The sequence below is a fragment of the Arthrobacter sunyaminii genome, from assembly GCF_018866305.1.
GTDB lineage: Bacteria > Actinomycetota > Actinomycetes > Actinomycetales > Micrococcaceae > Arthrobacter_B > Arthrobacter_B sunyaminii.
Genome location: NZ_CP076456.1, coordinates 3375163 through 3430419 on the forward strand (window position 1 = coordinate 3375163; position 55257 = coordinate 3430419).

The window sequence follows — 55257 nt, forward strand, 5'->3', positions numbered from 1 at the left end:
AGCGGTGGCGTCCACATCCACCCAGACCGTGGCCTCGGGAATGCTGGCCCGGCTGGCGGTGAGGTTCGCGGCAACCGTTTTGCGCAGTCCCTTGACCGGTGTCCGCGATGCGACGGCCAAGCCGGTGCGCGGGTCGCTGCCGGCAGGGGCCGCCTGAGTTGCCGAGGTTGCGGGGGCTGCGGCGGGTTCGGCCTTTTCGGATGACCCTGCCCCGGACAGAGCTGCTTCCACGTCGCTGCGCAGGATCAGTCCGTTGGCGCCGGAGCCTGCCAGATCAGCCAGCCGGACACCGTTCTCGCGGGCCAGCTTGCGGACCAGCGGCGAGATGCACCTCGGAGCCTCGGCCGGGAGGTCCGGGACTATTGCCAGCACCGGTGCCGGAAGGGCTGATGAAACCGGAGCTGCACCCGGTCCAGCAGCTGCGGTACGCGGGCGGCGGGTCCGGCGTGCCACGGCGTGCCCGCCGGGGGTGCCGTAACCAATCAGCACGTTGCCCGAACCGGCCTTTTCTTCCTGCCGGTACGCTTCGCCGTCGGGGTCGCTGCGTCCCGGTGCCGGCGCGGATCCGACGGCGGCGCTTTCGAGGGAACTTGTCCCGGTGCCGGCCGCTGCCACAGAGATCAGGGGACGCCCGACGTCGAGCGTCTGCCCTGCTTCGCCGTGCAGCTGCGCCACGGTGCCGGCAAACGGGGAGGGAACCTCAACCAAAGACTTGGCGGTTTCCACCTCGGCCACCGGCTGGTCCACGCGGATCTCATCGCCCACCGCCACCAGCCAGGTCACCAGTTCGGCTTCAGTCAGGCCTTCGCCCAGATCCGGGAGCAGGAAGGTGCGCGTGCTCATCGGTCCTCCCACTGCAGTTCGTCAACGGTGTCCAGGATCCGGTCCACGCTGGGCAGGAACCAGTGCTCGAGCTTGGGTGCCGGATAGGGAATGTCGAACCCGGTGACGCGCAGCACCGGCGCGGCCAGGGAATGGAAGCAGCGTTCCTGCACGCGGGCCACGATTTCCGAAGCCACGGAGGCGAATCCGGGTGCTTCCGAGATGACCACGGCGCGGCCGGTGCGGCGAACCGAGGCGGTGACGGTTTCATCGTCGAACGGCACGATGGAGCGCAGGTCGATCACTTCCAGGGACCGGCCCTCTTCCGCTGCGGCTTCGGCGGCAGCCATGGCCGTGGCCACTGACGGTCCGTAGGCAATCAGGGTGGCGTCGGAGCCGGAGCGGGCCACTGCGGCGGTGCCGATGCCGCCGGAAAGCCGGGTGCCGTCCTCGGACACATCTTCGGCGTCGAAGCGGCTGCGCAGTGCGGCGAGGTCCACATCCTCCTTGGTCCAGTAAAGCTTCTTGGGTTCCAGGAAAACCACGGGATCGTTCAGCCGAATGGCTTCGCGGAGCAGCGTGTAGGCGTCGGCAACCGTGGCGGGCGCCACGACGGTCAGTCCCGGAGTGTGTGCGTAATAGGACTCGGAGGAGTCGCAGTGGTGCTCCACTCCCCCGATGCCGCCGGCGTAGGGAATGCGGATCACCATTGGCAGGCGGACCTTGCCGCGGGTGCGGTTGGCGGTCTTGGCCACGTGGCTGACCACCTGTTCAAACGCCGGGTACGCGAAGGCGTCGAACTGCATCTCCACTACGGGACGCATGCCGTTCATGGCCATGCCCACGGCCATGCCCATGATGCCGGATTCGGCCAGCGGGGTGTCGAAGCAGCGCTCTTCACCAAAACGGGCGGTCAGCCCGTCGGTGATGCGGAAGACGCCGCCCAGCGGGCCCACGTCCTCGCCGAACATGATGACGGCGGAATTGGCCGCCATTTCATCGGCCAGTGCGGTGTTCAGTGCCTTGGCGAAGGTGAGGGACTCAGGGGCGGCCGGGCCCGGCGCGGCCGGCGCTTCGAGTGTTTCAGGGACTTCGAGGGTTTCGGTAACGGTCATCGTGGCTGCCTTTCAGGCCTGGCGCGAGAGTTCGTCGCGCAGCAGGTTTGCCTGCTCAATGAGCTGCGGCGTGCGTCGGGTGTAGACGTGGTTGAACAGTTCCTGCGGATCCGGTTCCACATCGGTGTTCAAGCCGTCGCGCATGGCGGCGGCAATGTCCTCGGCATCTGCTGCGAAGCCGGCTTCGGCGGCGTCGTCCAGCAGGTTGAGGCCGCGCAGATAGGTGCGCATGCGGGCGATGGGATCCCGCGGCACCCACTTCTGAACGTCCTCCTCCGTGCGGTAGCGGGTGGCGTCGTCCGCGTTGGTGTGGGCCTGCATGCGGTAGGTGTGCGCTTCAACCAGTGACGGCCCGTGTCCCTCACGCGCCCGGTCCACGGCGGCGCCGAGGACCGAGAGCAGGGCCGCCAGGTCGTTGCCGTCCACCCGTTCGCCGGGCATGCCGTAACCGATGGCCTTGTGCGCCAGGGACGGCGCCACCGACTGGCTCGCCAGCGGCACCGAGATGGCGTACTCGTTGTTCTGCACAAAGAACACCACGGGCACGTGGAACACGGCGGCGAAGTTCAGGGCCTCGTGGAAGTCGCCCTCGCTGGTGGCACCGTCTCCGCACATGGCCAGCACCACGGTGTCTTCGCCCTTGAGCTTGGCGGCGTGGGCCACGCCGACGGCGTGCAGCAGCTGGGTTGCCAGGGGCGTGGCCTGCGGAGCGGTGTTGTGCTCGTAGGGGTCGTAGCCCGAATGCCAGTCACCGCGCAGCAGCGTCAGGACCTGCAGCGGTTCCACGCCCCGGGAAATCACCGCCACTGTGTCGCGGTAGGTGGGAAAAAGCCAGTCGTTTTTGTCGAGAACGACGGCGGCGGCCACTTGGCACGCCTCCTGGCCGTGGGAGGAAGGATAGACCGCCAGCCGGCCCTGCCTCACGAGCGCGTTGGCCTGGTCGTTGATGCGCCGGCCCGCGATCAACCGGGCGTAGGCACTGCGGAGGGAATCGCCGTCGGGCAGCGGATAGCGGTCATCGTGGCGGTGGACGCCGTCCGGGTCCACCAGCTGCACCGGTGAGTCCGAGGGCAGCAGGTCCGAGCTGCCGGCGGTGCCGAATCGGCGTGCGTCCCTGCGGGGATCGTCCATGGCTCCGGGGGGCGGATTGCCCGTTGAGATAGTCATTTTGCCTCCGTCAGCTGCCCTTCCACCGCCTCTTCGCCGTGGATGTTCTGTTACCCAAGTATGCTGACGAACCCTTATTCGTATCCAGAGAGCAGCGAAAACGTGGATGGATGCGACGCTGGCGGCTATGCTGGTGGACGAAATGTAAATTGTGAGCTGGATTACCCCGGAGAGTGTGGACACTATGGCACGGGACATCACCGAGCAACCGGCCCCGAAACTGGATGACATCGACCGATCCATCCTCGCTGAGCTCACGGGCAACGGCAGGGCGTCCGTCACGGCCGTGGCCGAGGCCGTGCACATTTCCCGCGCCCACGCGTATTCCCGGATTGCCAAGCTGACGGAAACAGGGGTGCTCAGCCGGTTCACCGCCGTCGTTGATCCGGTGAAAGCAGGGTTGCGTTCGTCCGCCTATGTGACATTGAAGGTGCGTCAGCACTCGTGGCGGGAACTGCGTGAGCAGCTGCGCGCCATTCCCGAAATCCATCACATTGCACTGGTGGGCGGCTCCTTCGACGTGATCCTGCTGGTCCGCGCCGAAGACAACGTGCATCTGCGCCAGGTCATCTTCGACCAGCTTCAATCAATGCCGGGCATCCTGGATACGCAGACGTTCCTGGTGTTTGAGGATCTGGACGCCAGGTAAGGGCCGGGCCTGGACCCGGCACCCCGCGGCCCCCAAGACAGCAAAAGACCCTGACGACGCAAGCGGCCCGCCAACCGGAAGTCCGGTGGCGGGCCGCTGTGCGCAGTACCGGGGCGGATTAATCTTCGTCGTGCCCCTGATCCATGCTCATCTGATCCTCGGCGGGAGGGGTCTCTCCCGGGGGAACGCCGCCGCCGGGCTCCAGCCCGGTGACGTTCCCTGCCGCGGGGTCCGGGTTGGCAAACTTACCCTTTTCCGTGCTGGTGTCGGCGTTGCCGCCACCCTCCCGGCTGGAGTCCTGCAGTTTCTTGCCGGCATCCTTGGGCTTGTCGGGATTGCCCGGGTCATTATTCGGATCGTAGCTGTCCGTCATCTGTGCCTCCGTCTCTCCGTGGCTGCTGGTGCTTCCGGGGTGGCCCGGACAATAATCAGCATGCTGATCATTAGTTTCCAACGTAGTCTCTGGCGCCCCGGAGAAACAACCCGGCCCGGTTTAGGCCCGGACGCGGCGGTTGCTCAGCCCGGATGCTCAGCCGAAGAGCGCTTCCCCCACGAAACCGCCTTCCCTGGCACCCGGCGGAACGGCGAACACCGCCGAACCAATCGGCGTTGTCCATTCGTTGAGCAGGTCCAGTTTGTCCAGGCGTTCCTGGATCGGCAGGAACTGGGCACTCACGTCTGCCTGGAAGGAGACAAAAACCTGCCCCGCATTGGAGACCGGACCGCCGGGCTCCGGTGCGTCGTCGTAGTTGTACGAACGCCGCAGGATCCGTTGCCGCGGATTGTCCGGCCGCGCCCGGCGCATATGGGAGTAATCGGGAATCACCGGGAAACCGAGCGCCGTGACGGCCTCAAAGTCGGGAGCGTCGTGCTCGGCGGAACCGGTAAGGGGCGCACCGTTGGCCAGGGTGCGCCCTACGGACTCCTCGCGGCCGTGCCGGTCCAGTTCATCCCAGGTGTCCAGGTTCATGGCGATCCGCCGGATGACCATGGAGGTGCCGCCGTCCAGCCACGCCGGGATTTCCGCGTCGCCCCAGACCACCCGATCAAATTCGGCCGTTCCGGGAACAGGGTTGGCCGAGCCGTCCACCTGGCCAAACAGGTTCCGCATGGTGGTGCCGGTTTGTTCGCTGCCGTAGGCACGGCGGAATCCGGATTGGATCCAGCGCACGGCGGCAAACGCCCGGCTGTCCTTCAACAGCATCCGCTGGGCGTGGGCCACGGTCAGCGGATCATCGGCGCAGATCTGCAGCAGCAGGTCTCCGCCGTTCCAGCGCTCCTGCAGGGCGTCAATGCCGAAGCCGGGCAGCGGAGCCAGCCACGGCGGTGCCAGGTGCGGGGCAACAGCCTTGACCAGGCCCGGGCCAAATCCAAAGGTCACGCTCAGCCGGGCGGGACGAACCGCCAGCTCCGCTTCCGTGTCCGCCAGGGCAGGCTGGCCCTGTGTCAGGGCCGCGGCGTCGTCACTGAGCAGGCGGAGCCAGGACCGGATCCGGTCGCGGCTCACGTCGGTGCCCAGGTCCAGTGCGACGAACGATGCGTGCGTCTGCGGCTCGGTGGCGATCCCCGCCTGGTGCCTCCCATAGAAGGGGACCGTCTGGGCCCCATTGGCTCCGCCCTCGTCCAGCCCGGTGCGGACCAGATCCGGCTCGGAGCTGGAACTGTTTCCTGCCCATTGAGCGCCGGCCGCCGCGACCGCGCCCAGTCCGGCGGCCGCTCCCCCGAACAGCAGACGCCGACGGCCGACGCCCTGGGGCTTTTCCTGGCTCATCAGTGGCCCGTGGAGGGTTCTTCGCTGCTGTGTCCGGCACCGTGCCCCGCACCATGGGCAGCATCATTTTCGGAAGACGCATCATCCGATTCGTAGTTTTCGTTGGCGCCGGCAAAGTCCTTGGCCGTGGCTTCCATCTCCAGGGTGCTGCCGTCTCCAAGTTCCAGGGTGATGGCCAGCGTCTCGCCGGCCAACAGGTCATCGGTGAGGCCCATGAGCATGAGGTGGTTGGCGCCGGGTTCGAGGACGTATTCCCCGCCCGCAGGGACAACGAAGCCGCCCTCGATTTCCTGCATTGCCATGGCACCGTCGGCGCCGGCTGCCGTCTCGTGCAGTTCCACCGCGGCAGCGGCAGGTGACGTCGCGGACACCACCGTGATGTCTTCCGCTCCGGAGTTTTCCAGGGTGCCAAAGGCGCCGGTCATGTCGCCGGCGCTTTTGGCCTTGGCCCAGGCTCCGGTCATGGCCAGGTGCTGGGATTGCTCGGCGGCTTCAGAAGAGGCGGCTTCAGAAGAGGAGCCGGTGGCCGGGGTATCGGCGGCGCAGCCGGCAAGCCCAGCGGCGGAGAGTGCAAGGACGGCAGCTGCGAGGGAGAGTTTCTTCATTTGGGGTACTCCGAAAGGTTTGGTGCGCGGGCGCGCTCATGGGCCCGGGCGAAAAGTCGCTAAAGGTACGCAGCCCGACGGTTGCGTTGAAGTAGCCGCGCGCGGGGTTTGAGGCGCGGCGCACGGCAGTTTGCCGGTTAGGAGCCGGCTCCGCGGCGGCGCTTCTTCAGCTGCGCAACAACAGCCCAGACGGCGAGGGCAATGATGGCTCCCACGGCCGCACCGCCAAGGGCCCAGGGCACGTGCGATGCCACGGATTCCTCCGTTGCTGCGGGGTCGGAAGACTCAGCGGTCGGCTCCGCCGTGGCGGATGCTGCTGCTGATTCCGTAGGGGTACCGGCCGGAGCGTTCGTCTCCGCGGCGTCCGAACCCGGTGCATCAACGGTGAAGCTGAACGTTCCGGTGATGGGGTGTCCGTCGCTGGAAACCGCGCGCCAGTTAACTTGGTAGGCGCCGTTTTCGAGCGCGGGCAGTGCCTGAACCAGGGTTTCACGGTTCAGCACGGGGTCGGACTCGACCAGGTTGGTTCCGGCTGCGTCCGCGACGATCACCTTGTTGCCGATGTCCATCAGCTCGGAACTGAAGACCAGCTCGAGCTCTGCCGGAGCTTCTTCCAGGACGGTGCCGTCCGCCGGTGTGGAGGAAACAAGTTCGTCATGGGCCAGTGCTGCCGGTGCGGCTGTCAGTGCTGCTCCGAACCCTGCAAGCAGCAGGGCGCCCAGCAGGAACGCGCGGAAGGCGAGCAGGCGGCGGGAAACAGCACTGCGGGAGCGAGGGGTGGAATTGAACTGGTGGGCAAAGGGTGTTGAGGAGAGAGAGGGCATGACTGCTTTCTGCGCCGGCCCGTTACCGACGGCTGCTGGGAGTAAGGCTCCGCGCGGAGGTGCGCGGGTCTAGACGAACACAGCAGCGGCCGGCGGGCCCCGGTGTCTCATCACCAGCAGCGGAACACCGAGGTTCCCCAGCGGGTCAGCAGGGATCAGGCTGGAGAGCTTGGGAATCCGCGGTCCCAGCGGCAGCGGGAGGATCAGCGGCAGGATGGCCGTGATGGACAGACGCATGGTTGCCACGAGCTGGAGCAGGGCAGCTTCCCCTTTGCGGATGAGCAGTACTGTTGCTGCGGCGGCGATCAGGTGGCCGAGCCACATCGCGGCCGAAGAATGCCCCGCCGCGCTCACGGATACAGCCGTTCCGGGGTCAGCAAACTGCGCGGCCAGTGCTGCCGGTTCCACATGCCCGGCGTGCCCCGCGTGGCTCACTGCGCTCAGACCGGCGGCGGAGGGACCGGAGGTCAGCCCCGCTCCCCCGACTGTAAAGAGCAGATGGAAGATTCCCTGGCTGGCCAGCACTGCTCCGGCTGTACGCGGCAGGGAAAGAGTCCGTCCGGCAAGGGCACAGGAGACCATCGCGGACAGCGCCAAGGCGAACAGCACGATGAACGGGTTGGGGATGACCCCGCCGGCAAGGACGTGGGAGGCAGCAGCAACGGCCGTGGCCGACAAGGCTGCGGCCCAGCCGCGCACCAGGCGTGCGGTGCGCGTGCTCATGTTCCCTCCCGGAGACGGTTCGGACCGGGTGAGCGGGTGCTCGGTCCGGCTGCTGACATTCTCCCCGGATTTCTACGGGTTGTCGAATACGTTTCCGGGCGGACCGTACGATTCATCGTGCAGATAACGGGGTCAAAACCCGTTCCCCTGAATCCTTCGAACAGATAATGGGGTCCTGAGGACCGTTTAGGCCCGTTATCTGTTCCAGCGATGAATCAAAGTCCCGTGGCTACCCCTGGAAAACCGGCTTGCGCTTGTCGATGAACGCGGAAAATCCTTCGGCATAGTCCTTGGTCCGGCAGAGCTCGCCCTGGGCGGTGTTCTCGGCCTCCATGGCGGTCCACAACCCCACCCGGGAATCGCGGATCTGTGCCACCAGGGACTTCGACGCCCGGAACGCTCCGGTTGCGCCGCTGGCCACACGCTCCACGATGGCCCGGGTGGAGTCGAGCAGCTCATCGGCCGGGAAGGCACGGCTGAACAGCCCGGCGGCCACGGCTTCGGCACCGCTCATCAGATCCGCCGTGTAGATCAGGTCCAGGGTCCGGTGCGCGCCGAGGCGTTCGGTGAACAGCCAGTGTCCGCCGGAATCCAAGGTTGCGCCCAGATTGGCGAACGGCGAGCCAATCTTCGCGTCCTCCGCCACGTAGACAACATCCGTGGCCACGAGCAGACCGAGTCCGACGCCGAGGCAGGCACCCTGCGCCGCAGCGAAGGTGGGAGCCGGAAAGGCTGCCATTTTCTTCAGCAGCGGAGTCACTAGGTCGCCCAGATAGGCGTAAGCGTCGTCGTTCGCGGGGTCGACGGCGGAAATGTCGCGTCCGGCGCAGAACGCCCGGCCTTCCCCGCGCAGCAGCAGCGCCCGCACCCCGGCGGCTTCGGCGTCGTCGTAGGCCCGGGACAATTCAGCCAGCGCCTCCTCATTCAGGGCATTGAGCTTCTTCGGTGCATTGAGGACTATTTCGGCGATGCCGCCGGTGACGCTCAGTTCAATCAAGAGGTGCTCCGTTCCTTCGAATACTAAGCGTCGTAATCGACGGTGACGTCTGGGCTGGTGGGGCGGCTCTGGCAGGTCAGGATGTAGCCCTTTGCCAGTTCATCCGGTTCCAGGGCATAGTTTTCGTCCATTTCCACAGTGCCGGTGACAACTTTGGCGCGGCACGTGCCGCAGACGCCGCCGGCGCAGGCGAACGGAACATCCGGACGGACGCGCAGCGCGGCGTTGAGGATGGATTCACGGGCGTGGGTGGGGCTGGCCACTTTGCCCTGCAGCCCGTCCAGGCGGAATGTGATCGAGTAGTTGTCTCCGCCGGGTTCGACGGCGACGGGACGGCCCGCGGACCCTTCCGGCTTGCCGGGCTGGCCGGTGCTGAACAGCTCGAACCGGACCTTCTCCGCGTCAACCCCGCGCTCGGCCAGGGCGTCCCGGCACATCTGCACCAGCTCGAAGGGTCCGCAGAGGAACCACTCGTCCACCTGCTGCGTCGGCAGCACCGAGTCGATCAGCACGGACAGCTTCTCGGCGTCGATCCGCCCGGACAGCAGGGGCGAGATCCGCTGTTCGCGGGACAGCACATGATGCAGGGCAAACCGTGCGGGGTAGCGGTCCTTCAGGTCCGCCAACTCCTCCAGGAACATGACGTCCATAGCCGCCTTGTTCGCGTAGACGAGGTCAAAGCGGGTGCTCTCGGACGCGGCCAGCACCGTGCGGGCAATGGCAATCACCGGGGTGATGCCCGATCCGGCGGCCACCGCCACAAAAACGTTCTCGCCGGTGACGTCCAGGTCTTCGGGGTGGTTCAGGCCGTTCATCGGATGCTTGGAAATGAAACCGCCGGCCGGACTCATGACATCCAGCACGTCCCCGGCTTTGAGGGATTCATTGGCCCAGGTGGAGAACCGGCCGCCCAGGTCACGCTTGATCGCCACCCGGATTTCCCCGGGCCGGGGCTCGGCGCAGATGGAATAGCTGCGGCGGACTTCGGTGCCGTCCATGGTGGTGCGCAGGGCAACATACTGCCCGGGCAGGTAGTCATACGATCCGGTGAGGGCCTCGGGCACCGCGAAGGTCACTTCGATGGCATCCTCGGTGAGCCGGCGCACCTCGGTGACCGTGAGGGGATGAAAGGTGGTTCGGCGGGAGGGCGCGGGGCCCGGCGACGGCACCGCTGCGTCCGCAGCGGAGGGCGCGGACAGTGCGGAGGGCGCCTGCGCGGGAACGGATGTAGTCATGGGTTAGAGCACCTTGAAATAGTCGAAGGGTTCACGGCAGTCTTGGCAGACATAAAGCGCCTTGCAGGAGGTGGAGCCGAAACGGGTCAGTTCACGGGTGTTGAGGGAAGAACACTGCGGGCACTTCACGCTCAGGCCCAGCCGGATCGGGCCAGCCACGGCTTTGCCCGTGGGCGGGGCAATGCCGTAGGCATTCAGCTTGGCCTTCCCAGCCTCGCTCATCCAGTCCGTGGTCCAGGCCGGGGCGAGCACCAGGTCCACGCGGACGTGGTCATAGCCGGCGGCGTTCAGCGCCGCCGTCACGTCCTGGCGGATGGCGTCCATGGCCGGACAGCCGGAGTAGGTGGGCGTGATGGTGACCGTGACAGTGTCCGGTGCGGTCGGTTCAACCGCCCGCAGCACACCGAGGTCCTCGATGGTGAGCACCGGAATCTCCGGGTCGCAGACAGTCGCGGCAATGTCCCAGGCGCGGGCGGCCGCCGGATCGGAGGGACGGAGCGTTTCGGCGCCGACGGCGGTGGCACCTTCAGTCTCAGTCATGACCGCTTACCAGCTGGCGCCGGGATGCTCGCGGGCCAGGACCTGCATCTCGGCCAGCAGATATCCCAAATTTTCGCTGTGCTTTCCGCGGCGTCCGCCGCCCGGGGCTGCCGGGACCGCGGGAACCTCAAGCCCTGCTTCGCGCAGCACGGCGCCGACGCCGGCGTCGAACCCCTCGCGCAGCGCGGACGGAAGGACTGCCGCTCCGGTTGCGGCCAGGGAGACGGCCAGATCGTCGTCCTCGAACAGTTCGCCGACATACGGCCACGTCAGTTCCAGCGCGCGCGTGATGCGGCGCCGTGATTCCTCGGTGCCGCCGGCCAGGCGCAGGATCCACTGGGCGCTGTGGTCGCGGTGGTAGTCAACTTCCTTGACGGCCTTGGCTGAGATCGCGGCCAGAGTCGGATCAGTGGAGGACATGAGCGCCGTGTACAGCTCGTAGAGGTAGAAGGACGCCACCAGCTGGCGGGCGATGGTCCGGCCGAAGTCGCCGTTGGGCTGCTCAAACAGGTGTGCGGAGCGGAACTCACCCTCGCGGCGCCAGTAGGCCAAATCATCTTCGGTCCTGCCGCTGGCCGACCCGGCGTAGGTCAGGAAGGACCGGGCGTGTCCGAGCAGGTCCAGCCCTATGTTCCCCAGCGCCACGTCTTCTTCCAGCTCCGGGGCACGGGAGATCCACCAGCCCAGCCGCTGGGCCAGGATCAGGGAATCATCGCCCAGGCGCAGGGCGTATTCAGCGACGTCGGCGGGAGCCTTGATGCCCGCCGCGGCGATGTCCTCCGGGCGCAGGGCGTTGCCGGGGGTAATGCGGGTGGCGCTGTCCGAGCTCACAGGTGCTTCACTCCTTCGGACTTGGTGTAGTACGTGGCGTGCCGGTAGTCCTTGCCCTGCGGGGATTCAAAGAACTGCCCCTTGGAGTCGGGGTCGGAGGCAATAATGGCCGACGCCGGCACAACCCAGAGCGAGACGCCCTCGTTGCGCCGGGTATAGAGGTCGCGGGCGTTGCGGACTGCCATGTCCGCGTCCGGAGCGTGCAGCGAGCCGGCGTGGACGTGGGAGAGTCCGCGGGAGGACCGAACAAAGACCTCCCAGAGCGGCCAGGCCGAACTCAGTGCCGCGGCACCGGCCGCGGTCTCCGGCTCGGCGGAAGTCTGCGTGCCCACCGGCTTGGCGCCGTCGTCGCCCGTTGTTGAACCGGAAACCATGATCTAAGCCACCTCTGTCTTCTGTGCCGCTGCCTGCTTTGCTGCATACGCGGCTGCTGCTTCGCGCACCCAGGCGCCGTCTTCGTGTGCCTCGCGGCGGCAGGCCAGGCGCTGCGCATTGCAGGGCCCGCGTCCGGCGAGGACTTCCTTGAACTCGTTCCAGTCCAGGGGACCGTGCTCCCACTGCTGTGTGTCTTCGTTGAAACGGATGGAGTCATCCGGCAGGGTCAGGCCCAGGACCTTGACCTGCTCCACGATCATTCCCACAAAGCGGGAGCGCAGTTCATCGTTGGAGAAGCGCTTGATGTTCCAGGCCATGGACTGTTTGGAGTTGGGTGAATCATCATCCGGCGGGCCGAACATCATCAGCGAGGGGGCGTACCAGCGGTTGATGGCGTCCTGCGCCATTTCGCGCTGCGCTTCGGTGCCGTTCGCCAGTTCCAGCAGGATTTCGAAACCCTGCCGCTGATGGAAGGACTCTTCCTTGCAGACGCGCACCATCGCGCGTCCGTAGGGGCCGTAGGACGCACGGCAGAGCGGAACCTGGTTGCAGATGGCGGCGCCGTCCACCAGCCAGCCGATCGCGCCCATGTCCGCCCAGCTGAGGGTGGGGTAGTTGAAGATGCTGGAGTACCGGGCCTTGCCGGCAATCAGGTCCTCGGTCATTTTCTCGCGCGGCGTTCCCAGCGTCTCCGCAGCCGAGTACAGGTAGAGGCCGTGTCCGGCCTCGTCCTGCACCTTGGCCATGAGGATGGCCTTGCGCTTGAGGGACGGGGCACGCGTAATCCAGTTGGCCTCAGGCTGCATGCCGATGATCTCGGAGTGCGCGTGCTGCGAAATCTGGCGGACCAGCGTCTTGCGGTAGGCCTCAGGCATCCAGTCGCGTGGTTCAATCCGCGAGTCTTCAGCCAGGAGCTGCTCGAAGTATGCCTCCGGCCCGTCCGAGACACTCGGTGCTTCGGCCGGAACGGCCTGCAGTCCGGGGGAAGCGTCGGTATGCAACGACATAACTGTCACCTCACTGTGCGATAAGGAGCCGGATGCGAAAGTGCAAAAGATAATTACCGACCGTTCGGTCAGGATATATGCGTGATCCACTTCACGTCAACATTCCCCACTATTTAGACAGGCGAACTAGTTAATGAAAGTATCTAGGCGTGCAGAACATTTCCTGGCCCAGCGACTGGATGCGGGCAACGCTCAGCCTCTGCGTACTGAAGGCGCTCGACGGCGGCGCCACCTACGGCTACGCCATCGCCTCCGGCTTGGAGGAGCAAGGCTTCGGCACGGTAAAGGGCGGCACTCTGTATCCGCTGCTCACCCGGTTCGAGGCTGCAGGCTGGGTCACCGCCTCATGGCAGGCCGGGGACGGCGGTCCGGGGAGAAAGTACTTCTCCCTCACCTCTGCCGGGCGACGGGAACTGGCTGAGCAGCGCGAACTGTGGGCGCGCTTCAGCGGCACGGTTGACCGTTTTCTCGGCACTCAAGGACGCAGCACTGAGACCCCCGACAGGAGCACTCATGGAAACCCGTGACGGCCGGACCATCCCAAAACCAACCCGCGCCGGCCGAACCGACAGGGCCACCAAGCGATGGTTTGACGACTTTGTGGTCGAACTGCGGTTGCAGGACGTTCCCGGGGACGCCATCGGGGACGCGGTAGCCTCCGCCCGGGAGTTCCTGGCGGACTCCGGCGGCACTCCCGGCGAAGTGTTCGGCCCGGCACGGGCGTACGCCGCAAGCCTGGATTTGCCCCGCCACAAGGAACCCCGCTCCGGCATGGCCGCCCTGCTGGTGCCCACCTGCCTGGGACTGCTGGGGTTCTTCGCAGTGGCGGCAGCGGTGAGTTCCACGGACGGCAGCGTCCAGGTGACCCTCCCCGGCCTGCTCATCGTGCTGACCGGGCTGGCCCTTGCGGCCTGCGCGCCCCTCCTCCTGGGCTTCTTCGTTCGGGGACCGCTGTGGCGTCCCGCCGCCGCGCTATTGCTGGTTTTCACCCTTCAGGTCCTGATCGGCATACTTGCCAGGGACGTGGTGCTCTTCACCCTTCCAGCGCTGCCCACCGCACTCACCGGCGGCCTGGTTCTGCTCTCCACCTCGCTCTGGGGCCAGTTCCGCAAGGACACAGCTCCGGACCCCATTCTTGAGCCGATGATCGCCCCTCCTCCCTCCTCCTTTGGCCTGACCCTGCTGGGAGTACTCGGCAACTGGATGCTGTTCCTCGCAGCCGCCGCCATGGGGGCCTGGTTCCTGCTGCGCTGAGCTGCCTTCAGACCGGTAAGCCGCGAGCATAAACGCCACGGAGTTCTTCGCCCGCCCGGACGGTGTCGATATATTCGGGACATGACTACTTCTGCCACTCCTCCCGTTGCCCCCAAGGTTCCCACCGAACGCAGCCACCACGGAGATACCTTCGTTGACGACTACGAGTGGCTGCGGGAAAAGGAAAACCCCGACGTCGTGGCGCACCTCAAGGCAGAGAACGCCTACATGGAAGAGGTCACGGCGGATCAGGAGAAGCTGCGGCAGGAGATCTTTGACGAGATCAAGAACCGCACCGAGGAAACTGACCTGTCGGTGCCGGCCCGCAAGAAGGGCTGGTGGTACTACTCCCGGACCGAAGAGGGCAAGCAGTACGCCATCCACTGCCGCACCGCCGCGCAGGACACCGGGGACCTGGACGCGGACTGGACTCCGCCCGTCGTCGAACCCGGCGTTCCGGTTCCGGGCGAGCAGATCCTGATCGACGGCAACGCCGAAGCCGAAGGCAAGCCCTTCTTCTCGCTCGGCGGACTGGCCGTCACCGAGGACGGCAACCTGCTGGCCTATTCGCAGGACAACGCCGGCGATGAGCGCTTCACGCTGCGGATCAAGGACCTGCGCACCGGCGAACTGCTGCCGGACGAGGTCACCAATGTCTTCTACTCGCTCGCTTTCTCCCCCGACGGCACCCGGGTGTTCTACACCGTGGTGGATGATTCCTGGCGCCCCTACCAGATCAAGGCCCACACCCTCGGCACTCCGGTCCAGGACGACGTCGTTATCTACCAGGAGGACGACGTTGCCATGTGGACCGGCTTTGATCTCTCCGCGGACCGGCAGCAGCTGCTGATCGGCATCAGCAACTCCGAGTACTCCGAGTACCGGGTCCTGGACTTCGAAGATCCCGCGGGAGAGGTCCGCACGCTGATTCCGCGCAGCGAGCGCATCCTCTACGAGGCCGAGCCCGTCACCATCGCCGGCGAGCGCCACTACCTCATCACGCACAACAAGGATGCCCTGAACTCCATGCTCTCCCTCGTGGCGGAGACCGAGTTTGCACATCCGCTGGCCGAGCAGCACTGGAACACCGTGGTGGCGCACGACGACGATGTCCGCGTCAACGGGGCGGCCGTCACCAAAACACACGTCATCGTGTCGGTCCGCAAGGACACCACCGAGCGGGTGCAGGTGCTCCCCTTGGAGGGCCTGGGCACCGAAGTCCAGGGCGATCCCGTGGAGCCGGCCTTTGACGAGGAGCTCTACACAGCCAACCTCGCCAACGCGGAGTATGACTCCCCCATCATCCGGCTCAGCTACACCTCCTACCTGACTCCGCCGCGCGTCTACGACTACGTGCTGGCCACCGGCGAGCTGGAGCTGCGCAAGGAAACCCCGGTCAAGGGCGGCTACAACCCGGCCGAGTACGTGGCGGAGCGGGCCTGGGCTACTGCTGCGGACGGCACCCGGATTCCGCTGTCCGTGCTGCGCCGCGCCGAGGTTCAGCAGGACGGAACCAACCCCGCCCTGGTCTACGCCTACGGCAGCTACGAGATCAGCATGGATCCGGGTTTCAGCGTGGCCAGGCTGTCCCTGCTGGACCGCGGCGTCATCTTCGTCGTCGCGCACATCCGCGGCGGCGGCGAAATGGGACGTGCCTGGTATGACCAGGGCAAGAAGCTGAACAAGAAGAACACCTTCACCGACTTCGTCGACGCCACTGATTATCTGGCGTCTTCCGGGTGGGTGGATCCGTCACGGATTGCTGCCATGGGCGGCTCGGCCGGCGGGCTGCTGATGGGCGCCGTGGCCAACCTGGCGCCCGAGAAGTACAGGGCGATCGTGGCACAGGTTCCGTTCGTGGACGCGCTGACCACCATCCTGGATCCGGAACTGCCGCTCTCTGCACTGGAGTGGGAGGAATGGGGCAACCCGATCACCGACCCCGAGGTGTACCGGTACATGAAGGAATACTCCCCGTACGAGAACATCCGGGCCGTGGACTATCCCCGCATTGCTGCGGTGACCAGCTTCAACGACACCCGGGTGCTGTACGTGGAGCCGGCCAAATGGGTGGCGAAGCTGCGCGAGGTGACCACGGGCTCCGAGCCGATCGTCCTGAAAATCGAGATGGACGGCGGGCACGGCGGCGCCTCGGGCCGCTACGAGGCTTGGAAGGACCGGGCCTGGGACTACGCATTTGTGCTCGATGCCCTGGGAGCCACGGAACTGCTTCCCGGCACCGCAGGCAACTAGCGGCTGCCGCGGCCGGGGCCCGGGCGTTCAGTCGCCCGGCTCCGGCGCGGGCCTGTTCAGCGGCTGCCCCGGCGCCCGTTGGCCCTTTTTGCCCTGCCGCAGCAGCGTGAGCGAAATGGTCGCCACGGTCAGCAGGACCACGCCCACCACAAGCAGGTCCAGGTGGTCGCGGATAAAGGGGAACCTGTCCCCCAGCACATATCCCAGCAGCGTCAACCCCGTCCCCCACAGCAGCGCCCCCGCCGCGTCGAAGGCCAGGTAGGCGGAATAGCGCATCTTGCCCACTCCGGCCACCACTGGAGTGAAGGTCCGGACGATGCCCACGAAACGGGCCAGGGTGATGGCTTTGCCGCCGTGCCGGGCAAAGAATGCCTCGGCACGGTCCACGTTTTCGCGCCGGAAAATCCGCGATTCGGGCCGGGAAAAAACGGCGGGCCCGGCCCGCCTGCCGATCCAGTACCCGAGCTGGTCGCCCAGAAACGCCGACAGGGAAATCAGCAGTCCCAGCAGCCAGACGTTGATGTGCACCGTTCCGGTGGCCACCAGCAGGCCAGCGGTGAAAAGCAGCGTGTCACCGGGCAGGAAGAACCCCACGAGCAGGCCGGTCTCGGCGAACACAATGCCGCAGACCACCAGCACCACCCACGGCCCCAACGCCGGATCCGCCAGGAAGACCTGCGGATCCAGCCATTCAGGGAGCACCGGCTGACGCGGCCCGGCAGGCCGCTCCCGCGGCCGCGGCCGCGGCATCGAAAGCTATCACCTCCTCAACCTACGGCACGGTACGGCACTGTGTCCCTGCCCCTGGCAAATGCCGGAGCATTACACCACCTGGCTTGACAGTGACCTCGCTCACAGGATTACCTAATGAACATTCGGTAAATAAAGCGAGAGGGTCTCATGGCTGACATCGACGTTGCCGCTCATGTGCAGGAACACGGACTGGACCATCCGATCCTGGAACACGACGCCGCGGGGCGCTGGCTGGGATTCACGGTGGAGCATCTGGCCCCCGGCGAAGCGACCATCACCATGGTGCTGCGCCCCGAAATGCTCAACGGCTTCAGCATTGCCCACGGCGGAATGGTCTTCGCCTTTGCAGACACTGCCTTTGCCCTCGCCTGTAATCCCGCCGATACCAGCGTCGCGGAGATGGAACTGATCACCGTCGCGTCCGGCGCTGACATCACGTTCATTTCCTCCGCACTGCCTGGTGAGACTCTGCGGGCTGTGGCCAATCACCGGGCATCCGCCGGACGAAGCGGCGTTTACGACGTCGAGATCACCGCTTCCGGCCCCGGCGGCGGCAGCCGGGTGGTTGCGGAGTTCCGCGGCCGGTCGCGCGCGGTGCCCAACCCGGCCTTCCGCTCCCGCAGCTAGCCACCTCTTCGATGCCGCGGCTCTTTCCTTGACGATGACGTTCCAACCCAAAGGGCATTCCATGACCTCCTCCCCCGCACTGCTCAAATCCACCCCTGCAGACTTGGCGTCGCTTGATCCCGAAGAGCGGATGAGCCGCGATGAAATTGAAGCACTGCAGCTGACCCGGCTCCAGCACACGGTGAAGTACGCCTACGAGCGCGTACCGCTGTACACGCAGAAATTTGACGAGGCCGGCGTCCATCCCGAAGACCTTCGGGAGCTCGCAGATCTGGCCAAGTTCCCGTACACCACCAAGGAGGATCTGCGTCAGACCTACCCGTTCGGCATGTTCGCCGTGCCGCAGGAGCAGGTGGCAAGAATCCATGCCTCCTCCGGAACCACAGGCAGGCCCACCGTCGTCGGCTACACCGCCGGCGACCTGGACCGCTGGAGCACGCTGGTGGCGCGGTCCCTGCGTGCCTCCGGGGTTAAACCGGGCTACAAGGTCCACAACGCCTACGGCTACGGCCTGTTTACCGGCGGCCTGGGTGCTCACGCCGGTGCAGAGAAGCTCGGCTGCACGGTCATCCCCATGTCCGGCGGACAGACCGAACGCCAGATACAGCTGATCTCCGACTTCCAGCCGGACACCATCCTGTGCACGCCCACCTATCTGCTCACCATCGCCGACGCGATGCGGGCCGCGGGAATCGATCCGCGCTCCACCTCCCTGAAGAACGCCGTCCTGGGCGCAGAACCGTGGACCGAAGAAATGCGCCACGAACTGGAAGTGTCCATGGACCTGGACGCCTGCGACATCTATGGCCTGTCCGAAGTGATGGGACCGGGCGTGGCCGGGGAATGCGTGGAGTCCAAGGACGGCACGCACATTTGGGAGGACCACTTCCGCCCGGAAATCATCGACCCCTTCGATGACACCAGGGTGCTGGACGACGGCGAACCCGGTGAACTGGTCTTCACTTCCCTCACCAAGGAAGCCCTGCCGATCATCCGCTACCGGACCCATGACCTCACCCGGCTGCTGCCCGGCACCGCACGCCCGGGCATGCGCCGCATGGGCCGAATCACCGGACGCAGCGATGACATGATCATCCTGCGCGGCGTGAACCTGTTCCCCAGCCAGATCGAGGAGATTGCCCTGCGCATCCCCGCGCTGAGCCCGCACTTCCAACTGGAGATTACCCGGCCGGACCGCATGGATGAACTCACGGTCAAGATTGAACGGCGCGAAGACTCGACCTCGGACGAGTGCCTGAACGCCGCCATGGAGCTGCGGACGCAGATCAAGATCCACGTGGGGTCCTCCTGCACCGTCCAGGTGGCGGAGCCCGGAACCCTGGCCCGCTCCAGCGGCAAGCTCCGCCGAATCTATGATCTGCGCGCCAAAGAGGCGGGCCTGGTCCAGGGCTGAGCAGTGCCCGCCCGGGACCGGCCCGCCCGGCCGAACGTTCGTGAGAAAATGGACCCCATGCCTTCAACGCCATCAGCCGCATCCGGCGCTGCCACCGCCGCCAACCGCCGCGGCCGTCCCGGATACGATCAGCAGTCCGTCCTCGCCATTGCCGTGGACGTCTTTAACAAACACGGCTACGAGGCAACCTCGATGGGGATCCTGGCGGAAAACCTGGGCATCACCAAGTCAGCGATCTACCACCATGTGCCCTCCAAGGGGGACCTGCTGCGCCTGGCACTGGAAAACGCACTCGGCGGGCTGGAGGCAGTACTGGACGACGCCCGGGCCTCCACCGGTCCTGCGGATGAGCAGCTGGAGTTCGTGCTGCGCGGCACTATCAAGGTCCTCACCGAGCGCCTGCCGTTCGTAACGCTGCTGCTGCGCCTGCGCGGCAACACCGAAATTGAGCGCGACGCCCTGTCCCGGCGCCGCGAATTCGACCACCGGGTGGCCAAGCTGGTGGACGCAGCACGGAGCGAGGGAACTCTGCGCAGCGACATCGATCCGCGCACCACCACGCGCCTGCTTTTCGGCACGATCAACTCGATTGTGGAGTGGTACAAGCCCGGCGGCCCCATTTCCCCGGACCAGTTGGCCGATGACGTCATCTCGATCATGTTTGACGGGCTGCACGCGCGGTCCTGACGGGAGTGCGGTGCACACCCGCGTCATTCCGGCTCAGCCAGCTCCAGAAGCCTCGCCCGCGAAGTCCGGAGTTCCGACGCGGTGAGGTAGGGAGTCCCGATGGACCCTGCGAGGCCCTCGGCGGCGTAGCGGATGGTCAGGGAGGTAGCCGGATCCAGCCCGTCGGCGTCGAATGCTTCCCGCCACCTCTGTGCATCCGCACGGAGGAACCCCTGAATGGCCGGTTCCGTGCTGCCGATGATCAGCAGCAGGGATGTGGGGGCAAATACCTGGCGCACCGCGGGATTATCCGCGTCGGTCAGCGCCCGGACATAGCCCCGCAGCAGCTTCCCGGGCCGGTTCTCGCTCAGATCAACGCGGGCGTGCACGGCATCCCAGAGCTTTTGGGACACATCCGCCAGAATTGCTTCCTCCAGCGCGTTCCGGCTGGCAAAGTGATGGGTCAGCGCCCCCTTGGATACTCCTGCTGCCGCTGCTATATCCGCCAGGCTGACACCCCCGCCATGGGTAAACAACGTCTGGGACGCCGCCTCAACGATCGATTTCCGGGTCCTTTCCTTGTCCCGCGTGGCAGCTGTCTCAGTGGATGGCATGAGTGTCTTCTTTCGTGGTGTCCGACGGAATCAGCCGAGCGGCGAGGACTGCGGCCATAACCAGGAGCGCGGCAGCAATAAATGAGGCTACCTGCATGCCGTACGTAAAAGCATGCTGCGCCATCGCAAGCAGGGCTTCGTTGCTGTCCCCCAAACGACCGGCCGCGCTGGCGAGGGAGTCCTGCATTGCTGCCGCAGTTTCCGGCGAGGTGCCCTCCGGAATCTCAAGCCGGGCCCGGTACAGGGCCGTCTGCAGCGAACCGAGAACGGCGATGCCCAGAGCGATACCCAGTTCATAGGCGGTCTCGGAGATCGAGGCTGCGGCCCCGGCGCGTTCGGGCGGCGCGGCCGCCACCACAGCATCGGTGGAGAGTGTCATAGCCAGCCCTGTTCCCAGGCCAATAACTGCCAGCGAAAGACCGATGCCAAGGTAGTGGGGCAGGCCCTCCGTCACACCGAGCGCCGCCAGCCCCAGGGCTCCAACAAACAGTCCGGCGGCGATGGCACGTCCGCGCCCCAGCTTCGAGAGCGCCAGGCCAACGACGGCGACGACGGCGAGGGAGGCGATGGTCGCCGGCATCTCGGCCATGCCGGCCCAGAAAGGCGAGTATCCGCGCACCAGCTGCAGATACTGGGAGAAGAAGAACAACACGCCCAGAAACGCGAAGATGGACAGCGTGTTGGCGGCGACCGCACCGCTGAATGCCGGGATCCGGAACAGGCTGATGTCCACCATCGGGGTCTTCAGACCGCGCTGCCGGCGAACGAACAACCAGGCGGAGCCCAGGCCGATCAGTGCACCCGCGAGAACCGGCCAGCCCAGTCCGGATCCGACGGCCTGCTTGATCGCGTAAACCAGTGGAACAATCGCCAGCACCGACAGCAGCGCGGACAGAAGATCAATCTTTCCGGCATTTGGATTCCGTGACTCGGGCAGAAGCCAGAGACCGAGCACCAGGATCAGCACAATCACCGGAACGTTGATGAGGAAAACCGAGCCCCACCAGAAAAACTCCAGCAGGGCGCCGCCCACCAGCGGGCCGATGGCGCCGCCGGCCATGGCACCCGCTGACCAGATGGCTATCGCCCGCGTGCGCTGGATCGGATCGTGGAACAGATTGCGGATGATGGAAAGCGTTGACGGCATTACTGTGGCGCCGGCGATGCCCAGCAGGGCACGGCTGGCAATCAGCACCTCGGCGGAAGGAGCGAAGGCAGCAATCACGGAGGCAACACCAAAGGCCAGGCTGCCGATGATGAGCAACCGTTTGCGCCCGATGCGGTCGGCAAGGTTGCCCATCGTCACCAGCAGCCCGGCGAGTACGAACGAATAGATGTCCCCAATCCAGAGGATCTGCGTCGCCGTGGGGGCCAAATCCGCCGTCAGAGCGGGGACCGCCATGTACAGAACGGTCCCGTCAATGGCGAGGAGCGTGACGGCAAGGATAGGGACAATGAGGGCGATCCATTCCCTGCGGCCGGCCTGCGGAGGAACGTGGGGTATCGAGGTCATGCCCCAAGGCTAACAATCCAAACGGTTCGTTACCAAGTACGTTTGGTTTGTTAGTGCACGCCGCAGACGGGACACGGACGCCCCAGTACCGCCGCTCCGGCGGATCAGTCGGTGCTGCGGTTCTTCTCCACCAGGGTCAGGACATCGTAGGTGGCCACGACGTCGTCGTTCTGGTTGGTCAGCAGCGCATCCCAGGCAACCTCGCCGTATTCGTCGGTTTCCCGCGGCGTGATCTTCTTGGCGGTGAGGGTGACCCGGATGGAATCGCCGGCGGCCACGGGCGTGATGAACCGGAGGTTTTCCAAACCGTAGTTGGCCAGCACCGGCCCAGGCGCAGGCTCCACGAACAACCCGGCCGCCCAGGACAACAGCAGGTAGCCGTGTGCCACAATGCCCGGGAAGAAGGGGTTGGCCTCGGCGGCTGCCTGATTGGTGTGGGCGTAGAACGTGTCCCCGGTACTGTTGGCGAATGCCGTGATGTCTTCCAGCGTCACTTCGCGGAGGTCGGAGCGGACGGCGTCGCCGATCTTCAGTTCGGACAGGTCCTTCCGGAACGGATGGGTGCCGTCGAAGTTCCGGTCCGCACCCGTGTGCCAGACGCCGGTGAGGGCGGTGAGCATGTTCGGGGACCCCTGGACGGCAGTGCGCTGCATATGGTGCAGCACCGAGCGCATGCCACCCAGTTCTTCGCCGCCGCCCGCGCGGCCGGGTCCGCCGTGGACCAGGTGCGGCACGGGTGAGCCGTGGCCCGTGGAGCTCCGGGCATCCTCACGGTTGAGCAGCAGCACCCGGCCGTGATGTCCAGCGATGCCCAGGGTCAGCTCGCGGGCGGTGTCCGGGTCATTGGTGCACACTGTGGCCACCAGTGATCCGCTGCCGCGGGCGGCCAGGCGCACGGCGTCAGCGACGTCGTCGTAACCGATCACGGAGGCCACCGGACCAAACGCTTCCACGGAGTGCAGTGCCTCAGCTTCGGCGTCTGCCCAGGTCAGCAGGATGGGAGCCAGGAACGCTCCGTCCTCGGCGACACCGCGGCTTCCGTCGCCGCGAAGGACCTCCGGCGCGTCCAGTGATCCGTAGGCCAATGCAGCTCCGGCATCGAGCAGGGTCTGGACGGAGGAGCACACTCCCTCAAGCTGTTCGGTGGACGCCAGGGCACCCATGGTGACGCCTTCGGCGCGGGGATCGCCCAGCACCACGCGCTGGTCAATGCGCCGGCCGGCGGCGGCAACGACGTCGTCCACCAGCTCAGCGGGCACAATGGCGCGGCGGATGCTGGTGCATTTCTGGCCGGCCTTGACGGTGATTTCAGTGACCAGGGACTTCACGAAGGCATCGAACTCCGGGGTGCCGGGGACGGCGTCGGGTCCGAGGATGGCGGCGTTGAGCGAATCCGTCTCACAGGTGAAGCGGACCCCGCCCTCGGCGACGTTCGGATGGGCCTTCAGCAGCTTGGCCGTGGAGGCGGAGCCGGTGAAGGACACGTAGTCGCGGTAGTCCAGGTGGTCGAGCAGGTCCCGGGCTGAACCGGAGATCAGCTGCAGGGATCCGGGCGGCAGGATGCCGGAATCGATGATCATCTTCACGGTGTCTGCGGTGAGATAGCCGGTGGGCGTGGCCGGCTTGACGATGCTGGGCAGGCCCGCGATGAAGGCCGGGGCGAGCTTTTCCAGCATGCCCCAGACCGGGAAGTTGAAGGCGTTGATCTGCACGGCGACTCCCGGCAGCGAGGTGTAGATGTGCTCGCCGATGAAGGAGCCGTCCCGGGACAGAGACTCCGCTGCCCCGTCCACCAGCACCGTGGAGTTGGGCAGTTCACGCCGGCCCTTGGATCCGAAGGTGAACAGCACCCCGATGCCGCCGTCGATATCCACCAGGGAGTCGGTGCGGGTGGCGCCGCTGCGGGCGGACACCTCATAGAGTTCATCCCGGTGGGCGTTGAGGTAGGTGGCCAGCTCCTTGAGCTTGAGGGCACGCTGGTGGAAGGTCAGCTGCTGCAGGCCCTTCCGGCCAACCGTGCGGGCGTGCTCGACGGCGGCAGCCAGGTCCAGCCCCGCCGTACTGACCAGGGCCAGTGTTTCCCCTGTGCTGGCATCGCGGACTTCCGCCGGGCCTGCGGCCGTGAGCTCCGAGCGGTCCGGTGTCCACCAGGAATCCCGAACGTAGCTGGGCACTACCCGGACGTCTATGGCTGTGGAGGTCATCGTTGACTGGCCCTTTCGAAAGCATTGATGGGGACCTGAGGTACGGTCCCGTCCGTGCAAAGGTCCAGCGGCAGGCCGGCAGGCCACCGCGGGATAACTGACCGGACGTTCAGTAATAGGATTTAGCCTACAGCAGGATGTGGCGCAGCACACCCTGCCGGGTCGGGGCACCGGAAATCTACCCGTTCTGTGCGCCGGAACCCTGCCCACGGTGTTCTGCGGAGATTGTGCAGGACTACGTTGGAGCGCACATCCGCATCCCCTGAGGAGCATCATGTACGAGTTTCATTCCCCGACTACGGTTTTGCCTCCGCTCTCCGCTTCCTCCGGGTCACCGGGGAAATCCAAACCGGCCGGCCGGTTCCGACGCACCGGCCTGGTTGGCGCCCTGCTGCTGGGGCTGACCGGAGCCCTTGCCGGCGCCGTGACCGCGGCGCCGGCTTCGGCTGCGGAAACAGTGTCCGGCTCCGGCACCGATGCCCGGGCAGACGGCAGCCACCGGGGCGGATATGGAAAGGGGCACGGGAGCGGTCACGGGAACGGACACGGGAACGGTCACGGCAAAGGCCACGGCGGCGGCCACCACGGCCGGGACAAAACGGTTGACTATGTAGCGTTTGGGGACTCCTACGCTTCAGGATTCGGCGGCGGGCCGCTGCTGGATGCCTGCCGCCGCACGGCCCAGGGCTATCCGACCCTGCTGGACGCCCTGCCGCGCGTGGAGCTGGACAGCGATCAGTCCTGCGCCGGCGCCACGGCACTGACCACCGATCCGGCCCCGCCCGCAGGCCCCGTGGACCTGCCGGAGCAGATCTCCACCGCCGTCTCCGCCAACCTGCTGAACCGGCAGACCGATCTGGTCACCGTCACCATTAGCGGCAATGACGTGCAGTTCGGCTCAGTGGTGGCTGCCTGCGCCGGACCCGTGCTGCCGGAAACCTGCGCCCCCGCAGTGGCGGCGGCACAGGCGTACGCGGAGACCGCCGTCGTTGCCCAGCTGCAGGCCAGCTTTGCGCAGATCCGCCGGGCGGCACCGCGGGCGGAACTGGTGGTGGCCGGTTATCCGCACCTGTTCGAGGCCGCCGCACCGGGAATCCTCAGCGTAGAGGCACAGAACCTGTTCAACGCCGGAACAGACGCGCTCAACGCCGTCGTCGCCGGGCAGGTGGGCGACGGCACCTTCGTGGACGTGACCGAAGCCTTCGCCGGCCACGGCATCGGTTCACCGGACCCCTGGATCCTTGCGGACGGCCCCTTTGCCCTGCATCCCACGGCCACCGGATACAGCGAGGGCTACTTCGCCGCCATTACCGCCGCTGTGGACGTGGAGCGCCTGGCCCTGGGAGGCAAGGGGCACTGCCGCGGACGCTGACTGAGAGGCAGGCTCAAACTACGTCCCGGCCGGTGCGGTCAGCACTTCCGCCAGGTCAAACTTCACCGGCTCCTCCAACTGGCTGTAGGTGCACGAGTCCGGGGAGCGGTCCGGCCGCCAGCGCAGAAACTGGGCGGTGTGCCGGAACCGCTCCCCCTCCATGTGGTCATACTTGACCTCCACCACGCGCTCGGGCCGCAGGGGTACAAAGGACAGGTCCTTGCCGCCGCTCCAGCGGCTGCCCTCGGAGTTGCGGGGCGTGCGCGTTCCGGTGTCCTGTTTGTCGGCGGTCCACGGGTGGTCTGCGGAATCCGACACCAGCGGCTGCAGTTCAGCGAACAGTTCACGCCGGCGGGCCATGCTGAACGCGCCGGCCACCCCCACGTTGGTGAGTTCGCCGTCGGCGTTGTAGAGGCCCAGCAAAAGCGAGCCGACGGCGTCCGGCCCGGATTTGTGCACCCGGTAGCCGGCCAGCACGCAGTCCGCGGTCCGCTCGTGCTTGTACTTCGCCATGGTGCGCTTGCCCGGCTGGTAGGGATCCGTCAGGGGTTTGGCCACGATGCCGTCCAGGCCGGCACCCTCGAACTCGCTGAACCAGCGCTGCGCGGTGCCTGGATCGGTGGTGCGACTGGTCAGATAAACGGGTGCGGCGGCGTGGGCAAGCGCGGCTTCCAGTGCGCTCCGGCGCTCCGCGTACGGCCGGTCCATGAAACCGGTGTCGTCCAGCGCCAGCAGGTCAAAGGCAACAAAGGCTGCCGGTGTTTTTTCGGCCAGCAGTTTCACCCGGCTGGCCGCCGGATGGATGCGCTGCTGCAGGACTTCAAAGTCCAGCCGCTTCCCTGATTCGCTGATCAGGATAATTTCGCCGTCCACCACGCAGCGCTGCGGAAGGTTGGCCTTGAGCGCGTCCACCAGTTCCGGAAAGTACCGGGTCATCGGCTTTTCGTTGCGGCTGCCGATTTCCAACTCATCACCGTCCCGGAAAATGATGGAGCGGAAACCGTCCCACTTGGGCTCATAGGAGTAGTCCCCCTCGGGCAGCGCAGTCACGGCTTTGGCCAGCATGGGGGCTACGGGCGGCATTACCGGAAGTTTCATGGGCCCCATTCTTACCCGGTTTTCAGCCGAGGGGAATGGAAACGCCCAGCCCCGCGGCAAACGCGGTCAGCAGGTCCCGGCCCTGCTGCCAGTTCCCGATGCCGCTTTCATCATTGATGTGGGTCAGTGCTCCGGCGTCGATCACGGGGACACCCCAGGCCTGGGCCAGCAGCCGTGCTCCGGGGAGGGTGCAGTAGGGATCGTTTTCGCTGGCAACCAGCAGTCCGGGCACCGGAAGCGGCTCCAACCGCGGGTCCCGGAAAGATCCGGCAGTGTCCGGGAAGGCCGGCTCGGCCGGATCCGGCGGCGCCACCAGCAGCACACCCCGGGCGCCTTTCGGATTGCGCAGCAGCCACTCGGCGGAGGCCAGGCAGCCCAGGCTGTGGGCCACGAGGATGGTGTCACCGCCGCGGGAGCCGGCGGCGTCGTCGAGCGCGTCCATCCAGTTCTCCAGGTTCGGGTCATCCCACGACGACGGCGAAATCCGGGACACGTCCGGGGCACCGTCCTGCCACCGGCTTTGCCAGTGCTCATCATTGGAGCCGCCGATCCCGGGGACCATGGTCAGGTGCATGCTGTTCGCCTCTCATCCTGTGGTGCCGGGAGCCGGCAGCCGGGAATATCTGCTCGGAAACCGGTGCTGTCAATGAACATGAAGAAGATCGGTTTCCTGTCCTTTGGACATTACCGCGACGTGCAGGGTTCCTTTGTCCGCACCGCCAGGGACGCCCTGCTGCAGACCGTCGAAACGGCGGTGGCAGCCGAGGAAGCGGGTATTGACGGAGCCTTCCTTCGGGTCCACCACTTCGCCCCGCAGTTCGCTGCGCCGTTCCCTCTGCTGTCCGCCATGGCCGCACGGACTCACCGGCTTGAACTGGGCACGGCGGTGATCGATATGCGCTACGAAAATCCGCTGTACATGGCCGAAGAAGCGGCGGCCGCGGATCTGATCAGCGGCGGCAGGCTTCAGCTGGGCCTGAGCCGGGGTTCACCCGAGCCCGCGCTGCGCGGATATGAGGCATTTGGCTACGTTCCCACCGGGGACAGCACCGATGCGGATGAGGCCCGCAAGCACACGCTGGTGTTCCGGGCTGCGATTGCCGGTGCAGGTTTGGCGAACGCGGATCCGATGATGACCGGCAGTTCCGACGCACTGGCCATCGATCCGCAGTCCCCCGGCCTCGCAGAACGGATCTGGTGGGGTTCCGGAACCCGGGCGACGGCCAAGTGGACCGGCGAACAGGGCATGAACCTGATGAGCTCCACCCTGCTGACGGAGGATACAGGAGTTCCCTTCGACGAGCTCCAGGCCGAGCAGATTGCGGTGTTCCGCAAGGCCTGGGCCGATGCGGGACATGAGGGGACTCCGCGGGTATCCGTCAGCCGCAGCGTCATTCCGCTGGTGACCGACACCGACCGCCGGTATTTCGGGCTGCGCGCCCAGGCCGAGGGACGCGACCAGGTGGGGCGGCTCGACGGCGGCCTGGCCCGGTTCGGCAAGAGCTACATTGGCGAACCTGATGTCATTGCCGCCCAGCTTGCCGCGGACGCCGCGGTTCAGGCTGCGGACACGCTTCTGGTGACGGTGCCCAACCAGCTGGGCGTGGACTACAACGTGCAGCTGCTGGAGAACATCGTGAAGCATGTCGCGCCGGCGGCCGGCTGGCGCTGATGCCTCCCGCACCCGGCGGTTCCCGGCTGTCACCGGCATGCGCTATGGTGGTGTCAGCTTCACGAGAGGTGGCCAACGCCCGGAGGAATCCGGGTCCGTAAAAGCTCCGACTGGCCTCACACCAACCCCATGTTCGGCGGGTGGTTCGGATGACGAAGCGGCCTGACGCCGCCCGGCGCAGGCAAGGACAACCTGTAAAGGAACACGCTGTGAGCACTTCCAGTGACACCCGCTGCGCCAGCTTCCGGCCCGGCCATAACATCCATCAGATCCATGCCAAGAAGCTTGTTGGCTTCGATGACTGGGTGGATGCCCAGGCCTACGTGGACCTGGACCTGGGCATCGTCCAGGTGGTCGTGGACGGCAGGCAGCAGCTGATGTGGTTCCATGACCTGCCGACGCTGGCCCTGGCCCTCGCCGGTTCCGGCGGAGCGGCCCAGTGGTGCGCCCGATACTCCTCGCTCCTGGTCCCCGGCGGTTTCGACGGCCCGGCCCGGCGCTCTTTTTTCTACTTGGCGACGCCGGAAAAGCTCAGGCCGTGTAGCGGCTTCAGTTCAGCATCCGGCGCCGAAGCCGCTTCAGCACAGCAGGGCTGAGCCCGGCGTCGCGCAGGTACTGTTCCGCGTCCAGCCCGTCCAGGGCGCGGAACAGTTCACGCCGTCCGTCGGCCACCCGGGCGGCTTCCTGATCGGGAGTCAGCGGCTTTTCCCGCGGATGCACCTGCGTGGCGTGGAAGGCATTAATACCGCGGACCGCCTGCTCATAATCATCGGCAATGGCCTCCGGTGATGCCCCGGCCAGCTGGAGCAGCAGCATGGCAATGAGCCCGGTGCGGTCCCGGCCGGCGGAGCAGTGGATCACCACCGCGCCGTCGTCGGCGTCTGCGAGGGCCTGAACGACGGCGGCGATCTTCTCCGGCCAGCGGCGCAGGTTCTCCCGATACCACTTGGGTGAATCCATGTACGGGCCGCAGAGCGCGGTGAAGTCGGGATCGTTCGCTTCCTGGGTGGGCCGGGTCAGGAAGGTGATGCCGGCGGCGGCGTCGGCGCCCACCTCCGGGTCGGTGTCCCGGCGGCCCTGCTCGACGTCGTTGCGGAGGTCGACGACGGTGCGGACGCCTGCTTCGCGGGCCTGCGCCCAGCCGCGCTCAGTGAGCCATTCGGACCGGCCCATCCGGAAGATCCGGCCGGGTGCCACGGAGCCGCCGCCGGCAACCGGGATGCCGCCCAGGTCACGGGCATTCGCCGCGCCTTCCCACTCCACATCCCGGTTGCCCATCACGCCACTCTAGGACCAGTCGAAGAAGCCCTTGCCGGACTTCCGGCCGAGCTCGCCGCGCGCCACCTTGTCACGAAGGATCTGCGGCGGTTCAAACCGCGGACCAAGGGTTTCGGCAAGATACTCGGCAATGCCCAGGCGCACGTCCAGACCCACAATGTCGGTGGTCCGCAGCGGTCCCGTGGGGTGCTTGTAGCCCAGGACCATGGCGGCATCGATATCCTCTGCCGTGGCCACGCCCTCCTCCACCATGCGCATGGCTTCCAGGGCGATGGCCACTCCCAGGCGGGAGCTGGCAAAGCCCGGGGCATCGTTCACGACGACGGGCGTCTTGCCGAGGTCCTGGGCCCAGGCGGCGGCGGCTTCAGCCAGCTCCTCGGAGGTCTGCTTTCCCAGCACCACCTCGATCAGGGTGGAGGCGGGCACCGGGTTGAAAAAGTGCAGCCCGCAAAACCGCTCCGGGCGCTGCAGCTTTTCCGCCAGGCCGGAGACGGACAGTGAAGACGTGTTGGACGCCAGCCAGGCCTCGGATCCCAGCTGCTCCTCGACCGCAACCAGGGCTGCTGCCTTCAGTCCGAAATCCTCCGGCACTGCTTCCACCACCAACCCGGCACCGGAGAACGCCGCATAGTTCGTGGAAACGGACAAACGCGCGGTCAGGTCCGCCAGGCCCGCGGAAACGGTGCCGCGCTCGACGCTCTTGGCCAGTGCGCCGGCGACGCGGTCATAAGCGGCGGAGGCGGCGTCGTCGTCGCGCTCCACCACCACCACCGTTGCTCCGGCCGTGCAGAAGGCGTGGGCAATGCCCGCCCCCATGCGCCCGCCGCCGAGCACTCCTACCGTGGAGGGAACTGCCATTACTTTTTCTTCCTCTCAAGGAATGCTGACATGCGGTCAAACTTGGCCTGCGATTCAAACAGAATCCCCTGCGCCAAATTGTCGATGGCGGGGTGGGCGTCCGCCGGCGCGGCAAACACCGTTTTGGTGAGCCGGACGGCCAGCGGGTCCTGGCGGGCAATCCGGTCCGCCAGGGCGTGCGCGGCGGCCAGCAGGTCTTCCGGTTCGGCGAGCTCGGTGACCAGGTGCGCGGCCAGCGCTTCCTCGGCGTTCAGCACCCGTCCGGCCAGCAGGATCTCCTTGGCCAGCGGTTCGCCCACCAGTTCCTTCAGCCGCCAGCTGGCGCCGGCGGCTGCCAGGATCCCCAGCGAGGTTTCCGGATTGCCGATCTTGACGCGGGGTGTTCCAATCCGGAAGTCCGCAGCGAAGGCCAGCTCCGCGCCGCCGCCCAGGGCGTAGCCGTCCAATGCCGCAATGACGGGCATCGGCAGTTTGGCGATCCGGGCAAACACGGTGGAGTTGATGCCTCGCAGGGCGTCGTCGCGGCGGCGTTCGCGCAGCTGGGCAATGTCCGCGCCGGAGGCAAACACCCCGTTGCTTCCAGCAAGGATGAGGGTCCGGGGGTTCTCCTCCAAGTCCGCGCAGAGCAGGTGCAGCTCTTCGACCATGGCGGCGTCGATGGCGTTGCGGACCTCGGGCCGATTGAGGACGGCGGTGACGCGCCCGTTCCCCTCGGTGACCTGCAGGGTGGTGAAGGAGCTGTAGTCGGCACCCATTTAGACGGCCTCGATCAGCATGGCCGTACCCTGGCCAACGCCGACGCACATGGTGGCAATGCCGTGGGAGGCACCCTCGCGTTCCATTCGGTTCAGCAGCGTGATGGCAATCCGGGAGCCGGAGGAACCCAGCGGGTGCCCCAGGGCGATGGCGCCGCCGTCGTTGTTGACGATGTCTTCGTTCACGCCGAGCCGGCGGATGCAGGCCAGGGACTGGGTGGCGAAGGCTTCGTTGAGTTCAAAGGCGCCGACGTCGGCAAGTTTCACGCCGCTGCGGGCGAGCACTTTCTGCGTGGCCGGGACGGGGCCGATGCCCATGATTTCCGGCGGCACTCCGGCGGACGCGCCGTCGACAATCCGGGCCCGGGCGGTGAGCCCGTACTCGCGGATGGCACGCTCGGAGGCGACGATGATCGCGGACGCGCCGTCGTTCAGCGTGCTGGAGTTGCCGGCGGTGACAATGCCGCCGGGCCGGACCACGGGACGCAGCTTGGCGAGCACCTCGGCGGTGGTGCCCTCGCGCGGGCCCTCGTCGGTATCCACCACGGTGTCGCCCTTGCGGCCGCGGATGGTGACCGGAACAATTTCGTCCTTGAAGTGTCCGGCGGCAATGGCTGCCAGCGCGTTCTCGTGCGATCGGACGGCAAACGCGTCGGCATCCTCGCGGGAGATGCCGTCCACGGCAGCCAGTTCCTCGGCGGTTTCCGGCATGGAGTACGTCATCTTGCCGTCACGGGAGAGTTCTCCGGAGGTAAAGCGTTCGTTCACGAAGCGCCAGCCGATGGAGGTATCGAAGGTTTCACCGGGCTTGGCGAAGGCCTTGGTGGGCTTTTCGGTGACCCAGGGCGCGCGGCTCATGGATTCGGTGCCGCCGGCAATGACAATGTCCGCGGCTCCCGCCTTGATCATGTGCGAGGCCATGATGATGGCGGACAGTCCGGAGGCGCAGAGCCGGTTCACGGTGATGCCGGGAACGTCGCCGGGAAACCCGGCCAGCAGGGCGGCGAGGCGGGCAACGTTGCGGTTCTCTTCACCGGCACCGTTGGCGTTGCCGAGGATGACTTCGTCGACGACGGCGGGGTCCAGTCCCTCGCGCGCCACCAGTTCCTGCAGCGTCAGTGCCGCCAGGTCATCGGGCCGGACACTGGACAGCGCGCCGCCGTACCTGCCCACCGGAGTCCGCACTCCGCCCACGAGAAACGCTTCAGTCATTGTTGCTCCCACCGTGTGTGTGCCGCCGGCCGACGCTGGCCGGACAGCATTTACTGACCATTCGTTCTGTAAAGAATTGCACGACGGCGGAACGCGGTCAATGTGACCGGCCTCGGGTGACAGACGGCTCTGCGGACAGAAAATGTCCGAAGGAACGCCCGCAGCCGGCGGTTCACGGGGCTAGGCTTCGGGCATGAGCTTCAACATTCAAATATGCGTGGACTGCGAAAACGCCCATGAGCAGGCTGATTGGTGGGCGGAAACGCTGGGCTGGGTCGTTGAACCCCTGGACCAGGCCCTGATTGATTCCCTGCTGGATCAGGGGACCATTTCCCCGGACATGCTGGTTGACCATAAAGGGCAGCGGCGGTGGCGCGACGGTGCGGCGATCTGCCGGGAAAGCGAGGTCGGCTCCCCGGAACGCCTGCGCATCCTTTTCCAGCCCGTGCCCGAGCCCAAGACGGCAAAGGACCGCATCCATCTGGATATCCATATCAACGGGGCGGACAAGGACGTGAAGCGGGCGGAACTTGAGGCACGCGGAGCCACCTTCCTGTATTCGGAACAGCAGGGGCCATCATCCTGGTACACCATGGCCGATCCCGAAGGAAACGAATTCTGCATCGCCTAGGCCAACGGGCTGGAGCGGGGAGGGTCCGGCGTGCGGCGCTTCCAGGGTTATTGCAGCAGTTCCGCCGGCACAGCGTAGGTCAGCACAACGGCCAGCAGGTTCTTGGCGGCGTGCACGGCGTAGGACAGGATGAAGTTGTTTCCCGCCCAGACGTAGATGCCCACCAGCACCGCCCCCATGGCCAGGTACGGCATCAGGACCGGCAGCGTCAGCGCTTCCTTGCCGGCCAGGTGGATGCCCGCGAAGAGCAGCACGGAGATTATGCAGCAGGCCCAGATGTTCAGGTGCCTGCTGAGCTTGCCGATGAGCAGGTGGCGGAAGATGTACTCCTCCACAAACGGAGCGATCAGCACCAGCAGCGGAATGATCAGCAGCGGCGGCAGGGAAACCACCAGGCCCTGGACAGCTTCCTGGTTGACCGCTGTTTCGGGTGGTCCGGTGAAGGCCACCGCGACGGCGGTGAGCAGCAGCATGACAAACACGCCGCCCGGAATGATCGCCAGTGTCAGCCAGGGCCGGGTGGCCAGGATCCGGGTTTCCCGCACCGCGTAGCGCCAGGAAGCCCAGGCGGCCAGTGCGCCGGCCGAAAGGTAGAACGCCAGGTTCACCACGTAGCCGGCCAGCAGCGGATTGGGAATCAGCGTGGTCAGTCCGGGGATGCCGAGCCCCGGGGCGTAACTGAAGATCAGCAGGAACAGCACGTAAAACCCTGCGGCAATTCCGTCCCGCACGCTGAAGGCGTAGGACAGGAAGTCCGGCCGGCGAAGCTCAGCCACGTTAGACGGTCAGCTCAGCCATGACGCGGGGCATGGCGTCCAGCAGCTCCCCGGCCAGGAAGCTGAGGGGTCCCTGGGCGGCGGCCAGCCGGTCGCCGGCGGTGGAGTGCAGGTAGGTTCCCCAGCAGGCGGCCTGTTCTGGGCTGGCTTTTCGGGCCAGGAACCCGGCGATGGCGCCGGCCAGAACGTCTCCGCTGCCGGACGTGCCCAGGCCGGAGTTGCCCGCAGGAACTTCCCAGCGCCGGCCATCCGGTGCCGTAATGAAGCCCTGGGCGGCCACTACCGCCTGATATTTGGCAGCAATGTCCAGGGCTGCCTGTTCCACGTCGAGATCCGTCCCGGGGTCAAGATCCAGCAGCCGGGCGGCTTCCTTCTTGTTCGGCGTCAGCACCAGACGCCCGGCCCATCCCTCATACACCTCCGGCAGACCGGGCAGAACACCCAGGGCGTAGGCATCAAGGACCACCGACGCGTCTTCCTTCATCAGCGGGGCAATGCTCCGGAGCAGCTCTGCGGTGGAATCGGCGTCGTCCAGACCGGGGCCAACCACCACCACGTCGGACGTTTCCAGATCGGCCCCTATGGCCTTACCCGCCCGGGACCCGGAAATCACGCCGTCGTCTTCGGGCAGCGGAGCGCACCCCGATTCAGGCACTGCCACGGCAACGGCCACGGCCACTGAATCGGTCACGGCGAGGGTCAGCCGCCCGGCGCCCACACGCAGGGCGGCACGGCCGGTCAGCATGGCAGCACCCGGTGAACGCCGTGCACCACCAACCACCAGCACGTTGCCGCGGTCGGATTTGTCAGCGGCCTCACGGTTGACCTGCCAGCCCTTCAGCAGGGCGGGAGTTACGGCAGTTACGGGTTCAGCGGGGGTGGACATGGTTGTCATCTCCTGCATGCTCGGTCACCGGGGCGCCGCCGGATTCCAGATGGTCAACGGCATTGAAACTCTCCAGCACCCAGCGGCCCTTTCCTTCCGGGCGCATCAGGCGGGTTATGGAAGCGTTACGGACGCTTGTACTGGAAGCAATATCGAGAAGTTCGGCCTCACTGAGCTGCTCGCAGATGTAGCGGATCAGCATAATCACGGCATCATGGCAGACGACGGCGACGCGCTTTCCGTCGTTTTCGTCGTCGATGTCGCGGAGGACCGAACGCAGGCGCAGTGCCACGTCGGCCCAGGATTCCCCGCCCGGGGGCCGGTAGGAGAACTTGCCCAGCCAGTTTCGCCGCTGTGCTTCATCCGGGAAACGGGCGTCCACTCCTGCTGAAGTCAGCAGGTCCAGGATGCCCAGTTCCCGGTCGCGCAGCCGTTCGTCCAGGCGCATGTCCTGCAGACCGGTCAGCTCCGCTGTCTGCCGGGCCCGCAGGTACGGCGAACACCAAACAGCCTCGGGACGTTCATGCTCCGGCAGCCCGGCGAGCCAGCGGCCCAGTGCTTCACCCTGCTGAACACCGGCGTCACTCAGCGGAACGTCGGCGTCCCGCAGCCCAATGTCGATGACTTCGGCCCCGGAGCGGTGTGCCGCAGTGGCTGCTACGTTTCCCGCGCTCTCGCCGTGCCGGATCAGGACCAGTTCGATTGCACCCATCCTCCGACTCTACCCCCGCCCCAAAACCGATTCGAGATGAATTCACGGGAAAAACCTGCGGATTCATTATTCATAGCCCTTGATTCGGGTACACCAAATGTGATTAGGCTCGGCAATGGAAAATACGCTTTGGAACGATCCAACGGACATTTCCCAGACTTCTGCAGGGAATCGGGCACGGCGGGCCTTGCTGGCATGCTCAGCGGTAATTGTCCTTGCATCCTGCTCCGCGGGTCCCGCGGACAGCACCGACGCCGGGGGCACCAACAGCCCTGCCCCCGCTGTCCCTTCAACTTCTTCCTCCCCCACGCCCGTTCCCTCATCTGCAGCTGCACCTGAGCCCTTACATGAACCTCTGTCACCGGATTCCCGGTCGTACCCGGCGGAAGAACTCGTCCTCTCCGAAAAGGGAACAGGCAGCGGAAGCTACGTTCTTGAGGGTGGTCTGAGAGAGGGGGAATCCCTCACCATTGCGGTCACGTGCACCCCTGGCGGAGAACTGGACGTGAAAACCGACCCCGCCATCGCAGGCATCGGCAACTTTCGCTGCGGCAACGGGCCGCTTGACATGAGTGTCAGCAATCCGGCCCTCGTGCGGGATATTCCGGATCTGTCGGTCACTGTGGAGACGTCCAGCGGCGCATCCTTCTGGGTACAGGCCCGGGTCCACGGCGGCGCCTAGCATTTATGAAAATGTTTCCTTTGCATGGATAAATAAATTTCCGGCACTTTTCAAAAACCCTTGATTCAACTCACCTCATTGTGTTTAGGGTCGTTGATGGGAACCTATATGAAGGAAAGCGCATCGAGAGCAGCACGTACCTCCACCACAGGGCAGCGCGGCCGCGGCAACCCCGGCCTTTGGATTGGCCGCGGCGCCCTGGCCGCAATGTTTGTTGCTGTCCTCTCCGGATGTTCCGCGGACGGGACGGCTGAAGCCGAGCCGGCCAACACCACGCCGGCGGCTGCCGCAGGTGTCTCCCCTTCCGGCCCTCTTGAGGATTCGGATGTGGCGGAACCCCTTGCACCACAGATTGAACTGGACGGTGTTTCTCCGTCCGGAGAGAGGGTTCTTTCCGAGCAGGGCGTTGGCACCGGAACCCATAAGTTTGACGGAGTGCTGGAAGCGGGACAGGTCCTGAGCCTCTCCGCGTCCTGTCCCCCCGGAGATTCAGTGTCCGTCAGCGGAGCTATGGGGCGTTATACCGTTCCCTGCAGCAGCCCCGCCTCGTCATATACTTTCGATGCTCCGGCCGACGAGGCCGTTGAAGGCGTGGAAGTCACCGTGAAAACAGCGCACGGCTCCCCCTACTGGCTCGCGGCATGGGTGCACGACGCAGAATAAGCCTCCCGCGCGCCGTCACGTGCTGGCACGCTGATCCGTCTTGCCGCCGTTGCGGACCGTGAAGGTCAGCAGGAACGCGACGGCGGCAAAGGCCGCCAGCAGCATCAGCCCCACAAAATAGCTGCGGTTCGCGGGATCGTAGGTGGCGCCCATGACCAGCGGCGGAAAATAGCCGCCCAGTCCACCGGCGGCGGCGATGATCCCGCCGACCGTGCCCACGTCCTGCGCCGGTGCTGCCCGTCCCACCCAGGCAAACACGCCCCCGGTGCCCAGCCCCAGGAACAGGGCCATCAGGATGAACGCCGTACCGTACACCCGTTCCTCCTCCGGCCGCAGCGCAACGACAATGGCCAGGACCACGGTGCCGGCCAGCGACGTCAGGGTCACCAGTTTCGGACCCACTTTGTCCGCGATCGTTCCGCCGATGGGCCGGGCGATCACGGCAGCCACCGCAAAACCCGCGGTCCGGGTTCCGGCTGCCGTCGCATCGTAGTCGTACACGTTGCCAAGGTACGTGGGCAAATAGTTGGAGAACGCCACAAAGGCCCCAAAGACCACTCCGTAGAGGAAGCACAGTTGCCAGGTCACGCGCAGGCTAAAGGCGTGGGTAATCTTCGGCAGCACCGGTTCGGTGGGTGCAGACCAGGCCGGTGACTCACGCAGAATCAGCCAGCTCAGCACCGCCATGGCAGCCACGACGACGGCGATGGTGATGTGGGTGCCCATGTAGCCGACCGCGGTGACCAGCCGGGGCGTGAAGAACGCCGAGACGGCGGTGCCCACCATGCCCGCGCCGAAGACGCCGGTGGCGAATCCTTTCCGGGTGCGTTCGTACCAGGCCGAGCAGAACGGAATGCCGATGGCGAACACCGTCCCGGCGATGCCCAGGAAAAACGCAATGACCACCAGGAACGGGAAGTTCCCCATCTGTCCCACGATGCCGGTCAGCAGCACCAGTGGCGCAGTAACACCCAGAATGACGGTGAACATGATTCTGCCGCCGTACCGGTCGGTCAGGGCCCCCACGGGAATGCGGGCCACTGATCCCACCAGGATGGGCATGGCCACCAGGATGGAGGTCTGCCCCGGTCCCAGGTCCATGTCCGCGGCGTACCGGCTGGACAACGGCCCAATGATTGTCCAGGCCCAGAACCCCACCGTGGACGCCACCGTGGCAACAATAAGGTTCTTCAGCTGCCCGGATCTCAGGTCCGCGGATGACGCCGGCGATTGCGCTGAAGCTGGCATGACGGTCTCCTCTCGTGCAGGGCTGGTGCCGGCGCATCAGTTCCGGGGTATGCCTTTGCGGTTGCGGTCCGGAGTGCCTACCGGAGCCCAGCTGCCGCGCGGAGTAGGTGACCCGGGTGCAGGCCTTTTTCCGCGGGAGCGGTAGACGATGTACGGGCGGAACAGGTATTGCAGCGGCGCGGTGAAGGCGTGAACCAGGCGGGTGAACGGCCAGAGCGCAAACAGCGCCAGTCCCCACAGGGTGTGGATCTTGAAGGAGAGCGACGCTGCGGTCATCGCGGCAATATCCGGCTGGAAAATGAAGAGAGAGCGGAACCATGGCGCCACGGTGTCCCGGTAGTTCACGATCCCGGCGTCAAAGACGGAGAAGACGGTGGTGGCCAGCCCGGCCAGGATGGCGGCCAGCAGGAAGATGTACATCACTTTGTCGTTCCGGGTGGTGGCCATAAAGACCGGCCCGGTGGTCCGCCGCCGGTAGATCAGCAGGACGATCCCCACAAGCGTGGCAAACCCGGCAATGGAGCCCACGCTGAGGGCAAAGAAGTGGTACCGGTCCTCATTGATCGCAATGGCATCCATCCAGCTCTTCGGGATGACCAGCCCCACAAAGTGGCCCACGATCACCGCCAGAATGCCAAAGTGGAACAGCGGAGAGGCAATGCGCAGCAGCCGGGATTCGTACAGCTGGGAGGAGCGGGTGGTCCAGCCGAACTGGTCATACCGGTAGCGCCAGATCGAGCCCAGAATGAGTACGGCCAGCACCACGTAGGGCAGCACGCCCCAGAGCATCACGTCACCCAAACCCACCTGCACGTTGGCCGGCGGAGGTACGTCCGCACGTATCATGGCGCGTTCCTTTCATGCACCGGCAGCAGCCGGGAACTGTAAGGTTCCAGGCCCACCGTTTCCGTGGGCGGCCCGTAGCCGGCTGTCTGCATGACCGTTTGCCGGTCCTCGGGAGAAACCCCGGGCAGGGTCGAGCAGACCAGCGCCAAAGCTCCGGAGTACGGAAGATTGTCATCGCGCAGTGCCAGCCGCAGCAGTTCCAGCGAGGGCCGGTAGCGCTGCAGCAGTTCGTAGCCGTCCGACGGGGAAACTTTGGCGGCGAATTCCAGCACCAGCGGCAGGTAGTCCGGCAGCTCGGACCCTTCCGGCAGGGCACCGTGCGCCCGGTAAACCTCCTTGAAGGCGGCAAGCGCCTCGCCCCTGCGGCGGGTGTCGCCGTCGGTCCAGTAGGTCAGGTGCAGGCTGTGCCGCTTCGACAGGTCGAATTCCTGGACATAATCCGCCTGCACCTCGGGCAGCGGTTTTACGGTCAGCCAGGAGAGCAGTTCCTCCAGCGGTTCGGCATCCGCGCCGGCTTCCGCGAGCGCCGCACGCATGGACGGCACCAGGTCCACCAGTTCCTGGTCCGGATACTCCAGCAGCAGCCCGCAGACCTGCCGGACGACGGCGCTGCGCCGGGGATTGGCGTCCTTGTAAGGTTCCGGCTCGAAGGTGCCCTTGCCGGGTTTGCCCAGAAGCTTCTCCAGCAGGCTCACCGGCCACCTCCCTGCTGGTCCGGCCCGTCACCCTCGGCTTGGTCGTAACCGGCGCCGATGCCGCTTTCGGACTGGGTACCGCCGGTGGTTCCAGGCACGCCGCGGTTGCCGTCAGCCGGAAACAGGCCCCGGGGTGAGCCCCGCCCGTCCCAGTTCAACAGGTTGACGCGGCCGCCGAGATCTCCGTTGCCGGTGGGATCGTCCCCCCGCTGGCGGGCCTGCAGAGCGGCGAAGTTTTCCACCGCCACCGGCATCGGCCGCCCGGAGGCTTCGCCGAATACACCGGTTTGTCCCATTCCGGGGCCGCCGTCCACATCCAGCGAACAGCCGATCTCCTCCAGGTTGTGGGCATCCTCCAGATGAGCACTGGGAATGACGTAACGCTCCTCATACTTGGCGACGGCCATCAGCCGGTACATGGCCACGATCTGTTCGCCGGTCATTCCGACGTCGGCGGCAATCTGTTCATCGGGGACGTCGCCGAGGGTGATGTTCCGCATGTAGGCGCGCATGGCTGCAAGCTTGCGAAGGACGCCCGTGACCAGATCCGTGTCTCCGGCCGTGAACAGTTCGGCCAGATACTCCACCGGGATCCGCAGCGCTTCGATGGCGCCGAAGAGATTGTCCGCACTTTCGCCGTCGTGCCCCTGTTCGTTCAGCACATCCACAATCGGGGACAGCGGCGGCACGTACCAGACCATGGGCATGGTGCGGTACTCAGGATGCAGCGGCAGTGCCACCCGGAAGGTCTTGGCCAGCGCGTACACCGGCGAGCGCCGGGCTGCCTCCAGCCAGTCCTCCGGAATGCCCTCCGCCCGCGCCGCGGCAAGCACCTCCGGGTCGTTGGGATCCATCATCAGATCCAGCTGGGCCTCGTACAGGTCCTTCTCATCCGGGACAGATGCCGCGGCCGTGACCCGGTCGGCGTCGTACAGGAAAATGCCGATGTACCGCAGCCTGCCCACGCAGGTCTCGGCGCACACGGTGGGCAGGCCCACCTCGATGCGCGGATAGCAGAAGGTGCACTTCTCAGCCTTTCCGGAGCGGTGGTTGAAGTACATCTTTTTGTACGGGCAGCCGGTCACGCACTGCCGCCAGCCGCGGCAGCGGTCCTGGTCCACCAGCACAATCCCGTCCTCTTCGCGTTTGTAGATCGCACCGGACGGGCAGGACGCCATGCAGGAGGGATTCAAACAGTGCTCGCAGATCCGCGGCAGGTAGAACATGAAGGTGGAGTCGAATTCCAGCTTCACCTTCTCCTCCGCCTCGCGGCGCATCTTTTCCAGCACCGGGTCGCTGAGCTGCGTGCGCGCCGAGCCGCCCAGATCGTCATCCCAGTTGGCGGACCACTCGATTTTCATGTCCTCTCCGGTGATCAGCGACTTGGGCTTCGCGACCGGAAAATCGTTGCCCGCCGGGGCGTTGATGAGGTTCTCGTAGTCGTAGGTCCACGGCTCGTAGTAATCGTCCAGCTCCGGCTGGACCGGGCTGGCGAAGATACCAAAAAGCTTGGCCAGCCGGCCGCCCGCTTTCAGTTTGAGTTTGCCGCGGCTGTTCAGTTCCCAGCCGCCCTTCCATTTCTCCTGGTCCTCGTACCGGCGCGGATACCCCTGGCCGGGGCGGGTCTCCACGTTGTTGAACCAGACGTATTCGGTGCCCGCCCGGTTGGTCCAGGCCTGTTTGCAGGTCACGGAGCAGGTATGGCAGCCAATGCACTTGTCCAGCGCCATCACCATTGCTGTTTGGGCCATGATGCGCATCAGTAAGCCACCTTCTGGGAGCGTTTGCGGACAACGGAAACAATGTCGCGCTGGTTGCCGGTGGGGCCAAGGTAGTTGAACGCCCAGGACAGCTGCGCGTAGCCGCCGATCATGTGGGTGGGCTTGACCAGGATGCGGGTCACCGAGTTGTGGATGCCGCCGCGCCGGCCGGTCGCCTCCGACTTGGGCACGTCAATGATGCGCTCCTGGGCGTGGTGGACGTAGATGACTCCGGCCGGCATCCGGCTGGACACAATGGCCCGGCCCACCAGGACCCCGTTGTTGGAGATGCACTCCACCCAGTCATTGTCATTGACCTCGATCAGCGCGGCGTCCTGCGTACTCATCCAGACTGCGGTGCCGCCCCGGGACAGTGAGAGCATCAGCAGGTTGTCCTGATACTCGGAATGAATGGACCACTTGTTGTGCGGGGTCAGGTAACGCACCGCCACGGACAGGTCGCCGCGGGTGCCCAGCTGCGGCTCTCCGAACAGCCGGTGCATGTCCAGCGGCGGCCGGTAGATCGGCAGGGCTTCGCCCATGTCCTGCATCCAGTCGTGGTCCAGGAAGAAGTGCATCCGGCCGGTCAGCGTGTGAAAGGGCTTGAGCCGTTCGATGTTGATGGTGAACGGGGCGTAGCGCCGCCCGCCGGTTTCCGAGCCGGACCATTCCGGCGACGTGATGACCGGCGTCGGCCGGTCCTGGGTGTCGCGGAAGGTGATCTTCTTGTCCTCCGCGCCCTCGGCCAGGTCAGCCAGCGGGGTGCCGGTCCGCTTCTCGAGGGTCCGGAATCCCTGCACCGCCAGTTCGCCGTTGGTGGTTCCGGAGAGCAGCAGGATGGCCTCGGCCATCCGCGCGTCGGTGTCCACCGCGGGGCGTCCCGCCGCCGCCCCGCTGTCAAAGACACCGTGCTTGCGCGCGAGGTCTTCCAGCGGCTTGGTGACGTCGTACTTCACGTACTTGGTGGTCAGGCCCAGCTTGTCCGCGAGCGGCCCCACGGCAACGAATTTCTCCCCGATGGCGGTGTAGTCGCGCTCCACTACGGCCAGGGAGGGCAGGTTCTTGCCCGGCACCGCGGGAATATCCGTGCCTTTCCAGTCCGGGGCGTGCCCGCCGGGCTGCGCAATTTCCCCCGGCGTGTCATGGGTGAGCGCCGTGGCCACCAGGTCCTTCCGCACCCCCAGATGGACCGCTGCCTGGCGCGAAAACTCCTCGGAGAGCAGCCGGAACAGGTCATAGTCCGTCTTGGCTTCCCACGGCGGCGCGATGGCGGGTGTGAAGGCGTGCACGTACGGGTGCATGTCGGTAGAGGAGAGGTCGTATTTCTCGTACCAGGTGGCGGCCGGGAACACGACGTCGGAGAGCAGCGTGGAACTGGTCATCCGGAAGTCCGCGGAGACCAGCAAATCGAGCTTTCCCTGCGGCGCCTCGTCGCGCCAGACGACGTCGGCGGGCCGGGACTCGCCGTGATCGGCGCCCATGACGTTGTTGAGGGTGCCCAGCAGGTGTTTCTGGAAATACTCCTCGCCCTTGGCCGAGGAACCCAGCAGGTTGGACCGCCACAGGACCAGGGTCCGGGGCCAGTTCTCCGGGGCATCAATATCCTCCACCGCAAACCGAAGCCTTCCGTCCTTGAGCCGGCGGGCAACCCAGGACGCTTCATCCTTTGCCTCGCCGCGGGCCACGCCCGCCGCTGCCTCATCGGCCACATCGAGCGAGTTCTTGGCGTCGAACTGCGGGAAGAACGGCATCCAGCCCATGCGGGTGGACTTGGCGATCACATCTGCGGTGTGCAGGCCGCGCAGGTGTCCCTGTGCAAGCGGCGACTGCATGGAGTCGGAGGAGTAGCCGTCGGAGCGGAACTGGTCCGTGTGCATGTACCAAAATGCGGTGCCGATCATGAACCGCGGAGGCCGGTTCCAGTCACCGGCCGAGGCCATTGCCGCCCAGCCGGTGATCGGCCGGCACTTTTCCTGGCCGACGTAGTGCGCCCAGCCGCCGCCGTTGCGGCCCTCGCAGCCGGTGAGCATGAGCATTGCCAGGATGGCCCGGTAGGTGACGTCGCCGTGATACCACTGGCAGATGCCCGCGCCGAGGATGATCATGGAGCGGCCGTTGGATTTCTCGGCGTTGGCGGCGAAATCCCGGGCGGTGCGGATCACGGCGTCGGGCTTGACGTTGGTGACCTCCTGCTGCCAGGCCGGAGTGTAGGGGGTTTCGGCGTCGTCGTATCCGGTGGCCCATTCCCCGGGCAGACCGTCCCGGCGCACACCGTACTGGGCGAGCATCAGGTCAAACACGGTGGTGACCGTCCTGCCGGCCACGGTCATGACGGGTACGCCCCGGCGCAGGACAGAGCCGATGCCGCTCGGATCGGTGAAGGCAGGCAGGTCCACCCGGCTGACTTCACCCTGCCAGGCCGGCGCATCGGCAATCGACAGCGCCGGAACCACGCCCTGCAGGTCGAGGTTCCATTTGCCGGCGTCGGCGTCGTTGTAGCGGAAACCCACTGAACCGTTGGGCACCACCGGAGTGCCGGCGTCCCGGTCCAGCAGCACCGTCTTGAAGGCGGCGTCCGCGGCACCGGATTCGGCCGGACCGAGGTCCGCAGCGGTGAGGAACTTGCCCGGCACCACGGAACCGTCGGTGCGGGTGTTGATGCTGACGAGGAAGGGAAGGTCGGTGAACTGGCGGACATAGTCCTCGAAGAACGGTACCCGCCGGTCCACGAAGTTTTCCTTGAGGATGACGTGGCCCATGGCCATGGCGAGCGCGCCGTCGGAACCGGCCTGGGCGGGCAGCCACTCATCGGCGAACTTGGTGTTGTCCGCATAGTCGGGGCTGACCGAGACCACTTTCGTGCCGCGGTAGCGTCCCTCCACCATCCAGTGGGCGTCGGGAGTGCGGGTCACCGGGATGTTGGAACCCCACATCATGAGGTAGGTGGCATCCCACCAGTCCCCGGATTCGGGCACATCCGTCTGGTCACCGAAAACCTGCGGGCTGGCCACCGGAAGGTCTGCGTACCAGTCGTAAAAACTGTTCATCACCCCGCCGATGAGATTGATGAAGCGGGCACCGGCGGCATGGGACACCATGGACATGGCCGGAATAGGCGAGAAGCCGGTGCAGCGGTCCGGACCGTAGTTCTTGACCGTGGAAACGTGGGCCGCGGCGGTCATCTCCAGGGCCTCGGCCCAGGTGGACCGGGCGAGCCCGCCCTTGCCTCGGGCCTGCTGGTAGGTGCGACGGCTTTCCGGGTCATTGACGATTCGTTCCCAGGCCAGCACCGGGTCTCCGGTGTCCTTCTTCGCCGCCCGGTACATTTCCAGCAGCACGCCGCGGATGTACGGATAGCGCACCCGGGTGGGCGAATACGTGTACCAGGAGAAGGCGGCGCCGCGCGGACAGCCCCGGGGCTCGTACTCCGGACGGTCCGGACCCACCGTGGGATAGTCCGTTTCCTGCGCTTCCCAGGTGATGATCCCGTCTTTGACGTAGACCTTCCAGGAGCAGGACCCGGTGCAGTTGACTCCGTGGGTGGAGCGCACCACCTTGTCGTGGCTCCATCGGTTCCGGTAGAAGGAATCACCCTTGCGGCCGCCCTCCCGGAACACGGCACGGCCGTCATCGGTCTCATCCCAACGGGTGAAAAACCTGCCGAGCTTGAGCATTGCTTCTGTTGCCGGGCCATCAATCCCCGGTGCGGAGCCAGCCATGAAACCACGCTAGGCCCGGAGCCGGTGGACGGGACAGCCCATCGGCAGGAAATTCATGCCGCAGAACGCAGACCGGTCCGGCGGGAGGACCTTAGGCGGTTCCTCCACGGGGTCGCGCGCAGTGGGTTTGGGATGGAGCGATAAACTCGGAACTGTGAGCACAGATCTTCCTGAACAGGTGTCCGATATTTTCGACCCGCAGCAGTGGCGTCTTGTCTCCGGGTTTGAGGACCTGCAGGACATGACCTACCACCGCCAAGTGGAGCGCTCTGCCGACGGCGGGATCGTGCGTGACCTGCCTACCGTGCGCATCGCGTTCAACCGTCCGGAGGTCCGCAACGCGTTCCGCCCGGGCACCGTGGATGAGCTCTACCGGGCCATGGACCACGCCCGGATGACCCCCGACGTTGCCACGGTGCTGCTTACGGGCAACGGCCCCTCCCCCAAGGACGGCGGCCACTCCTTCTGCTCCGGCGGTGACCAGCGGATCCGCGGCCGCGACGGCTACCGGTACGCCGAGGGCGAGACCCGGGAAACCATCGATCCCGCGCGCGCCGGCCGGCTGCACATCCTGGAAGTCCAGCGCCTGATCCGCACCATGCCCAAGGTGGTCATAGCCGTCGTCAACGGCTGGGCGGCCGGCGGCGGGCACAGCCTGCACGTGGTCTCGGACCTCACCATCGCCTCCCGCGAGCACGGGAAGTTCAAGCAGACGGATGCCACGGTGGGCAGCTTCGACGCCGGCTACGGTTCGGCGCTGCTGGCCCGGCAAATCGGCCAGAAAAAGGCCCGCGAAATCTTCTTCCTGGCCCGGGAGTACTCCGCCGAAGACATGGTGGAGATGGGCGCGGTCAACGAGGCAGTCGATCACGAGAACCTGGAGAAGGTGGCCCTGGAATACGCCGCGGACATCGCCCGGCAGTCCCCGCAGGCCATCCGCATGCTGAAGTTCGCATTCAACCTGGCTGATGACGGCCTGGCCGGCCAGCAGGTCTTCGCCGGGGAAGCCACCCGGCTGGCGTACATGACCGATGAAGCGGTGGAAGGCAAGGAAGCCTTCCTAGAGAAACGGGACCCCGACTGGTCCTCCTTCCCCTACTACTTCTAGGCCGCCGCCATGGAACTGCTGACCGTCCACACACCCGCCGGCTTTAATGCCCAGGAGCTCCTGGCTCCGCTGGCAGATGCCCTCGCCGGCGAAGGTCCAGCTGTTGCCCCCTATGCGGACCCGCACCAGACTTTCTCCGGGGAACTCCCCAACGATGACATCGCCCTGGTCATCAGCACCTCGGGGTCCACCGGAACCCCCAAGCAGACCATGCTCAGCACGGATGCCCTGGCCGCTTCCTCCATGGCCACGGCCATGGCGCTGCATGCGGACGGGCAGTGGCTGATGGCTCTGCCCGCGCACTACATCGCCGGCGTGCAGGTCTTGATCCGCTCGCTGTATGCCGGGACCCAGCCGGTGTTCATGGACACGTCCGGATCCTTTAGCGCGGCCCGCTTTACGCAGGCGGCCGAAGAGATGACGGACCGCAACCGGTTCACGTCCCTGGTGCCCACCCAGCTGCACCGGCTGCTGACCAACCCCGAGCCGGAAACGGTGCGCGTGCTGCGCCGCTTCAACGCCATCCTCCTGGGCGGGGCTCCTGCCGGCACCGGGCTCCTCGCCGACGCAGCCGCACTCGGCCTGAACGTCGTCACCACCTACGGCATGAGCGAAACCTGCGGCGGCTGCGTGTACGACGGCGTGCCGCTGCCCGGTGTCGACGTTGAGGTGGAATCCGGCGCCCTCTGGATCGCCGGGGACATCCTGGCGGACGGCTATCTGGGCCGGCCCGAACTCACCGCGGAACGCTTCCGGTTCAATTCCGGCAAACGCTGGTACCGGACCGATGACACAGGCAACGTGGAGAACGGCCGGGTCACGGTGTCCGGGCGGCTGGATGACGTCATCGTCAGCGGCGGCGTCAAGATCTCCGCCGCGTCTGTCGGCGCGGCCATCGAGCAGTTGGCCGAAGTCTCCGATGCCGTGGTCCTGGGCCTGGACAGCCCGGAATGGGGAAGCATAGTCGCTGCCGCCGTCGTCGGCTCCGTTGATCCTGAAAAGGTTCGCGACGTCGTCCGCACAACGCTGGGAAAGGCCGCGGTGCCCAAGGTGGTGCTCCTGCTGGAGGCCCTGCCGCTGCTGGCCAACGGCAAAACCGACCGGATGGGGATCCGCCAGCTGCTGGCGGCCGCCGGGCACACGCACCCCTGATGTCTGCACCGGGCCGTCGGCCCGGCGGATTTCGCGCAGCGAAGCTGCGGCAGAATAGATCCCAGAGAACCTTCACTAGAACAAGAGGATGTTGATTGTGGCTACAGCCGCGCAGTGGTTAGAAGGAGCCCGCCCCCGCACTCTGCCGATGGCGGTGGCTCCGGTCATTATCGGCACCGCCGCGGCCTATGATCTCGGTTCGTTCAAACCCCTGAATGCCGTGCTCGCCGCACTGGTGGCCATCCTGCTGCAGGTAGGCGTGAATTACGCCAATGACTACTCGGACGGCATCCGCGGCACCGACGACAACCGGGTGGGCCCGCTGCGGCTGACCGGCTCCGGCGCGGCACGGGCCAAGCAGGTCAAGTACGCGGCCTTCGCCTGCTTTGGCGCGGCGATGGTGGCCGGCCTGGTGCTGGTTATCCTGTCTTCCGCCTGGTTCCTGATCCTGGTCGGGGTGGGCTGCGTCGCAGCGGCATGGGGTTACACGGGCGGACGCAACCCCTACGGCTACATGGGACTGGGCGACGTCTTCGTGTTTGTGTTCTTTGGCCTGGTGGCGACGCTGGGTACCACGTACACGCAGGCGGGACAGATCAGCGTGCCCGCGGTGCTTGGTGCCGTCGGCACCGGACTGATCGCCATGGCGCTGCTGATGGCCAACAACGTTCGGGACATCCCCACGGACCGCGAGGCCGGAAAGCGGACCCTGGCCGTACGGCTGGGCGACGAAGCGGCCCGCATCAGCTACGTCATGATGCTCGCGGTGGCCATTTTGCTGCCGCTGTTCCTCGCCTCTGACTACCCCTGGGTTCTGCTGGTCCTGCTGCTGATCCCGGCCTGCCTGATGCCCAGCTGGCTGATGCTCAAGGGCAAGAAGCGCCGGAGCCTGATCCCGGTCCTGAAACAGACGGGGCTGATCAACCTCGGGTTCGCCCTGCTGTACAGCCTCGGCCTGATCCTCACCCGGATGCTGGCCTAGGTGTAGTAATGCCCGGGTAGGTTCCGCGCTTACTTATCCTCGCGGGGACGGCGGTCGGAGTTGATCTGCACGTCCGGGTGCGCATCCAGCAGGCTGTCCTCAGCACCGGCATCGTCACGTTCAATGCGGTTTGTGGTCCGCGGGTTGTTGCCGTGGAAGCGCTGCTGCACGGTGCGTGCCGCTTCGTCGCGCATCTCGCGGAAGAACAGGTACGTCACGCACCATGCAAGGACGGCGCCAGCAATCGCGGAGAGCACCAAGCCCAGCCCCAACCAATAGCATGCTGCAAAGAAGACGGCCACCAAACCAAGGCGGAGAGCGGTAAATTTCCAGAAAGCCACACCGCCATTCTAGTGGCTGTTCCTGTGTGCAGCTTCTTCACGGCCACGAGGGCACCCGCCGACCCGCCCGGTATGGAACTCACAGCTGAAGGTCAGCTGCGCTCCCCTACAATTGAGTCATGCCTCGCCTCGTGCTTTTCGGTGTCATCATTGTCGCCGCCGTCATTATTTACGCCATCGTCGACTGCGTCATGTCGCGTGCACAGGAGGTGCGCAGCATCTCAAAGACGGCGTGGATCTTCACGATCGTGCTGTTGCCGGTGCTCGGCGCGCTCCTGTGGTTCCTGTTTGGCCGCCCGATGAGCGGTCCGGAGCCGAAGAACCGGAAGCCGCGCCATCCCACCGCTCCCGACGACGACCCGGAGTTCCTGCGCAACCTGGCCATCCGCCGTCGGCAGCAGGAGAAGGAAGCCGAGCTCAAGCGCCGTGAGGCTGAACTCCGCGAGCGTGAGAAGCAGGCCGGAAACAAAAAGAACGACGACGAAAAGCCCACCTCGTAGCTCAGCGGCCAGCCGCCAAACCCGCTCCGGTCATCCCCGGGGCGGGTTTTTTGTTGCCCACGACGCGGACGGGACACTCGGCGGGCCAATAGAAAACCCGCCGCCCGGCGAACCGGAGGGCGGGTTTCTAGCGGCCGAAGCCGGTCAGTGCGTTAGACGCCGGAGTAGCTGTGCAGGCCGGCGAAGAAGACGTTGACGATCGTGAAGTTGAAGACCACGCAAAGGTAGCCGACGATCGAGAGCCAGGCGGCACGGGTGCCGGTCCAGCCGCGGGTGGCACGGGCATGCAGGTAGCCGGCATACACGACCCAGATCACGAAGGTCCAGACTTCCTTGGTGTCCCAGCCCCAGTACCGGCCCCAGGCCTGCTCGGCCCAGACGGACCCTGCCATGAGGGTGAAGGTCCACAGCACGAAGGCCACGGCGTTGATGCGGTAGGCGAAGTTCTCCAGGGCCTGGGCGGAGGGAACAATCCGCAGGAACGTGAGCTTGGAGGTGCCGCCGGCGCGAATCTTGGACTCGCGGTCCGCCTGCAGCAGCTGCAGGACGGACATGGCGAAGGTCAGCGTGAAGAGCGCGGAAGCAATGACGGCGACCGACACGTGAATGATGAGCCAGTAGCTTTGCAGCGCCGGAATCAGGTGGGCCACCGGCGTCGGGAAGCCAATGGTCGCAACCATCATCATGGTCAGGATCAGAGCCACCACAAAGGTGCCAAGGAAGCGCAGGTCCCGCTTGAGCAGCACCAGCAGGAACACGACGGCGACTACGAGGGCGCCGGTGGTGCAGAACTCGTACATGTTGCCCCAGGGCACCCGGTGGGCGGCGAGCCCCCGGGTAACCACGGCAGCGGTGTGGATCAGGGCGCCCAGGACGGTCAGTGCAACGCCGACGCGCGCGGTGTTCCGGCGCGCTCCGACGTAGCCCATGGAGGCATCGGCTGTCTGGGCCACGGCACCGCCGTCGGCAGCTGTACCGTCGGCATCCCAGCCGCGTACGTTGCCGTCCGCCAGATATGTGTCCGATCCGGCGCGGCCCGAGCGGGCGGATGCACCGGCATGCGCCGGTACCGGCGCCCCGGCCTTCTGCTCGGAGAGCTTGGATTCCACGGCCTGGATGGTTTTGCTGCTCTTGGCAAGATCCCAGGTGAAGGCAAGGAACGCCACCGTATAGGCGAACGCCGCCAACAGCATGAACAGCTCGCTGTACTCAGCGAGGGCGTAGTCAATGGAGGGCATTACGAGTCCTTACCTGTTTCCTTCTTCTGCGCGGCACTGCTGTCCGCTGATGCTCCGGGCTCTGCGTCCCGGTCTGTCGTGTGCTGTCCGGAGCCCGGAGCAGATGCTTCCCCCGCGCCATTGTCCTCCACTGAGCCGGTGCCCGCCAACCACTGCTTCTGCAGCAGATCGCGGACGGCAGCAGCTTCAGTGGACAGGCGCTGGTCTTCACCTCGGGCCAGGAGCCCGTATTCGACCATGATCCGCCCGTCGGCATGGGTGCCGGTGCGGACCCAAACACGTCGCCGGGCAAGGAACAGTGAAGCGGCCAGGCCCGTGAGGGAGAGGGTGGCGAAGACCAGAACCCAGATTTTCGCCGGATCGTAGTGGATGTCCAGGGCAGCGTAGCGCTTGATGCTGTCAAAGCTGATGGAACCCTTGCCCTCGGGCAGCTCATAGGTTTCCCCAACACCCAGGACAATGCCGCCGGCGTCCAGGTTGCGGCTGTTGATTTCCGTGAGGTCCTCGGTGTCCAGGACGTACACGTTGCTGGGCACGCCGTCATCCAGGCCCAGGTCGCCGTAGTACGCATTGAGGTTGAGCTGCGGATTGATCGGATCGGGGTCTCCGGAGTAGGACACGCCCTGTTCATCGAGCATGGCGGTGGGCAGGAAGAAGCCCACGAAACCGAGCTGGTCCGGCTTGGCATCCGGAGCCTTGATCACCATCAGGGACGTGTACATGCCGTCGCTGGGGACGGAGACCACGGGCCCCTGCAGGGCGATGTTGCCGTCGCCGTCGCGCACCGTGACGACCGGAGCATAGCCGTTGCCGACCAGGTAGACCCGGCTGCCGCCGATGGTCAGCGGAGCGTTGACCTTGAGCGTTTCAGTATGCTCGGCAGCATCCGGGCTTTCTTTGACCGTCATTTCGGCGGTGAAGTCCAGGGGCTGGCCGTAGTGGGTGGGCGACTCGCGGTCGAACCGGACGTTGAACTCGTCCAACGTCAGTGAGTAGGGCGCCAGCTGTTCCTCGGTGAAGCTGGTGCCCGGGGTGAACGAGTCATAGCCCACCAGGGTGTTGACGAAGGACTCCCCCTCCACCACCACCTTCTGGCCGCTGTAACCAAAGAGCCCGCCGATGGCAATGCAGATCAGCACGCCGATCAGGGCAGTGTGGAACACCAGGTTTCCAATTTCCTTCGCGAAGCCGCGTTCCGCTCCGACGGAGGGACGGTCGGTATCCAGGTCCCGGACATCCACCCGGTAGCCGCGCTTGCGCAGCAGCTGCGCGGCCTCCTTGACGGCGGCGGCAGCGGTGAGGCCCGACGACGCCGGCACAGCCAAGGTGCCGTACTCCGGCAGCCGGGACAGCCGCTTGGGGGTGCGCGGCGGCTTGGAGCGCATGGCGCGGTAGTGTGCCTTGGCGCGCGGAATGACGCAGCCGATCAGGGAGATGAACAGCAGCAGGTAAATCGCCGAGAACCAGACGGACGAGTACACGTCGAAGAGCTGCAGCCGGTCCAGCCAGGGGCCGGTGTCCGGGTTGTCCTTCAGGTACTGCGTGACGACGGCGGGGTTGGCCGGCCGCTGCGGAAACAGCGATCCGGGCACCGCGGCGACGGCCAGCAGCAGCAGCAGGAACAGTGCAGTGCGCATGCTGGTGAGCTGGGTCCAGGCCCAGCGAACCATGCCCAGCGGCCCGAGGGACGGCAGCTGGACATCTCCGGCGGAGCCTTTGCCGCCGGGGCCTTTCCGCCCGCCCTTGCCGCCGCCGGGCACGCCGGAGGCACTTGCGCCGTTGTTCTCGGCTTCGGTCAAAACTTCCGGTTCGCGCTTCAACTGGCTCTCATGGTTCTTTGAAGGGGGCTTGTGCCGGGCAGGGGCCCCGGCAGTCCTTGGTCTTTTGTCAACGGCATTGTCATCAGCATCAGATCGGCAGGGTCACACTATCCAACCAACCTTGGAGATTGTTGATCCAGATGTTCCAGACGCCTGTGATCATCAGGACACCGAGTGCGATCAGCATTCCGCCGCCGAAACGCTGCAGCGCAAGCCGGTGGCGGCGGAAGACACCCAGGGCGCCCATGCCCCGCCGGAATCCGAGAGCGATCAGCAGGAACGGCAGGCCAAGTCCGAGGCAATAGATGAACGTCAGGAACGCGCCCTTGGCGGCGGTGGCATCATCTCCGGAGAAGGACAGCAGCTGCACGGCCGAGAGTGTGGGGCCAAGGCAGGGGGCCCACCCCAGTCCGAACGTGATGCCCAGCAGCGGCGCGCCCCACAGCCCCGCCGGCGGGCGGGCGGTGATCTTCCGGTCCCGCTGGAACCAGCTCAGGCCGCCCATGAAGACGATGCCCAGGACGATGATGGCTGCGCCGAGGACCTGCGGAATCCAAGCCTGATCCGCGCCGCGCAGCCAGCCGCCCAGTTGGCCCACCCCGGCACCGATGATGACAAAGACGGCGGAAAAACCGAGCACGAACAGGCCGATTCCTACCAGCATCCGCCCGCGGCGCTGCTTCTGCAGGTCAACACCGGTCAGGCCGGTGACGTAGCCCAGGTAGCCGGGAACCAGCGGCAGAACGCACGGAGAAAGGAACGAGACGAGGCCGGCGAGGGCTGCCACCGGAATGGCCAGCAGCATGGATCCGTTCAGGATGGTTTCGGCGAAAACATTGGCGGCCGGCAGGGCGGCAGGCACACCGGCGGCGAGGGCTGAGGGAAGCATGCCGGCTAAGCTGCCAGCGCGTCGGAGATCAGGGCCTTCAAGGTGCCCTTGTCCGCCAGGCCCAGGATGCGCGCAGCCACGCGGCCTTCACGGTCCAGGACCAGCGTGGTGGGAACGGCCGACGGCGGCACGAACTGGGTCATGGCCAGCAGAATTCCGCCGTCCTTGTCCTGGAAGCTGGGATAGGGAATGCTGAACGACCGCTCAAAGGCTTCCGCAGTATTGCGTTCATCTCTGATGTTCACTCCGAAGAAGCGTGCCCCCTCGGGTTCGAACGTGTCGTGAAGTTCCACCAGATCCGGAGCTTCCTTACGGCAGGGCGCACAGGCGGCGTACCAGAAGTTCAGCACCACCACGCTGCCGGCGAATTCCGACGACGAGACGGTGGTGCCGTCAAACAGGGTGCCTTCCAGCTGCACGGGCTCGCCGCGCTGGTCAGAGGCATATTCGGTGACGGAGCCGTCACCGGCGATGTAGTTCTTGTTGTCCCCCGCTTTGGCCTGCGCTGCCAGCGGATCCTCCACCGCGCAGCCCGATGCTGCCGCCACTGCGGGCACACCGAGGGCCAGGCCGGCGCCCAGCTTCAGGAAGGAGCGGCGGCGCATGGCATCCGGCTGGGGAGTGCTCTGAGGATTCTTCAACTATTTCCAGCTTTCATCGCGGCAGGGGGGCCACTTCTACAACGCGTAGTAATTCTATTATGCTCCCGGGATGTTCGCTGCACCGGGGAGAAGGTCGGCGGACGGCTCGGCATACCGGACAGCAATGAGGGTGTCGCCGTCGAAATCCAGGGAGGTTACCGAGGTAAGGGTGCACTGGCGGTTGCGCGGATCATGCCAGAGTTTGCGGCCCTCGGCGGACAGCCGGGTGACCCAGATGGGCAGCTGGTGGCTGACCAGCACGGCTTCGGCGCGGTCCCCGCCAAGCTCGGTGGCACGCAGTCGTGCATCCGTCACGGCAGCCATGACCCGCTCCGCCTGGGCGGCATACGGTTCACCCCAGGACGGCTTGAAGGGGTTGTACATCAGCGGCCAGTATTTCGGGTTGCGCAGCCGGCTGGTGACGCCGGAGAGCCCTTCGAACTTGTTGGTTGCTTCCAGGATGCGCTCGTCGGTGGTGATGTCCAGGCCCAGGGATGCGGCGATCGGTGCGGCGGTCTCCTGCGCCCGGGTCAGCGGTGAGGCCACCAGATGAACCAGCTTGGCGCCGTCGTTCTTCTGCGCCTCAAAGTATCCGGCGACACGGCGGGCCATCTGCTGGCCCAGCTCCGACAGGTGGAACTCCGGCAGGCGTCCATAAAGGACTCCGTCAGGGTTGAAGACTTCTCCATGGCGGACGAGATGGATCGAGGCACGCGACATGTTCCTAAGTTTCGCAGAGAGAGTGCGCAGGACTAAATTCGTCACAATGCTTGAAGCTTGAACTAAACCGTGCAATAGTTGATGCAAATGCATGAACATGCAGCGGGCAGCGCCCCGATACCTACCAGCAGCAGGAGCACATCATGATCCCCAGCGGACTCACCACCGGTACCTGGACCCTCGACGGCTCGCACAGCGAGATCGGTTTCACTGTCCGCCACGCGGGCATCAGCAAGGTGCGCGGCAACTTTGACGACGTCACCGCCGTGATGGAAATCGGGCCCTCGCTTGAGGATTCCGCCATCAACGCCGTCATCCAGTCAGCTTCCTTCAACTCGAACGACGCCAACCGCGACGGCCACGTCAAGGGCGCCGACTTCTTCGACGTCGAGCAGTTCCCCGAGCTGACCTTCACCGTCACCGGCATCGAGGGCTCCGGTGAAACCTACCGGGTGTCCGGCGACCTCACGATCAAGGGCATTACCCGTCCGGTGGTCCTGGACACCGAGTTCAACGGCGTAGCCGTGGATCCCTTCGGCGCCACCCGCGCCGGCTTCTCCGGTTCCACCGTCATCAGCCGCAAGGACTTCGGCCTGACCTGGAATGCCGCTCTGGAGACCGGCGGCGTCCTTGTCGGTGACAAGGTGACCATCAGCGTTGACGCAGCCTTCGTGGCCGCAGCCTAACCAAGACATTTGATCCCGCTCCGGCGGGCCGCAGCGGACACCCCGGCCTTCGGGCCGGGGTGTCCGTCGTTTATGCCCCGGGATAGGCTGGATGGGAACCGATTACTGCTTTCCTGCCCGGTCGGTCCTTTGCAGGGAGCAGTACCCGCACCAACGAGCAAGCAGGCGGCGATGAGTACCCCACCGAATAATCCGGATCCGCAGGATCCGTTCGTTCCACCAAATCCCGGCCCGGCGGATGACCAGCCCAAATACGGACAGCGGCTGCCCCAGCAGCCCCAGTATGGGCAGGACCAGCCGTACCCTGCCTATGGCCAGCCTGGATCCGCCAATCAGCCCGGCCAGCCTTCCTCCCCGT

Annotated in this window: 57 protein-coding genes and 1 riboswitch (2 of these 58 cut by a window edge); of the genes, 19 read left to right on the top strand and 38 right to left on the bottom strand. The window is 65.9% G+C overall.

The window, feature by feature from the left end:
- The 3 genes in view from KG104_RS15270 to pdhA are tightly spaced (at most 12 nt apart) and all read right to left on the bottom strand, a layout consistent with a single transcriptional unit that may run on beyond the window.
- Nucleotides 1-843, bottom strand: partial view of a dihydrolipoamide acetyltransferase family protein gene (locus tag KG104_RS15270; protein WP_207347795.1) — the 5' portion only. 597 nt of this gene lie to the left of the window's left edge; the window shows 843 of its 1440 coding nt (coding positions 1-843); its start codon is at nucleotides 841-843; the stop codon falls past the left edge of the window.
- Nucleotides 840-1937, bottom strand: a complete 1098-nt coding sequence (locus tag KG104_RS15275; protein ID WP_104053014.1) for an alpha-ketoacid dehydrogenase subunit beta — start codon at nucleotides 1935-1937, stop codon at nucleotides 840-842. Before KG104_RS15275 ends, KG104_RS15270 begins: the two co-directional genes overlap by 4 nt.
- 12 nt (nucleotides 1938-1949) lie before the next feature.
- Nucleotides 1950-3104 carry a pyruvate dehydrogenase (acetyl-transferring) E1 component subunit alpha gene (pdhA, locus tag KG104_RS15280; protein ID WP_207347794.1) on the bottom strand — a complete coding sequence of 385 codons (1155 nt, stop codon included), beginning with the start codon at nucleotides 3102-3104 and terminating at the stop codon, nucleotides 1950-1952.
- A gap of 184 nt (nucleotides 3105-3288) precedes the next feature.
- Here pdhA and KG104_RS15285 point away from each other — a divergent pair, with 184 nt between their 5' ends.
- Entirely contained in the window at nucleotides 3289-3753 is a 465-nt protein-coding gene (locus tag KG104_RS15285; RefSeq protein ID WP_104053016.1) for an Lrp/AsnC family transcriptional regulator, read from the top strand.
- Between the two features lie 118 nt (nucleotides 3754-3871).
- Here the strand turns inward: KG104_RS15285 and KG104_RS15290 are convergent, their stop codons facing one another.
- The 11 genes from KG104_RS15290 to paaA all read right to left on the bottom strand — a co-directional run bounded on the left by KG104_RS15290 (nucleotide 3872) and on the right by paaA (nucleotide 12661).
- Nucleotides 3872-4126, bottom strand: coding sequence for a DUF6480 family protein (locus KG104_RS15290; protein WP_104053017.1), 255 nt, complete (start codon nucleotides 4124-4126; stop codon nucleotides 3872-3874).
- Between the two features lie 156 nt (nucleotides 4127-4282).
- The gene (locus tag KG104_RS15295) at nucleotides 4283-5524 is read right to left on the bottom strand and encodes a Dyp-type peroxidase (protein ID WP_207347793.1); all 1242 of its coding nucleotides are present in this window, start codon (nucleotides 5522-5524) and stop codon (nucleotides 4283-4285) included.
- Complete coding sequence (locus KG104_RS15300; RefSeq protein ID WP_207347792.1) at nucleotides 5524-6129, bottom strand: copper chaperone PCu(A)C; 606 nt, start codon at nucleotides 6127-6129, stop codon at nucleotides 5524-5526. Before KG104_RS15300 ends, KG104_RS15295 begins: the two co-directional genes overlap by 1 nt.
- 137 nt (nucleotides 6130-6266) lie before the next feature.
- Nucleotides 6267-6953, bottom strand: coding sequence for a copper resistance CopC family protein (locus tag KG104_RS15305; protein WP_207347791.1), 687 nt, complete (start codon nucleotides 6951-6953; stop codon nucleotides 6267-6269).
- Between the two features lie 69 nt (nucleotides 6954-7022).
- Complete coding sequence (locus KG104_RS15310; protein ID WP_207347790.1) at nucleotides 7023-7676, bottom strand: hypothetical protein; 654 nt, start codon at nucleotides 7674-7676, stop codon at nucleotides 7023-7025.
- A 229-nt stretch (nucleotides 7677-7905) separates the two neighbouring features.
- Nucleotides 7906-8673, bottom strand: coding sequence for an enoyl-CoA hydratase/isomerase family protein (locus tag KG104_RS15315; protein ID WP_104160325.1), 768 nt, complete (start codon nucleotides 8671-8673; stop codon nucleotides 7906-7908).
- A 23-nt stretch (nucleotides 8674-8696) separates the two neighbouring features.
- Nucleotides 8697-9908 carry a 1,2-phenylacetyl-CoA epoxidase subunit PaaE gene (gene paaE, locus KG104_RS15320; protein WP_207347789.1) on the bottom strand — a complete coding sequence of 404 codons (1212 nt, stop codon included), beginning with the start codon at nucleotides 9906-9908 and terminating at the stop codon, nucleotides 8697-8699.
- Between the two features lie 3 nt (nucleotides 9909-9911).
- Complete coding sequence (gene paaD / locus KG104_RS15325) at nucleotides 9912-10448, bottom strand: 1,2-phenylacetyl-CoA epoxidase subunit PaaD (protein WP_207347788.1); 537 nt, start codon at nucleotides 10446-10448, stop codon at nucleotides 9912-9914.
- Nucleotides 10449-10454: 6 nt separating this feature from the next.
- On the bottom strand, nucleotides 10455-11279 hold the full coding sequence (gene paaC / locus KG104_RS15330) for a 1,2-phenylacetyl-CoA epoxidase subunit PaaC (RefSeq protein WP_237688608.1): 825 nt from the start codon (nucleotides 11277-11279) through the stop codon (nucleotides 10455-10457).
- Complete coding sequence (gene paaB / locus KG104_RS15335; RefSeq protein ID WP_237685638.1) at nucleotides 11276-11653, bottom strand: 1,2-phenylacetyl-CoA epoxidase subunit PaaB; 378 nt, start codon at nucleotides 11651-11653, stop codon at nucleotides 11276-11278. The genes paaC and paaB overlap by 4 nt, the downstream gene beginning before the upstream one ends.
- A 3-nt stretch (nucleotides 11654-11656) precedes the next feature.
- Nucleotides 11657-12661: a 1,2-phenylacetyl-CoA epoxidase subunit PaaA gene (gene paaA / locus KG104_RS15340; RefSeq protein ID WP_207347787.1), complete on the bottom strand. Its 1005-nt coding sequence runs from the start codon at nucleotides 12659-12661 to the stop codon at nucleotides 11657-11659.
- A 149-nt stretch (nucleotides 12662-12810) separates the two neighbouring features.
- Here paaA and KG104_RS15345 point away from each other — a divergent pair, with 149 nt between their 5' ends.
- The 3 genes from KG104_RS15345 (at nucleotide 12811) to KG104_RS15355 (ending at nucleotide 16168) form a co-directional block, all read left to right on the top strand.
- Entirely contained in the window at nucleotides 12811-13188 is a 378-nt protein-coding gene (locus tag KG104_RS15345; RefSeq protein ID WP_372434163.1) for a PadR family transcriptional regulator, read from the top strand.
- Nucleotides 13175-13915 (top strand): hypothetical protein, encoded by a 741-nt coding sequence (locus tag KG104_RS15350; RefSeq protein WP_207347786.1) that lies wholly within the window; start codon nucleotides 13175-13177, stop codon nucleotides 13913-13915. The genes KG104_RS15345 and KG104_RS15350 overlap by 14 nt, the downstream gene beginning before the upstream one ends.
- Before the next feature lie 81 nt (nucleotides 13916-13996).
- Complete coding sequence (locus tag KG104_RS15355; protein WP_207347785.1) at nucleotides 13997-16168, top strand: S9 family peptidase; 2172 nt, start codon at nucleotides 13997-13999, stop codon at nucleotides 16166-16168.
- Nucleotides 16169-16195: 27 nt separating this feature from the next.
- On the opposite strand, the gene KG104_RS15360 is transcribed toward KG104_RS15355, so the two are convergent.
- The gene (locus KG104_RS15360; RefSeq protein ID WP_237688609.1) at nucleotides 16196-16870 is read right to left on the bottom strand and encodes a DedA family protein; all 675 of its coding nucleotides are present in this window, start codon (nucleotides 16868-16870) and stop codon (nucleotides 16196-16198) included.
- A gap of 198 nt (nucleotides 16871-17068) precedes the next feature.
- Here KG104_RS15360 and KG104_RS15365 point away from each other — a divergent pair, with 198 nt between their 5' ends.
- The 3 genes from KG104_RS15365 (at nucleotide 17069) to KG104_RS15375 (ending at nucleotide 19649) form a co-directional block, all read left to right on the top strand.
- Nucleotides 17069-17548, top strand: a complete 480-nt coding sequence (locus tag KG104_RS15365; RefSeq protein WP_104053029.1) for a hotdog fold thioesterase — start codon at nucleotides 17069-17071, stop codon at nucleotides 17546-17548.
- A gap of 61 nt (nucleotides 17549-17609) precedes the next feature.
- Nucleotides 17610-18962 (top strand): phenylacetate--CoA ligase PaaK, encoded by a 1353-nt coding sequence (paaK, locus tag KG104_RS15370; protein WP_104160316.1) that lies wholly within the window; start codon nucleotides 17610-17612, stop codon nucleotides 18960-18962.
- A gap of 57 nt (nucleotides 18963-19019) precedes the next feature.
- Nucleotides 19020-19649 carry a TetR/AcrR family transcriptional regulator gene (locus KG104_RS15375; protein WP_104053031.1) on the top strand — a complete coding sequence of 210 codons (630 nt, stop codon included), beginning with the start codon at nucleotides 19020-19022 and terminating at the stop codon, nucleotides 19647-19649.
- 23 nt (nucleotides 19650-19672) lie between these two features.
- Here the strand turns inward: KG104_RS15375 and KG104_RS15380 are convergent, their stop codons facing one another.
- The 3 genes from KG104_RS15380 to paaZ form a co-directional block, all read right to left on the bottom strand.
- On the bottom strand, nucleotides 19673-20242 hold the full coding sequence (locus KG104_RS15380) for a TetR/AcrR family transcriptional regulator (protein ID WP_104160315.1): 570 nt from the start codon (nucleotides 20240-20242) through the stop codon (nucleotides 19673-19675).
- Nucleotides 20229-21755, bottom strand: a complete 1527-nt coding sequence (locus tag KG104_RS15385) for an MFS transporter (RefSeq protein ID WP_207347783.1) — start codon at nucleotides 21753-21755, stop codon at nucleotides 20229-20231. Before KG104_RS15385 ends, KG104_RS15380 begins: the two co-directional genes overlap by 14 nt.
- 104 nt (nucleotides 21756-21859) lie before the next feature.
- On the bottom strand, nucleotides 21860-23959 hold the full coding sequence (gene paaZ / locus KG104_RS15390) for a phenylacetic acid degradation bifunctional protein PaaZ (protein WP_207347782.1): 2100 nt from the start codon (nucleotides 23957-23959) through the stop codon (nucleotides 21860-21862).
- A 274-nt stretch (nucleotides 23960-24233) separates the two neighbouring features.
- Here paaZ and KG104_RS15395 point away from each other — a divergent pair, with 274 nt between their 5' ends.
- Nucleotides 24234-25331 carry an SGNH/GDSL hydrolase family protein gene (locus tag KG104_RS15395; RefSeq protein WP_207347781.1) on the top strand — a complete coding sequence of 366 codons (1098 nt, stop codon included), beginning with the start codon at nucleotides 24234-24236 and terminating at the stop codon, nucleotides 25329-25331.
- An 18-nt stretch (nucleotides 25332-25349) separates the two neighbouring features.
- Here the strand turns inward: KG104_RS15395 and KG104_RS15400 are convergent, their stop codons facing one another.
- Together KG104_RS15400 and KG104_RS15405 are read right to left on the bottom strand one after the other, a co-directional pair.
- On the bottom strand, nucleotides 25350-26429 hold the full coding sequence (locus KG104_RS15400) for an ATP-dependent DNA ligase (protein WP_207347780.1): 1080 nt from the start codon (nucleotides 26427-26429) through the stop codon (nucleotides 25350-25352).
- A 22-nt stretch (nucleotides 26430-26451) separates the two neighbouring features.
- Entirely contained in the window at nucleotides 26452-27003 is a 552-nt protein-coding gene (locus KG104_RS15405; protein ID WP_207347779.1) for an RBBP9/YdeN family alpha/beta hydrolase, read from the bottom strand.
- Between the two features lie 72 nt (nucleotides 27004-27075).
- Here KG104_RS15405 and KG104_RS15410 point away from each other — a divergent pair, with 72 nt between their 5' ends.
- Together KG104_RS15410 and KG104_RS15415 are read left to right on the top strand one after the other, a co-directional pair.
- Nucleotides 27076-28101 (top strand): LLM class flavin-dependent oxidoreductase, encoded by a 1026-nt coding sequence (locus tag KG104_RS15410; RefSeq protein WP_104053038.1) that lies wholly within the window; start codon nucleotides 27076-27078, stop codon nucleotides 28099-28101.
- 57 nt (nucleotides 28102-28158) lie between these two features.
- Nucleotides 28159-28295: riboswitch (SAM riboswitch) on the top strand.
- 15 nt (nucleotides 28296-28310) lie between these two features.
- Complete coding sequence (locus KG104_RS15415; protein ID WP_207347778.1) at nucleotides 28311-28697, top strand: hypothetical protein; 387 nt, start codon at nucleotides 28311-28313, stop codon at nucleotides 28695-28697.
- On the opposite strand, the gene KG104_RS15420 is transcribed toward KG104_RS15415, so the two are convergent.
- The 4 genes from KG104_RS15420 to KG104_RS15435 are packed head-to-tail and all read right to left on the bottom strand — an operon-like array spanning nucleotide 28651 to nucleotide 32204.
- Nucleotides 28651-29379, bottom strand: coding sequence for a tyrosine-protein phosphatase (locus KG104_RS15420; protein WP_207347777.1), 729 nt, complete (start codon nucleotides 29377-29379; stop codon nucleotides 28651-28653). The genes KG104_RS15415 and KG104_RS15420 overlap by 47 nt on opposite strands.
- A gap of 9 nt (nucleotides 29380-29388) precedes the next feature.
- A complete protein-coding gene (locus tag KG104_RS15425) occupies nucleotides 29389-30237 on the bottom strand; it encodes a 3-hydroxyacyl-CoA dehydrogenase family protein (RefSeq protein ID WP_207347776.1) in 849 nt (282 codons plus the stop codon).
- Nucleotides 30237-30992: an enoyl-CoA hydratase/isomerase family protein gene (locus tag KG104_RS15430; RefSeq protein ID WP_104160307.1), complete on the bottom strand. Its 756-nt coding sequence runs from the start codon at nucleotides 30990-30992 to the stop codon at nucleotides 30237-30239. The genes KG104_RS15425 and KG104_RS15430 overlap by 1 nt, the downstream gene beginning before the upstream one ends.
- Nucleotides 30993-32204, bottom strand: a complete 1212-nt coding sequence (locus KG104_RS15435; protein ID WP_207347775.1) for a thiolase family protein — start codon at nucleotides 32202-32204, stop codon at nucleotides 30993-30995.
- Nucleotides 32205-32397: 193 nt separating this feature from the next.
- On the opposite strand from KG104_RS15435, the gene KG104_RS15440 reads away from it, so the two are divergent.
- Entirely contained in the window at nucleotides 32398-32835 is a 438-nt protein-coding gene (locus KG104_RS15440; RefSeq protein ID WP_207347774.1) for a VOC family protein, read from the top strand.
- Nucleotides 32836-32882: 47 nt separating this feature from the next.
- On the opposite strand, the gene KG104_RS15445 is transcribed toward KG104_RS15440, so the two are convergent.
- The 3 genes from KG104_RS15445 to KG104_RS15455 are packed head-to-tail and all read right to left on the bottom strand — an operon-like array spanning nucleotide 32883 to nucleotide 35209.
- Entirely contained in the window at nucleotides 32883-33611 is a 729-nt protein-coding gene (locus KG104_RS15445) for a CPBP family intramembrane glutamic endopeptidase (RefSeq protein ID WP_207347773.1), read from the bottom strand.
- Nucleotide 33612: 1 nt separating this feature from the next.
- Nucleotides 33613-34497, bottom strand: a complete 885-nt coding sequence (locus tag KG104_RS15450) for an NAD(P)H-hydrate dehydratase (RefSeq protein WP_207347772.1) — start codon at nucleotides 34495-34497, stop codon at nucleotides 33613-33615.
- On the bottom strand, nucleotides 34481-35209 hold the full coding sequence (locus KG104_RS15455) for a histidine phosphatase family protein (RefSeq protein ID WP_104160303.1): 729 nt from the start codon (nucleotides 35207-35209) through the stop codon (nucleotides 34481-34483). Before KG104_RS15455 ends, KG104_RS15450 begins: the two co-directional genes overlap by 17 nt.
- A gap of 505 nt (nucleotides 35210-35714) precedes the next feature.
- Here KG104_RS15455 and KG104_RS15460 point away from each other — a divergent pair.
- Both KG104_RS15460 and KG104_RS15465 read left to right on the top strand, forming a co-directional pair.
- Entirely contained in the window at nucleotides 35715-35891 is a 177-nt protein-coding gene (locus KG104_RS15460; RefSeq protein WP_181032219.1) for a hypothetical protein, read from the top strand.
- A gap of 108 nt (nucleotides 35892-35999) precedes the next feature.
- On the top strand, nucleotides 36000-36554 hold the full coding sequence (locus tag KG104_RS15465) for a hypothetical protein (RefSeq protein WP_207347771.1): 555 nt from the start codon (nucleotides 36000-36002) through the stop codon (nucleotides 36552-36554).
- Between the two features lie 15 nt (nucleotides 36555-36569).
- On the opposite strand, the gene KG104_RS15470 is transcribed toward KG104_RS15465, so the two are convergent.
- The 5 genes from KG104_RS15470 to KG104_RS15490 are packed head-to-tail and all read right to left on the bottom strand — an operon-like array spanning nucleotide 36570 to nucleotide 44822.
- Entirely contained in the window at nucleotides 36570-37802 is a 1233-nt protein-coding gene (locus KG104_RS15470) for an MFS transporter (RefSeq protein ID WP_207347770.1), read from the bottom strand.
- 36 nt (nucleotides 37803-37838) lie between these two features.
- Nucleotides 37839-38648: a respiratory nitrate reductase subunit gamma gene (gene narI / locus KG104_RS15475; protein WP_207347769.1), complete on the bottom strand. Its 810-nt coding sequence runs from the start codon at nucleotides 38646-38648 to the stop codon at nucleotides 37839-37841.
- On the bottom strand, nucleotides 38645-39343 hold the full coding sequence (gene narJ, locus KG104_RS15480) for a nitrate reductase molybdenum cofactor assembly chaperone (RefSeq protein WP_104053051.1): 699 nt from the start codon (nucleotides 39341-39343) through the stop codon (nucleotides 38645-38647). Before narJ ends, narI begins: the two co-directional genes overlap by 4 nt.
- Nucleotides 39340-41103, bottom strand: coding sequence for a nitrate reductase subunit beta (gene narH, locus KG104_RS15485; protein WP_104053052.1), 1764 nt, complete (start codon nucleotides 41101-41103; stop codon nucleotides 39340-39342). Before narH ends, narJ begins: the two co-directional genes overlap by 4 nt.
- Nucleotides 41103-44822, bottom strand: coding sequence for a nitrate reductase subunit alpha (locus tag KG104_RS15490; protein ID WP_207347768.1), 3720 nt, complete (start codon nucleotides 44820-44822; stop codon nucleotides 41103-41105). The genes narH and KG104_RS15490 overlap by 1 nt, the downstream gene beginning before the upstream one ends.
- 154 nt (nucleotides 44823-44976) lie before the next feature.
- Here KG104_RS15490 and KG104_RS15495 point away from each other — a divergent pair, with 154 nt between their 5' ends.
- The 3 genes from KG104_RS15495 (at nucleotide 44977) to KG104_RS15505 (ending at nucleotide 48064) form a co-directional block, all read left to right on the top strand.
- On the top strand, nucleotides 44977-45930 hold the full coding sequence (locus tag KG104_RS15495) for a 1,4-dihydroxy-2-naphthoyl-CoA synthase (RefSeq protein ID WP_207347767.1): 954 nt from the start codon (nucleotides 44977-44979) through the stop codon (nucleotides 45928-45930).
- 9 nt (nucleotides 45931-45939) lie between these two features.
- On the top strand, nucleotides 45940-47082 hold the full coding sequence (locus KG104_RS15500) for an AMP-binding protein (RefSeq protein WP_104053055.1): 1143 nt from the start codon (nucleotides 45940-45942) through the stop codon (nucleotides 47080-47082).
- Nucleotides 47083-47179: 97 nt separating this feature from the next.
- The gene (locus KG104_RS15505; RefSeq protein ID WP_207347766.1) at nucleotides 47180-48064 is read left to right on the top strand and encodes a 1,4-dihydroxy-2-naphthoate polyprenyltransferase; all 885 of its coding nucleotides are present in this window, start codon (nucleotides 47180-47182) and stop codon (nucleotides 48062-48064) included.
- Nucleotides 48065-48093: 29 nt separating this feature from the next.
- Here the strand turns inward: KG104_RS15505 and KG104_RS15510 are convergent, their stop codons facing one another.
- Entirely contained in the window at nucleotides 48094-48405 is a 312-nt protein-coding gene (locus KG104_RS15510) for a DUF4229 domain-containing protein (protein WP_207347765.1), read from the bottom strand.
- Nucleotides 48406-48524: 119 nt separating this feature from the next.
- Between KG104_RS15510 and KG104_RS15515 the strand changes: the two genes are divergently transcribed.
- Nucleotides 48525-48905 carry a PLD nuclease N-terminal domain-containing protein gene (locus KG104_RS15515; protein WP_104053057.1) on the top strand — a complete coding sequence of 127 codons (381 nt, stop codon included), beginning with the start codon at nucleotides 48525-48527 and terminating at the stop codon, nucleotides 48903-48905.
- 152 nt (nucleotides 48906-49057) lie between these two features.
- Here the strand turns inward: KG104_RS15515 and ccsB are convergent, their stop codons facing one another.
- The 5 genes from ccsB to KG104_RS15540 all read right to left on the bottom strand — a co-directional run bounded on the left by ccsB (nucleotide 49058) and on the right by KG104_RS15540 (nucleotide 54213).
- Nucleotides 49058-50143 (bottom strand): c-type cytochrome biogenesis protein CcsB, encoded by a 1086-nt coding sequence (gene ccsB / locus KG104_RS15520; RefSeq protein WP_104160295.1) that lies wholly within the window; start codon nucleotides 50141-50143, stop codon nucleotides 49058-49060.
- Nucleotides 50143-51813, bottom strand: coding sequence for a cytochrome c biogenesis protein ResB (gene resB, locus KG104_RS15525; RefSeq protein ID WP_207347898.1), 1671 nt, complete (start codon nucleotides 51811-51813; stop codon nucleotides 50143-50145). The genes ccsB and resB overlap by 1 nt, the downstream gene beginning before the upstream one ends.
- A 238-nt stretch (nucleotides 51814-52051) precedes the next feature.
- Entirely contained in the window at nucleotides 52052-52852 is an 801-nt protein-coding gene (locus KG104_RS15530; RefSeq protein ID WP_237685640.1) for a cytochrome c biogenesis CcdA family protein, read from the bottom strand.
- A 5-nt stretch (nucleotides 52853-52857) separates the two neighbouring features.
- Entirely contained in the window at nucleotides 52858-53457 is a 600-nt protein-coding gene (locus tag KG104_RS15535) for a TlpA family protein disulfide reductase (RefSeq protein ID WP_104053701.1), read from the bottom strand.
- 93 nt (nucleotides 53458-53550) lie between these two features.
- Nucleotides 53551-54213 (bottom strand): histidine phosphatase family protein, encoded by a 663-nt coding sequence (locus KG104_RS15540; protein WP_104160294.1) that lies wholly within the window; start codon nucleotides 54211-54213, stop codon nucleotides 53551-53553.
- A 140-nt stretch (nucleotides 54214-54353) separates the two neighbouring features.
- On the opposite strand from KG104_RS15540, the gene KG104_RS15545 reads away from it, so the two are divergent.
- Both KG104_RS15545 and KG104_RS15550 read left to right on the top strand, forming a co-directional pair.
- On the top strand, nucleotides 54354-54899 hold the full coding sequence (locus tag KG104_RS15545; RefSeq protein ID WP_104053702.1) for a YceI family protein: 546 nt from the start codon (nucleotides 54354-54356) through the stop codon (nucleotides 54897-54899).
- Between the two features lie 171 nt (nucleotides 54900-55070).
- Nucleotides 55071-55257, top strand: partial view of a hypothetical protein gene (locus KG104_RS15550; RefSeq protein ID WP_207347764.1) — the start only. The gene runs 602 nt beyond the window's last position; only the first 187 of its 789 coding nucleotides appear in the window; the start codon lies at nucleotides 55071-55073; its stop codon lies beyond the right edge, outside the window.

Bases quoted from the DNA above. Each gene is read 5' to 3' on its own strand.
- KG104_RS15275 (WP_104053014.1), bottom strand. From the start codon at position 1,937: ATGACCGTTACCGAAACCCTCGAAGTCCCTGAAACACTCGAAGCGCCG.
- pdhA (WP_207347794.1), bottom strand. From the start codon at position 3,104: ATGACTATCTCAACGGGCAATCCGCCCCCCGGAGCCATGGACGATCCC.
- KG104_RS15285 (WP_104053016.1), top strand. From the start codon at position 3,289: ATGGCACGGGACATCACCGAGCAACCGGCCCCGAAACTGGATGACATC.
- KG104_RS15290 (WP_104053017.1), bottom strand. From the start codon at position 4,126: ATGACGGACAGCTACGATCCGAATAATGACCCGGGCAATCCCGACAAG.
- KG104_RS15295 (WP_207347793.1), bottom strand. From the start codon at position 5,524: ATGAGCCAGGAAAAGCCCCAGGGCGTCGGCCGTCGGCGTCTGCTGTTC.
- KG104_RS15300 (WP_207347792.1), bottom strand. From the start codon at position 6,129: ATGAAGAAACTCTCCCTCGCAGCTGCCGTCCTTGCACTCTCCGCCGCT.
- KG104_RS15305 (WP_207347791.1), bottom strand. From the start codon at position 6,953: ATGCCCTCTCTCTCCTCAACACCCTTTGCCCACCAGTTCAATTCCACC.
- KG104_RS15310 (WP_207347790.1), bottom strand. From the start codon at position 7,676: ATGAGCACGCGCACCGCACGCCTGGTGCGCGGCTGGGCCGCAGCCTTG.
- paaE (WP_207347789.1), bottom strand. From the start codon at position 9,908: ATGACTACATCCGTTCCCGCGCAGGCGCCCTCCGCACTGTCCGCGCCC.
- paaD (WP_207347788.1), bottom strand. From the start codon at position 10,448: ATGACTGAGACTGAAGGTGCCACCGCCGTCGGCGCCGAAACGCTCCGT.
- paaB (WP_237685638.1), bottom strand. From the start codon at position 11,653: ATGGTTTCCGGTTCAACAACGGGCGACGACGGCGCCAAGCCGGTGGGC.
- paaA (WP_207347787.1), bottom strand. From the start codon at position 12,661: ATGTCGTTGCATACCGACGCTTCCCCCGGACTGCAGGCCGTTCCGGCC.
- KG104_RS15350 (WP_207347786.1), top strand. From the start codon at position 13,175: ATGGAAACCCGTGACGGCCGGACCATCCCAAAACCAACCCGCGCCGGC.
- KG104_RS15355 (WP_207347785.1), top strand. From the start codon at position 13,997: ATGACTACTTCTGCCACTCCTCCCGTTGCCCCCAAGGTTCCCACCGAA.
- KG104_RS15365 (WP_104053029.1), top strand. From the start codon at position 17,069: ATGGCTGACATCGACGTTGCCGCTCATGTGCAGGAACACGGACTGGAC.
- paaK (WP_104160316.1), top strand. From the start codon at position 17,610: ATGACCTCCTCCCCCGCACTGCTCAAATCCACCCCTGCAGACTTGGCG.
- KG104_RS15375 (WP_104053031.1), top strand. From the start codon at position 19,020: ATGCCTTCAACGCCATCAGCCGCATCCGGCGCTGCCACCGCCGCCAAC.
- KG104_RS15380 (WP_104160315.1), bottom strand. From the start codon at position 20,242: ATGCCATCCACTGAGACAGCTGCCACGCGGGACAAGGAAAGGACCCGG.
- KG104_RS15385 (WP_207347783.1), bottom strand. From the start codon at position 21,755: ATGACCTCGATACCCCACGTTCCTCCGCAGGCCGGCCGCAGGGAATGG.
- paaZ (WP_207347782.1), bottom strand. From the start codon at position 23,959: ATGACCTCCACAGCCATAGACGTCCGGGTAGTGCCCAGCTACGTTCGG.
- KG104_RS15395 (WP_207347781.1), top strand. From the start codon at position 24,234: ATGTACGAGTTTCATTCCCCGACTACGGTTTTGCCTCCGCTCTCCGCT.
- KG104_RS15400 (WP_207347780.1), bottom strand. From the start codon at position 26,429: ATGAAACTTCCGGTAATGCCGCCCGTAGCCCCCATGCTGGCCAAAGCC.
- KG104_RS15405 (WP_207347779.1), bottom strand. From the start codon at position 27,003: ATGCACCTGACCATGGTCCCCGGGATCGGCGGCTCCAATGATGAGCAC.
- KG104_RS15410 (WP_104053038.1), top strand. From the start codon at position 27,076: ATGAACATGAAGAAGATCGGTTTCCTGTCCTTTGGACATTACCGCGAC.
- KG104_RS15420 (WP_207347777.1), bottom strand. From the start codon at position 29,379: ATGGGCAACCGGGATGTGGAGTGGGAAGGCGCGGCGAATGCCCGTGAC.
- KG104_RS15425 (WP_207347776.1), bottom strand. From the start codon at position 30,237: ATGGCAGTTCCCTCCACGGTAGGAGTGCTCGGCGGCGGGCGCATGGGG.
- KG104_RS15430 (WP_104160307.1), bottom strand. From the start codon at position 30,992: ATGGGTGCCGACTACAGCTCCTTCACCACCCTGCAGGTCACCGAGGGG.
- KG104_RS15435 (WP_207347775.1), bottom strand. From the start codon at position 32,204: ATGACTGAAGCGTTTCTCGTGGGCGGAGTGCGGACTCCGGTGGGCAGG.
- KG104_RS15440 (WP_207347774.1), top strand. From the start codon at position 32,398: ATGAGCTTCAACATTCAAATATGCGTGGACTGCGAAAACGCCCATGAG.
- KG104_RS15450 (WP_207347772.1), bottom strand. From the start codon at position 34,497: ATGTCCACCCCCGCTGAACCCGTAACTGCCGTAACTCCCGCCCTGCTG.
- KG104_RS15455 (WP_104160303.1), bottom strand. From the start codon at position 35,209: ATGGGTGCAATCGAACTGGTCCTGATCCGGCACGGCGAGAGCGCGGGA.
- KG104_RS15465 (WP_207347771.1), top strand. From the start codon at position 36,000: ATGAAGGAAAGCGCATCGAGAGCAGCACGTACCTCCACCACAGGGCAG.
- KG104_RS15470 (WP_207347770.1), bottom strand. From the start codon at position 37,802: ATGCCAGCTTCAGCGCAATCGCCGGCGTCATCCGCGGACCTGAGATCC.
- narI (WP_207347769.1), bottom strand. From the start codon at position 38,648: ATGATACGTGCGGACGTACCTCCGCCGGCCAACGTGCAGGTGGGTTTG.
- narH (WP_104053052.1), bottom strand. From the start codon at position 41,103: ATGCGCATCATGGCCCAAACAGCAATGGTGATGGCGCTGGACAAGTGC.
- KG104_RS15490 (WP_207347768.1), bottom strand. From the start codon at position 44,822: ATGGCTGGCTCCGCACCGGGGATTGATGGCCCGGCAACAGAAGCAATG.
- KG104_RS15500 (WP_104053055.1), top strand. From the start codon at position 45,940: ATGGAACTGCTGACCGTCCACACACCCGCCGGCTTTAATGCCCAGGAG.
- KG104_RS15515 (WP_104053057.1), top strand. From the start codon at position 48,525: ATGCCTCGCCTCGTGCTTTTCGGTGTCATCATTGTCGCCGCCGTCATT.
- ccsB (WP_104160295.1), bottom strand. From the start codon at position 50,143: ATGCCCTCCATTGACTACGCCCTCGCTGAGTACAGCGAGCTGTTCATG.
- resB (WP_207347898.1), bottom strand. From the start codon at position 51,813: ATGGTTCGCTGGGCCTGGACCCAGCTCACCAGCATGCGCACTGCACTG.
- KG104_RS15530 (WP_237685640.1), bottom strand. From the start codon at position 52,852: ATGCTTCCCTCAGCCCTCGCCGCCGGTGTGCCTGCCGCCCTGCCGGCC.
- KG104_RS15535 (WP_104053701.1), bottom strand. From the start codon at position 53,457: ATGCGCCGCCGCTCCTTCCTGAAGCTGGGCGCCGGCCTGGCCCTCGGT.
- KG104_RS15540 (WP_104160294.1), bottom strand. From the start codon at position 54,213: ATGTCGCGTGCCTCGATCCATCTCGTCCGCCATGGAGAAGTCTTCAAC.